Origin of the sequence: Phaeovulum sp. (genome assembly GCF_047638075.1) — a bacterium.
Lineage (GTDB): Bacteria > Pseudomonadota > Alphaproteobacteria > Rhodobacterales > Rhodobacteraceae > UBA6197.
The window spans coordinates 1-47,074 of the sequence record NZ_JBLJBV010000044.1 but is presented as its reverse complement, the minus strand read 5'-3'; the positions used below and the strand labels follow the sequence as shown (position 1 = coordinate 47,074).

50 protein-coding genes are annotated in these 47,074 nt (G+C 62.2%); 17 read left to right on the top strand and 33 right to left on the bottom strand.

The window, feature by feature from the left end:
• The 7 genes from ACM62R_RS07115 to panB all read right to left on the bottom strand — a co-directional run.
• On the bottom strand, positions 1-718 hold a 718-nt coding region (locus tag ACM62R_RS07115; protein WP_415183358.1), incomplete at its 3' end, for an aldehyde dehydrogenase family protein.
• An 8-nt stretch (positions 719-726) separates the two neighbouring features.
• Positions 727-1,692 (bottom strand): deoxyribose-phosphate aldolase, encoded by a 966-nt coding sequence (gene deoC / locus ACM62R_RS07110; protein ID WP_415183357.1) that lies wholly within the window; start codon positions 1,690-1,692, stop codon positions 727-729.
• A 129-nt stretch (positions 1,693-1,821) separates the two neighbouring features.
• Positions 1,822-2,505, bottom strand: coding sequence for a DUF1523 family protein (locus ACM62R_RS07105; protein ID WP_415183356.1), 684 nt, complete (start codon positions 2,503-2,505; stop codon positions 1,822-1,824).
• A gap of 10 nt (positions 2,506-2,515) precedes the next feature.
• Positions 2,516-2,794 carry a hypothetical protein gene (locus ACM62R_RS07100; RefSeq protein WP_415183355.1) on the bottom strand — a complete coding sequence of 93 codons (279 nt, stop codon included), beginning with the start codon at positions 2,792-2,794 and terminating at the stop codon, positions 2,516-2,518.
• Between the two features lie 267 nt (positions 2,795-3,061).
• Positions 3,062-3,313, bottom strand: coding sequence for a hypothetical protein (locus tag ACM62R_RS07095; protein ID WP_415183354.1), 252 nt, complete (start codon positions 3,311-3,313; stop codon positions 3,062-3,064).
• Between the two features lie 55 nt (positions 3,314-3,368).
• Positions 3,369-4,208 carry a pantoate--beta-alanine ligase gene (gene panC, locus ACM62R_RS07090; RefSeq protein ID WP_415183353.1) on the bottom strand — a complete coding sequence of 280 codons (840 nt, stop codon included), beginning with the start codon at positions 4,206-4,208 and terminating at the stop codon, positions 3,369-3,371.
• Positions 4,205-5,038, bottom strand: coding sequence for a 3-methyl-2-oxobutanoate hydroxymethyltransferase (gene panB / locus ACM62R_RS07085; RefSeq protein ID WP_415183352.1), 834 nt, complete (start codon positions 5,036-5,038; stop codon positions 4,205-4,207). The genes panC and panB overlap by 4 nt, the downstream gene beginning before the upstream one ends.
• 192 nt (positions 5,039-5,230) lie before the next feature.
• On the opposite strand from panB, the gene ACM62R_RS07080 reads away from it, so the two are divergent.
• Both ACM62R_RS07080 and ACM62R_RS07075 read left to right on the top strand, forming a co-directional pair.
• On the top strand, positions 5,231-6,703 hold the full coding sequence (locus ACM62R_RS07080) for an ABC transporter substrate-binding protein (protein WP_415183351.1): 1,473 nt from the start codon (positions 5,231-5,233) through the stop codon (positions 6,701-6,703).
• An 85-nt stretch (positions 6,704-6,788) separates the two neighbouring features.
• Entirely contained in the window at positions 6,789-7,127 is a 339-nt protein-coding gene (locus tag ACM62R_RS07075; RefSeq protein WP_415183350.1) for a cupin domain-containing protein, read from the top strand.
• Between the two features lie 73 nt (positions 7,128-7,200).
• Here the strand turns inward: ACM62R_RS07075 and ACM62R_RS07070 are convergent, their stop codons facing one another.
• On the bottom strand, positions 7,201-8,049 hold the full coding sequence (locus ACM62R_RS07070; RefSeq protein WP_415183349.1) for a L,D-transpeptidase: 849 nt from the start codon (positions 8,047-8,049) through the stop codon (positions 7,201-7,203).
• 252 nt (positions 8,050-8,301) lie between these two features.
• On the opposite strand from ACM62R_RS07070, the gene ACM62R_RS07065 reads away from it, so the two are divergent.
• The 4 genes from ACM62R_RS07065 to ACM62R_RS07050 all read left to right on the top strand — a co-directional run bounded on the left by ACM62R_RS07065 (position 8,302) and on the right by ACM62R_RS07050 (position 13,180).
• The gene (locus ACM62R_RS07065) at positions 8,302-9,246 is read left to right on the top strand and encodes an ABC transporter permease (protein ID WP_415183348.1); all 945 of its coding nucleotides are present in this window, start codon (positions 8,302-8,304) and stop codon (positions 9,244-9,246) included.
• Positions 9,243-10,055, top strand: a complete 813-nt coding sequence (locus ACM62R_RS07060; RefSeq protein WP_415183347.1) for an ABC transporter permease — start codon at positions 9,243-9,245, stop codon at positions 10,053-10,055. Before ACM62R_RS07065 ends, ACM62R_RS07060 begins: the two co-directional genes overlap by 4 nt.
• Positions 10,052-11,737, top strand: coding sequence for an ABC transporter ATP-binding protein (locus tag ACM62R_RS07055; RefSeq protein ID WP_415183346.1), 1,686 nt, complete (start codon positions 10,052-10,054; stop codon positions 11,735-11,737). Before ACM62R_RS07060 ends, ACM62R_RS07055 begins: the two co-directional genes overlap by 4 nt.
• A 450-nt stretch (positions 11,738-12,187) precedes the next feature.
• Positions 12,188-13,180, top strand: a complete 993-nt coding sequence (locus ACM62R_RS07050; RefSeq protein WP_415183345.1) for a P1 family peptidase — start codon at positions 12,188-12,190, stop codon at positions 13,178-13,180.
• Here the strand turns inward: ACM62R_RS07050 and ACM62R_RS07045 are convergent.
• Entirely contained in the window at positions 13,170-13,949 is a 780-nt protein-coding gene (locus tag ACM62R_RS07045; protein ID WP_415183344.1) for an alpha/beta hydrolase, read from the bottom strand. The two genes, ACM62R_RS07050 and ACM62R_RS07045, sit on opposite strands and share 11 nt — an antisense overlap.
• 87 nt (positions 13,950-14,036) lie before the next feature.
• Here ACM62R_RS07045 and ACM62R_RS07040 point away from each other — a divergent pair, with 87 nt between their 5' ends.
• Entirely contained in the window at positions 14,037-15,515 is a 1,479-nt protein-coding gene (locus ACM62R_RS07040; RefSeq protein ID WP_415183343.1) for an NAD-dependent succinate-semialdehyde dehydrogenase, read from the top strand.
• A gap of 108 nt (positions 15,516-15,623) precedes the next feature.
• On the opposite strand, the gene ACM62R_RS07035 is transcribed toward ACM62R_RS07040, so the two are convergent.
• Positions 15,624-16,379, bottom strand: a complete 756-nt coding sequence (locus ACM62R_RS07035; RefSeq protein WP_415183342.1) for a DUF1013 domain-containing protein — start codon at positions 16,377-16,379, stop codon at positions 15,624-15,626.
• A gap of 123 nt (positions 16,380-16,502) precedes the next feature.
• On the opposite strand from ACM62R_RS07035, the gene ACM62R_RS07030 reads away from it, so the two are divergent.
• Complete coding sequence (locus ACM62R_RS07030; RefSeq protein WP_415183341.1) at positions 16,503-17,138, top strand: ribonuclease T2 family protein; 636 nt, start codon at positions 16,503-16,505, stop codon at positions 17,136-17,138.
• Between the two features lie 71 nt (positions 17,139-17,209).
• On the opposite strand, the gene ACM62R_RS07025 is transcribed toward ACM62R_RS07030, so the two are convergent.
• Together ACM62R_RS07025 and ACM62R_RS07020 are read right to left on the bottom strand one after the other, a co-directional pair.
• The gene (locus tag ACM62R_RS07025; protein ID WP_415183362.1) at positions 17,210-18,190 is read right to left on the bottom strand and encodes an NAD(P)H-quinone oxidoreductase; all 981 of its coding nucleotides are present in this window, start codon (positions 18,188-18,190) and stop codon (positions 17,210-17,212) included.
• A 2-nt stretch (positions 18,191-18,192) separates the two neighbouring features.
• Entirely contained in the window at positions 18,193-18,858 is a 666-nt protein-coding gene (locus ACM62R_RS07020) for a COQ9 family protein (protein ID WP_415183340.1), read from the bottom strand.
• Positions 18,859-18,964: 106 nt separating this feature from the next.
• Here ACM62R_RS07020 and rpsU point away from each other — a divergent pair, with 106 nt between their 5' ends.
• Together rpsU and ACM62R_RS07010 are read left to right on the top strand one after the other, a co-directional pair.
• Positions 18,965-19,171: a 30S ribosomal protein S21 gene (gene rpsU / locus ACM62R_RS07015; RefSeq protein ID WP_023666753.1), complete on the top strand. Its 207-nt coding sequence runs from the start codon at positions 18,965-18,967 to the stop codon at positions 19,169-19,171.
• A 143-nt stretch (positions 19,172-19,314) separates the two neighbouring features.
• Complete coding sequence (locus ACM62R_RS07010; protein WP_415183339.1) at positions 19,315-20,763, top strand: TrkH family potassium uptake protein; 1,449 nt, start codon at positions 19,315-19,317, stop codon at positions 20,761-20,763.
• On the opposite strand, the gene ACM62R_RS07005 is transcribed toward ACM62R_RS07010, so the two are convergent.
• Entirely contained in the window at positions 20,760-21,218 is a 459-nt protein-coding gene (locus ACM62R_RS07005; RefSeq protein WP_415183361.1) for an Lrp/AsnC family transcriptional regulator, read from the bottom strand. The two genes, ACM62R_RS07010 and ACM62R_RS07005, sit on opposite strands and share 4 nt — an antisense overlap.
• Positions 21,219-21,392: 174 nt before the next feature.
• Between ACM62R_RS07005 and ald the strand changes: the two genes are divergently transcribed.
• Positions 21,393-22,511, top strand: a complete 1,119-nt coding sequence (gene ald, locus ACM62R_RS07000) for an alanine dehydrogenase (RefSeq protein ID WP_415183338.1) — start codon at positions 21,393-21,395, stop codon at positions 22,509-22,511.
• Positions 22,512-22,559: 48 nt separating this feature from the next.
• Here ald and mscL read toward each other — a convergent pair whose 3' ends face one another.
• The gene (gene mscL / locus ACM62R_RS06995; RefSeq protein WP_415183337.1) at positions 22,560-22,982 is read right to left on the bottom strand and encodes a large conductance mechanosensitive channel protein MscL; all 423 of its coding nucleotides are present in this window, start codon (positions 22,980-22,982) and stop codon (positions 22,560-22,562) included.
• A 129-nt stretch (positions 22,983-23,111) separates the two neighbouring features.
• Between mscL and ACM62R_RS06990 the strand changes: the two genes are divergently transcribed.
• Complete coding sequence (locus tag ACM62R_RS06990) at positions 23,112-23,807, top strand: glutathione S-transferase family protein (RefSeq protein WP_415183336.1); 696 nt, start codon at positions 23,112-23,114, stop codon at positions 23,805-23,807.
• A 90-nt stretch (positions 23,808-23,897) separates the two neighbouring features.
• On the opposite strand, the gene ACM62R_RS06985 is transcribed toward ACM62R_RS06990, so the two are convergent.
• Both ACM62R_RS06985 and pheT read right to left on the bottom strand, forming a co-directional pair.
• Positions 23,898-25,496 carry a GMC family oxidoreductase gene (locus tag ACM62R_RS06985; protein ID WP_415183335.1) on the bottom strand — a complete coding sequence of 533 codons (1,599 nt, stop codon included), beginning with the start codon at positions 25,494-25,496 and terminating at the stop codon, positions 23,898-23,900.
• Between the two features lie 75 nt (positions 25,497-25,571).
• Positions 25,572-27,980 (bottom strand): phenylalanine--tRNA ligase subunit beta, encoded by a 2,409-nt coding sequence (gene pheT / locus ACM62R_RS06980; RefSeq protein ID WP_415183334.1) that lies wholly within the window; start codon positions 27,978-27,980, stop codon positions 25,572-25,574.
• Positions 27,981-28,060: 80 nt separating this feature from the next.
• Here pheT and ACM62R_RS06975 point away from each other — a divergent pair, with 80 nt between their 5' ends.
• Positions 28,061-28,543: a hypothetical protein gene (locus ACM62R_RS06975; RefSeq protein ID WP_415183333.1), complete on the top strand. Its 483-nt coding sequence runs from the start codon at positions 28,061-28,063 to the stop codon at positions 28,541-28,543.
• A 23-nt stretch (positions 28,544-28,566) separates the two neighbouring features.
• Here the strand turns inward: ACM62R_RS06975 and pheS are convergent, their stop codons facing one another.
• From pheS to pyk, 5 genes are all read right to left on the bottom strand, one after another.
• Entirely contained in the window at positions 28,567-29,640 is a 1,074-nt protein-coding gene (pheS, locus tag ACM62R_RS06970) for a phenylalanine--tRNA ligase subunit alpha (protein ID WP_415183360.1), read from the bottom strand.
• A gap of 134 nt (positions 29,641-29,774) precedes the next feature.
• Complete coding sequence (rplT, locus tag ACM62R_RS06965) at positions 29,775-30,140, bottom strand: 50S ribosomal protein L20 (protein ID WP_415183332.1); 366 nt, start codon at positions 30,138-30,140, stop codon at positions 29,775-29,777.
• A gap of 12 nt (positions 30,141-30,152) precedes the next feature.
• Positions 30,153-30,353, bottom strand: coding sequence for a 50S ribosomal protein L35 (gene rpmI / locus ACM62R_RS06960; protein WP_415183331.1), 201 nt, complete (start codon positions 30,351-30,353; stop codon positions 30,153-30,155).
• Positions 30,354-30,485: 132 nt separating this feature from the next.
• Positions 30,486-30,710 carry a hypothetical protein gene (locus ACM62R_RS06955; protein ID WP_415183330.1) on the bottom strand — a complete coding sequence of 75 codons (225 nt, stop codon included), beginning with the start codon at positions 30,708-30,710 and terminating at the stop codon, positions 30,486-30,488.
• Between the two features lie 32 nt (positions 30,711-30,742).
• Positions 30,743-32,188 (bottom strand): pyruvate kinase, encoded by a 1,446-nt coding sequence (pyk, locus tag ACM62R_RS06950; RefSeq protein WP_415183329.1) that lies wholly within the window; start codon positions 32,186-32,188, stop codon positions 30,743-30,745.
• Positions 32,189-32,327: 139 nt separating this feature from the next.
• Here pyk and ACM62R_RS06945 point away from each other — a divergent pair, with 139 nt between their 5' ends.
• A complete protein-coding gene (locus ACM62R_RS06945; RefSeq protein WP_415183328.1) occupies positions 32,328-33,068 on the top strand; it encodes an N-formylglutamate amidohydrolase in 741 nt (246 codons plus the stop codon).
• A gap of 40 nt (positions 33,069-33,108) precedes the next feature.
• Here ACM62R_RS06945 and ACM62R_RS06940 read toward each other — a convergent pair whose 3' ends face one another.
• Together ACM62R_RS06940 and dgcA are read right to left on the bottom strand one after the other, a co-directional pair.
• Positions 33,109-33,972, bottom strand: a complete 864-nt coding sequence (locus tag ACM62R_RS06940) for a D-amino-acid transaminase (RefSeq protein ID WP_415183327.1) — start codon at positions 33,970-33,972, stop codon at positions 33,109-33,111.
• A 7-nt stretch (positions 33,973-33,979) separates the two neighbouring features.
• Positions 33,980-34,942, bottom strand: a complete 963-nt coding sequence (gene dgcA, locus ACM62R_RS06935) for an N-acetyl-D-Glu racemase DgcA (RefSeq protein WP_415183326.1) — start codon at positions 34,940-34,942, stop codon at positions 33,980-33,982.
• A 200-nt stretch (positions 34,943-35,142) separates the two neighbouring features.
• Between dgcA and ACM62R_RS06930 the strand changes: the two genes are divergently transcribed.
• Positions 35,143-36,099 carry an L-malyl-CoA/beta-methylmalyl-CoA lyase gene (locus ACM62R_RS06930; RefSeq protein WP_415183325.1) on the top strand — a complete coding sequence of 319 codons (957 nt, stop codon included), beginning with the start codon at positions 35,143-35,145 and terminating at the stop codon, positions 36,097-36,099.
• 181 nt (positions 36,100-36,280) lie between these two features.
• On the opposite strand, the gene ACM62R_RS06925 is transcribed toward ACM62R_RS06930, so the two are convergent.
• Positions 36,281-36,745, bottom strand: coding sequence for an AraC family transcriptional regulator (locus ACM62R_RS06925; protein ID WP_415183324.1), 465 nt, complete (start codon positions 36,743-36,745; stop codon positions 36,281-36,283).
• A gap of 206 nt (positions 36,746-36,951) precedes the next feature.
• Between ACM62R_RS06925 and ACM62R_RS06920 the strand changes: the two genes are divergently transcribed.
• Positions 36,952-37,914, top strand: a complete 963-nt coding sequence (locus ACM62R_RS06920) for an acetyl-CoA carboxylase carboxyltransferase subunit alpha (protein ID WP_415183323.1) — start codon at positions 36,952-36,954, stop codon at positions 37,912-37,914.
• 24 nt (positions 37,915-37,938) lie between these two features.
• On the opposite strand, the gene ACM62R_RS06915 is transcribed toward ACM62R_RS06920, so the two are convergent.
• From ACM62R_RS06915 to ACM62R_RS06905, 3 genes are read right to left on the bottom strand one after another with little or no spacing between them, the layout of a single operon-like run.
• A complete protein-coding gene (locus ACM62R_RS06915; RefSeq protein ID WP_415183322.1) occupies positions 37,939-38,691 on the bottom strand; it encodes a lysophospholipid acyltransferase family protein in 753 nt (250 codons plus the stop codon).
• A complete protein-coding gene (locus tag ACM62R_RS06910) occupies positions 38,688-39,584 on the bottom strand; it encodes a cell division protein FtsX (RefSeq protein WP_415183321.1) in 897 nt (298 codons plus the stop codon). Before ACM62R_RS06910 ends, ACM62R_RS06915 begins: the two co-directional genes overlap by 4 nt.
• Positions 39,584-40,255, bottom strand: coding sequence for a cell division ATP-binding protein FtsE (locus tag ACM62R_RS06905; protein WP_415183320.1), 672 nt, complete (start codon positions 40,253-40,255; stop codon positions 39,584-39,586). Before ACM62R_RS06905 ends, ACM62R_RS06910 begins: the two co-directional genes overlap by 1 nt.
• A 150-nt stretch (positions 40,256-40,405) precedes the next feature.
• Here ACM62R_RS06905 and ACM62R_RS06900 point away from each other — a divergent pair, with 150 nt between their 5' ends.
• The gene (locus ACM62R_RS06900) at positions 40,406-41,305 is read left to right on the top strand and encodes a zinc-ribbon domain-containing protein (protein ID WP_415183319.1); all 900 of its coding nucleotides are present in this window, start codon (positions 40,406-40,408) and stop codon (positions 41,303-41,305) included.
• Positions 41,306-41,320: 15 nt separating this feature from the next.
• Here the strand turns inward: ACM62R_RS06900 and ACM62R_RS06895 are convergent, their stop codons facing one another.
• The 6 genes from ACM62R_RS06895 to argH form a co-directional block, all read right to left on the bottom strand.
• Complete coding sequence (locus ACM62R_RS06895; protein WP_415183318.1) at positions 41,321-43,918, bottom strand: TIGR02302 family protein; 2,598 nt, start codon at positions 43,916-43,918, stop codon at positions 41,321-41,323.
• A gap of 34 nt (positions 43,919-43,952) precedes the next feature.
• On the bottom strand, positions 43,953-45,227 hold the full coding sequence (gene lysA, locus ACM62R_RS06890) for a diaminopimelate decarboxylase (protein ID WP_415183317.1): 1,275 nt from the start codon (positions 45,225-45,227) through the stop codon (positions 43,953-43,955).
• A complete protein-coding gene (locus tag ACM62R_RS06885) occupies positions 45,227-45,544 on the bottom strand; it encodes a DUF2834 domain-containing protein (protein ID WP_415183359.1) in 318 nt (105 codons plus the stop codon). The genes lysA and ACM62R_RS06885 overlap by 1 nt, the downstream gene beginning before the upstream one ends.
• Before the next feature lie 21 nt (positions 45,545-45,565).
• On the bottom strand, positions 45,566-45,706 hold the full coding sequence (locus ACM62R_RS06880; RefSeq protein ID WP_415183316.1) for a hypothetical protein: 141 nt from the start codon (positions 45,704-45,706) through the stop codon (positions 45,566-45,568).
• Positions 45,703-45,852, bottom strand: coding sequence for a hypothetical protein (locus ACM62R_RS06875; protein WP_415183315.1), 150 nt, complete (start codon positions 45,850-45,852; stop codon positions 45,703-45,705). Before ACM62R_RS06875 ends, ACM62R_RS06880 begins: the two co-directional genes overlap by 4 nt.
• The coding region (gene argH / locus ACM62R_RS06870; protein WP_415183314.1) for an argininosuccinate lyase at positions 45,849-47,074 on the bottom strand (1,226 nt) is incomplete at its 5' end. The genes argH and ACM62R_RS06875, both read right to left, overlap by 4 nt.

Sequence of the window (47,074 nt, the reverse complement as noted above, 5' to 3'; positions counted from 1 at the left end):
TAAAGGCGATCTTGTCCACCTTGGCCGCGACCAGCGCCGCCCCGGTATCGCCATTGCCGGTGACGATATTCACCACGCCCGCCGGAAGCCCAACCTCGGCGCAGATCCCGGCAAAGGCCAGGGCGGTCAGCGGGGTGTATTCAGCGGGTTTCAGCACAACCGTATTTCCGGCAGCCAAGGCAGGTGCGATTTTCCATGCCAGCATCAGCAGTGGAAAGTTCCATGGGATGATCTGGCCGCAAACACCCACGGGGCGGTGCGCGGGAAACTCATCCTCCAGCGTCTCGGCCCAGCCGGCATGATGGTAGAAATGGCGCACCACCAAAGGCACGTCGATGTCGCGCGCCTCGCGGATCGGCTTGCCGTTGTCCAAGACCTCCAGCACCGCCAGAAATCGGTCACGCTTTTGAATGTGGCGGGCAATCGCATAAAGATATTTCGCCCGCTCATGGCCGCTTAGCGCCGCCCATGGCGCTTGGGCTGCACGGGCGGCGGCCACGGCGGCCGCAATGTCCTTGGCCGATCCTTGGCTGACCTTTGCCAACACCTTCCCGGTTGCGGGGTTCACGGTTTCAAACAGCGTCTCCGGTGCGGTGAAAGCCCCGTTGATGAAATGCCCGAACGGCCCGTGGGCGGCGAGCCACGCTGTCACCTCGCCCGAGGCCTCGGGGGCGGGACCGTATTCCATCGTTTCCAGTATCTCTGTCACGGTAACCATCTCATCCCTCAGGCAAGCGCGTGGCGCGTTGAGGACGCATAGCGCCCGGTCACAAAATGTTCGAGTTGGCGTTCGATATCGCCCAACATGCTTGAGGCACCCAATCGAAACAGACCCGGGCGCAACCAGTCGCGGCCCAATTCTTCGCGCATCAAAACCTGCCAGGCCAGCGCATCCTTGGCGGTTTTCATACCCCCCGCAGGTTTGAACCCGACCCTGAACCCGGTCCGCGCGCCATAATCGCGTAGCGCCCGCAGCATCACCAAACTGACCGGCAGCGTTGCGTTGACACCCTCTTTCCCGGTTGAGGTCTTGATGAAATCAGCGCCCGCCTGCATCGCGACCATGCTGGCTTTATAGACGTTGCGCAGCGTTGCCAGATCGCCGGTGGCCAAAATTGCCTTCATATGCGCAGGCCCACAGGCGTCACGCATGGCGGCAATCTCCTCATAAAGAGCGGCCCAATCGCCGCGCAGCACCAGTGATCTGGAGATCACGATGTCAATTTCCGCGGCGCCCTGATCCAGGGCATAGCGGATTTCGGCCAAGCGCAGATCAAGCGGCATCAACCCCGCCGGAAACCCTGTCGCAACCGAGGCGACCGGAATGCCCGACCCCGCCAGCGCCCGAACTGCAGCGGCAACCATTGTCGGGTAAACGCACACCGCCCCTGTTTGCAGCGATTCCAGCCCCAGCCCCGCAAGGATATGCGGCGCCAGCGGGGCGCGCGCCTTGGCACAAAGCCGCGCCACGCGGTCTTCGGTGTCATCCCCGGCGAGGGTGGTCAGGTCCATGCAGCGGACCCCATTGACCAGCCAAGCCGCCTGCCATTCCTTTTTGAGGCTCCGCCGCCCGGCAAGGCTTTGCGCCCGATGCACGGCCGCGGGCGTGTTCACCGCAACCTGCGTGAACCAGTCGGGCGCCAACGCCACGCCCGCGTTACGCAAGACTCCATCCGGGTTTGGGGGTGCCAATTTTTCGCCTCCTTCGGGCAAGCCGCATCGGGTAGCCAACCCGCGAAGGCTAACGAATGGCGGCCGAGGCTTCAACGGAAACTGTCGGAGCCTCCGGCGGGAGTATTTACGCCAACGAAAAGCCGCAGGTCAAAAACGGGATCTGCTGCCAAAGCTGCCTAGCCAGCGTTTGAACCGGCCCCAAGTGCCGCGCGCCCGGTCCGAGGCGGCATCCGTTCGGGTTTCGACATCGTCCCATGCCTCGCGCGCATCTTGCAGTGCCGGGTCGATGGTGCGTTCGCGAAATTGCAGCCACATCCGGCGGATCATCAGCGCAATCAGCAAGAGCGCGATCAGGATGATGACGTTGACCCAAGGGAACACCGTCGCATCGGGCCCGGACACGGGTTTTATCGCCACCGCGTTGGGATAGATTGAAAAGATCGGCATCCGCCAGCCGTAATGGGTGACCATTACCCATTTTGGCGACGCCTCGGTCGAGGTCATGTTGGACGCCTGAGCCTGAAGGTTTGCGCTGTCGTATTTGAAATAGGGTGGCCAGATCCAGCCGGTATCTTCATTGCGGTAGACGACCACCTTGCCATTCGGGCGCACCGAATCGATAAAGCGGATATCGCGCTTTTCATCGACACCGCTGGCGACGGTGCCGCTATCAGGCGACGCGTAAAACAGCCGGTTGCTGCCGATCGTTGTCAACTGATTGAAGGTCCGCGTGATGCGCACCACGTCGTGTTGCGGCAGTGTGTAGTGGAAGAACGCAACCAGCAACAACACCACGACGACACGGAACGTCCATTTCACATAGCCCCACATCGCAGGCCTCCTATTGATAATTCACCAGATAGATCGTCACGCCAATCACCAGCGCGGGAATGATATAGACCAGCACCACCAATTTCTTGCGCAGGCTTTTTTCGTAATCGCGCATGCCCGCCCTGATATAGGCATCGCGTTCGGTTTCACCAGAGCCTTCGGGCGGGTCTTCGGCCCATTCCTTTTCCAGCCGTTCGCGCGCCAGTGAACGCGAATAGACTGACATCAGGAAATAAATCAACGAAAGCCCGATAAACCCGAATATTGCCGCCCGGATGATCCCGATCACACGTATCCCCTTAAAACCCGTTGGTAGCGCCGGTTGATCTGCAAATCAGCGCGCGCACCGACTTTGGTTGCGCGACATTTCATAGCCTGTCTTCTCAAAAAGATCATCACTTTGCCAATCGGGTATCCCAGGCGCCTGCACCGTTGCCAACCCACCACACGCTCAAGGTGCCGTGGGTGGCCACCAAGCCTGGATTTTTGGCGCCGCGATTTCATCCCTATCTTCCCCGTTTCCGCATACCATATTTTCGGGCACCACCTTACCAAATCACCTGGCTGCAGCTTTGCCGTTTTGTCCAGTCTTCGGAATGGCGGCCAAGGTATCGAGGATACTACCATCGTCTTTTTCTGATTCCGGGGTGGCAAAGCTTAGATCACCATTTTGGGTCTGTTCATCACGATCAGCTATTTTTCTCGGCAATATCAACAGTGTTTTGGGTGCTGCGCCTAACCCAGTGAATTCCGATCCCTTCTGATTGAAAGGTACCCAGATCCGGCTATCCTCGCTGTTGGTTTTCATTTTCGGGCGGGTAGAGGGCGCTGGTGGTGATAGCGAGTTCGCGCGCTTTGCTGCTTCAAACCGGTATATTGTCGATCAGGCGCACTTCCCCCAACTGCGCGGCCACCAAAAGCCGCGCCGGCGCGGTAAGGGCGGTTAGCGGTGCCAACCCCTCGGCGGCACGCAGTTCAAGATATTCGACGTTTGCAAAACCCGCCGAGATGATTTGCACAGCGGCCGCTGCCAGGGCCTTGCCGGCGGGTAGCCCGGCCCGCAGATCTTTGGCGGCGGTTTGCAACGCCCCCTGCAGCGCCGGGGCTATGGCACGCTCAGCAGTCGTCAGTCGCACATTGCGTGACGACATCGCCAAGCCGTCAGATTCACGAATTGTCGGGCAACCGATGATCTGGATCGGGATGTTGAGGTCCGCCACCAGACGACGCACGACCTGCAACTGCTGCCAGTCCTTTTCGCCAAAAAAGGCGCGTCCCGCCTGCGTCATTCCAAACAGTTTGCTGACCACCGTGGCGACCCCGTCAAAATGTCCCGGACGGTGCGCGCCCTCCAGCGGTTCCGACACGCCCGCGACCGAAACGGTGGTGGCAAAGCCTGCGGGGTAAACCTCGTCCGGGCCGGGGGCGAACAGCACATCAACCCCCTCGGCCTTCAGCAGGGCCAGATCCTGCGCTTCGGTTTTGGGGTAATTCGCCAGATCGTTGGGGTTGTTGAACTGTTTGGGGTTCACAAAGACCGTCACGATCACCCGGTCAGAACTGGCTCTGGCGGCGCGGGCAAGGCTTAGATGGCCGTCATGCAGCGCGCCCATCGTGGGCACGACCCCAACCAACGCGCCCGCGCGTTTCCAGCCTGCCACCTTGTCGCGCAGCGCGGCCCCGGTGCGGATGATGGCGGTCATTTCTGCGGCTCTTTCAACTCGCTGGCAAAGACATGCTCTGCGCCCGGAAATTCGCGCGCCCGCACGGCGGCGGCGTAATCGGCCACGGCCTGTTCAGCCGCTGCCCCCAATTCGCCAAAGCGGCGCACGAATTTTGGCCGAAAACCGGTGAACATTCCCAGCATGTCATCTACCACCAGCACCTGTCCGTCGCACCCCGCCGAGGCCCCGATCCCCACCGTCGGAATAGCCAGCATCGCCGTGATCTCATCGGCCAACGTCGCGGGCACCTTTTCCAGCACCACGGCGAACGCCCCGGCCTGTGCCACCGCTACCGCGTCATCGCGCAGCCTTTGGGCATCGTCGCCGCGGCCCTGCACCTTATAGCCGCCTAGCGTATTCACCGCCTGCGGCGTCAGCCCTATATGCGCCATCACCGGCACCCCGCGCGCCACCAGAAAGGCAATCGTATCGGCCATATGCCGTCCGCCTTCCAGTTTGACCGCACCGGCCCCGGTTTCGGCCATCAGCCGCGCCGCATTGGCAAAGGCCTGCGCCGGGCCTTCTTCATAGCTGCCAAACGGCATGTCGATGACCACCAGCGCGCGGCTGATCCCGCGGGCAACCGCGCGACCATGCAGCACCATCATCTCCATCGTCACCCCCAGCGTCGAGGGCAGGCCATGCAGCACCATCCCGACCGAGTCCCCAACCAGAACCAGATCGCAATGACCATCGACCACGCGCGCCATTGGCGTGGTATAGGCCGTCAGGCAAACGATGGGCGATACACCTTTCATGGCAGCGATATCACTGGGCATCTTGGCACGAGCCGGACTTGTGGCACTCATCATGACCTCCCTCATGTGGCTTATACCTTGATAACGATGCCGCACCGCTTAGGGAAGTTTCTTCATGCTGCGACGCAGCAAATTATGGATTTTCGTCTGGCTTTGCCCATTAAAGCGCACGCAAGCCGCTTGATCGGCGCGAAAATCGGGTCAATTATACAGCGAATGCTGCCACACCGAAAAGGGATCTTCATGTTCGCGCGCTTGAAATTTTCGGTCGCCGCACTTGTGTTTTGCGCTGGGTCGGCAGTTGCGGCACCCACGACACTGACCCTTGGCATGGTGTTGGAACCCCCGAACCTTGACCCCACCTCGGGCGCTGCCGCCGCCATTGATGAGGTGGTTTATGCCAACCTTTTCGAGGGGCTTACCCGCTTTGGCCCTGACGGCGCGGTGCACCCCGGCCTTGCGGAAAGCTGGCAGATTACAGACGAGGGCAAGGTCTGGACCTTTACCCTGCATCAGGGCGTGACCTTTCACGATGGCAGCCCCTTTGACGCCGAGGATGTCAAGTTCAGCCTTGATCGCGCCCGCGCGCCCAATAGTGCCAATGCGCAAAAGGCCCTGTTCGAGGGGATCACCACAGTCGATGTGCTGGACCCGGCCACCGTGCAGATCACGCTAAAGGCGCCCGATGGGGCGTTTGATTGGAAAATGGCTTGGGGTGATGCGGTGATCCTGGCGCCAGAAACGGCGGCAACGGCCGCCACGCACCCCGTCGGCACCGGCCCCTTCGCCTTTGCCGAATGGGCGCAGGGCGACCATGTTACCCTGATCGCCTACCCCGGCTATTGGGGCGAAAAACCGGCGCTGACCAAGGCCACCTTCCGCTTCATCTCTGACCCGACTGCCGCTTTTGCGGCGGTGATGGCGGGCGATGTCGATGCCTTCCCCAACTTCCCCGCGCCCGAAACCCTGCCGCAACTGGCCGCCGATCCGCGCTTCAAGGTCATCGTCGGCACGACCGAGGGCGAGACAATTCTAGCGATGAACAACGCCGCCCCCCCCTTGGATAACATCAAGATACGCGAGGCCATTGCCCATGCGGTCAACCGCCAAGACATTATCGACGGCGCGATGTTCGGCTATGGCACGCCAATCGGCACGCATTTCGCCCCGCATAACCCCGATTACATCGACCTGACCGCGCAATCGGCCTATGACCCGGAAAAATCCAAGGCGCTGCTGGCCGAAGCCGGGGTCGCAAACCTGAAGCTGCGTCTGGCCCTGCCGCCCCCCACCTATGCGCGGCGCGGTGGCGAAATCATCGCCTCGGAACTGGCCGCCGTGGGTATTCAAACCGAGGTATCCAATCTTGAATGGGCGCAGTGGCTGGAACAGGTGTTCAAGAACCATGACTTTGACCTGACGGTAATCAGCCATACCGAGCCGATGGATATCGGCATCTATGCCCGGCTGGACTATTACTTCCAATATGGCCGCCCCGAATTCATCGCGCTGATGGATGAACTGGCGATCACCACCGATCCCGCGAAACGGTCCGACCTGTTGAAAGCCGCGCAGACGATGATCGCGGATGATTACGTCAACGTCTATCTGTTCCAACTGGCCAAGACCGGCGTCGCCAATGCCAAGATCGAGGGGCTATGGGAAAATTCGCCCACGCAGGCAAACGATCTGACGGCGGTGCACTGGATCGACTGAACCCGCTTTGCCCCAAGCGGGCAGGCAAAGCCCCCACCCCACCCTCGCCATCAGCGCGCAGGCGGCCCTGAAACCTGAAAGTGACATGCAGATCATTCCCCTGACCCCCACCGCAGCCACCCCGGAAACCAGCCGCCCTGACCCGGCCAAGCTTATCTCGGGTGATCCGGTCCACACCACCTGGAACGTCGAAGACCGCGACGGGCTTTACTGCGGCATCTGGCAAAGCACGCCGGGCAAATGGCGCGTTTCCTATGATGAATGGGAATACTGCCGAATTCTGTCGGGCCGGTCGGTGCTGACCGGTGCTGACGGCAGCGTTCAAAGCGTCGGCCCCGGTGACAGCTTCATCATCCGCCCCGGCTTTAGCGGCACTTGGGAAGTGCTGGAAACCACCACCAAGGATTATGTAATCCGGCTTTAGACCCATGCCCCAACAAAAACAGGGGCGCTTTTTCAAGCTGCCCCCGTCTCGGTTTCTGACCTGCGCCTTGGCCTTAGCTTCCCCCGCGCAGCTCCGCTTCGCGGGCGGACCGGGCAGCGCGAGCCGCAGCGACAGCACGGGCATGCGCTTCGGCCTCAGCTTCGGCGGGGTCTGCCACCAACCCGGCTTCAAACGCGGCCTGATCGGCCTCAATCGCCGCCACATCGCTGGCCGAGACCAGATAACCGGTGTGCAACTGCACCATCGGCCCTTCCGCGGCCAGGCTTTCAGCCTTGCTGCGCACCTTTACCCGTGTGCCCATCGGGGTTTCATCGAACATGTCGATGATATCTTGGTTGAACAGCCGGATACAGCCCGCCGACGTTGCCTTGCCGATCGAGCTGGGATCCATCGTGCCGTGGATGCGGTACATCGTATCCTTGCCGTTTCGGTAAAGATAAAGCGCCCGCGCACCCAAGGGGTTATCCAGCCCGCCCGGCAGACCACCCGCCAGCTTGCCGTAAACGTCCGGGTCTTGGCGGATCATGTTTTTCGTCGGCGCCCAATAGGGGTATTCTTCCTTGCGGCGCACCACAGCGTCGCCCCGGAACCCGCGCCCTTCGCGGCCCACGGCAATACCGAAACGCATCGCCTTGCCGGGCTCGGCAACGTGATACAACAGCCGCGCATAGGGGTCGACGATGATGGTTCCCACAGGCTCTGGCCCGTCGTAGGCCACCCATCGGCGGCGGTTACGCTCATTCAGGTAGGCCGGGCTGACGGCGGGAATGGTACGTTCGCCATCGACAAGCGCCCCATATTCAGCAGGCACGCGCCCCGTCGTCATCTGCGGTTCGGCACAGGCCGACACCAGCGCCACCAACGCCAGCGCAATCGCGGGGCGAAAAAGTCCAAACGTCAAATAAGTCACGATATGCAGGGCCCCTGGCAGAAAACCATTGCGAATCCCCGGCCTGGCAGCAGCCCGGGAACGCCCATCAGCGCCAAGACGGCGCGCCACGTCAACCCCGCGCGCCTGCAAATACCCGGTCTGGCGGGGACTCGGACCCGTAGTGTTGCCCATTGGCCTTGGCAAAACCGGCCCGAAAACCCAACGCCTTGCCCCTTTCCCTTGGACCCGCCCGCCATTAGCCTGCCCCGTAAAGGAGCCGCGATGATCCGATACCTGCTCAGACGCCTGATCTCGCTCGTCGGCAGCCTGCTTGCGGCCAGCGTGATGATTTTCGCGATGATCGAAATCGTCCCCGGCGATCCGGCAGCCTATATGCTGGGCCTGAACGCAAGCCCCGATACGGTCGCGGCGTTGCGTGACAGTCTTGGGCTGAACCAATCGTTGCCGCTGCGCTATCTAAGCTGGGTCAGCGGCATGATGACGGGCGATTTCGGCACCTCTTATACCTACAAGGTGCCGGTGGCCGATCTGGTTGCGGCGCGGTTGGCGGTGTCGTTGCCGTTGGCGCTGCTGGCGCTGCTGCTATCCACCGCCATCGCGCTGCCGGTCGGCATTCTGGCGGCAGCCCGGCGTGGCCGTGCCTCCGATGCGGCGGTGATGGGGGCCACTCAGCTCGGGATAGCCGTGCCGAATTTCTGGTTTGCGATGCTTTTGGTGCTGGTCTTTGCGATCCATTGGCGGATCTTTCCGGCGGGCGGGTTTCCGGGCTGGTCTGACCCGGCGGGCGCCTTTCGTGCCCTGACCCTGCCCGCCATCGCCTTGGCACTGCCACAAGCGGCAATCCTCGCGCGGGTCTTGCGCTCGGCACTGATCGAAACGCTGGGGCAGGATTACATCCGCACAGCCCGCGCCAAGGGGCTCAGCCGCACTCAGGCGCTGACCCGTCACGCGCTGCGCAACGCGCTGATCCCGGTGCTGACCATCCTGGGCATGCAGTTTTCGTTCCTGCTGGCCGGCGCGATCATCATCGAGAACGTCTTTTACATTCCCGGACTGGGGCGGCTGATCTTTCAGGCGATCACCCAGCGCGATCTGATCGTGGTGGAATCGGTGGTGATGATCCTTGTCTTTGCGGTGATCATCGTCACCTTCCTGACCGATCTGGCCTATGCCGCCACCGACCCCCGGCTAAGGGCCACCCGATGAGACCCGCCCTTGCCCTTGGCACCACCCTGACCGCCAGCGCACTGGCTGCCGCCCTGCTGTCCCTGGTCTGGACGCCCTACGACATCACCAGCCTTGCCATCGCGGAAAGGCTGCAACCCCCGTCCGGCGCGCATTGGCTTGGCACTGACCATTTCGGCCGCGACATCGCCGCGATGCTGATGACCGGGGCGCGGACCTCTCTTTCCGTGGCGCTGGTCGCGGTGGGCATTGGCGCGGGCGTGGGGGTGCCGCTGGGACTAACCGCCGCCGCCCATAGCGAAAGCTGGCTGGATGAGCTGATCATGCGCGGCAACGACCTTGTCTTTGCCTTCCCCAGCCTCGTCATCGCCATCCTGATCACCGCTGTTTTCGGCCCGTCGGCCACCAACGCAATCATCGCCATCGGCATTTTCAACATCCCGGTCTTTGCCCGCGTAACCCGCGGCGGCGCGCTCAGCCTCTGGACGCTGGATTATATCCGCGCGGCCCAGGTGACCGGCAAAGGTGCCGCCAGAATTTCGGCCGAACACATCCTGCCCAACATCGCCAACCTGCTGATCGTGCAGGGCACGATTCAGTTCAGCCTTGGCATTCTGGCCGAGGCGGGCCTGTCCTACATCGGCCTTGGCGCGCAGCCCCCCACCCCCAGCTGGGGCCGGATGCTGGCCGAGGCACAGACCATGATCACGCTTGCGCCGCATGTCGCGCTGTTTCCGGGGTTTGCCATCCTCGTTACCGTGGTAGGGCTGAACCTTATGGGCGACGGACTGCGCGACGCGCTTGACCCCCGGCTGAAAGTGCGCGCATGAGCCTTCTGTCTCTCGACAATTTCAGCGTCACCCTGGGCGGCACCCCGGTGCTGTCCGAGATCAGCCTGACCCTTGCCGCCGGCCAGATCTTCGGGCTTGTCGGTGAAAGCGGGTCGGGTAAATCAATGACGGCACTGGCGTTGATGGGGCTTTTACCCGACGGTGCGCAAACATCAGGCCGCATTCTCATGGACGGGCAAGACCTGTCAAAGCTTGACGATTCCGCGCTGTGCAAGATCCGGGGCAATCGGATCGGAATGATCTTTCAAGAACCGATGACCGCGCTTAACCCGCTGATGACCATTGGTGATCAGGTGGCCGAAACGCTGCGCATCCATACCGGCGAACGCCGCGCGCGCGCGCTTGAAATTGCCCGCGAACGGCTGGACCGCGTCGGGCTGACCGCCCCCCGCTTTCCGCTGACGCTTTACCCGCACGAACTTTCCGGCGGCCAACGCCAACGCGTCGCCATAGCGCTTGCCATCGCGCTCCGCCCTGCAATACTGATCGCCGACGAACCCACCACCGCGCTTGATGTGACCACGCAGGCGCAAATTCTGGCGTTACTTCAGGATCTTGTTCAAAATGAAGGCATGGGTCTCTTGCTGATTACCCATGACATTGCCGTTATCGCCAACCTTGCACAGCGCACAGCGGTCATAAAAGACGGGCGCATCATCGAAAACAGCACCACTGAGGCACTGTTTCGAACCCGCACCCACCCCTACACCAAGGCGCTGTTTACCGCCTCGATCCATCAACCAGCCCCCGTTCGCAACGACGGGACGCTCTGCGGGGAGTATTTAGGCCAAAAAAAAGCCGGGGCTGCTTTTTTTTGGCCTAAATACTCAAATTCAACAGCCCCACATGCGCAAACCTTACCCCCTGCCACACCGCTGTTGACGGTTACCAATGTAACCCGCACCTACCGCTTGCCGCGCCCCTCGACATTTGCAGCGCACCCCGAACTGCATGCCGTCGATAACGTCAGCTTCTCTCTTTTTACTGGCGAAAGCCTTGGGCTTGTGGGGGAATCGGGTTGCGGAAAATCCACGCTCACCCGGACAATCCTAGGGCTGGACCCATTAGAGGGCGGAACGATAACCCTGCACGGGATGCCAGTCAGCCGCGCGATGCCTGCAGCGTTGCGTGCACAAATGCAGGTGGTTTTTCAAGACCCCTACGGAAGTTTCAACCCGCGCCATCGGGTCGATCGGCTGGTGGCTGAGCCTTTCTACCTGACAGGCCGACCACCCGATTGGAGCGACAGGGTAGCCGAAGCGTTGCGCGACGTAGGGCTTTCGCCTGATGATCGCCAAAAGCACATACACGAGTTTTCCGGGGGTCAGCGTCAGCGAATCGCCATCGCCCGGGCTTTGATCATCCGCCCAGCCCTGATCGTGCTGGATGAGGCGGTTTCAGCGTTGGATGTGCGGGCGCGCGCAAAGGTGCTGGACCTTTTGGCCGAGCTGCGTGCAGCCCGCAATCTGGCGTATCTGTTCATCAGCCATGATCTATCGGTTGTGCGCACCATCACGTCGCGGGTATTGGTGATGCGGGCGGGCAAGATTGTCGAAGAAGGGGCATCAAAGACTGTCCTGACCACACCTCGCCACCCGTACACCGCCGCACTTATTGCAGACACGCCCCAGATTCCATCTGACTGGATGGGGCGGGGGTGAATTCGGGCGCGGGGCCCATGGTTGGCACCACACGGGACAGCCCATGACGTGGGGTGTGTTTGCCCGACACATACACGGTAGCGGTGGCCGCGGCCAAAACGGGTGCCACGATCAGTCTGGCCCCCTTGGTCGCTATCAATCGGGCCCTCTCTTTGATCAAAATATCTGCCGGGGATGCTTCGGCTGTTGTCAGATCTGGCTTTGCGCGCGATATTTCGACAAGAGCAAAGACGCTAACATGAGTTCAGCACGAAATGGGCAGGCGTAACAATGAACTGCATCATGACCGTGATGAGATTTGCCCCGCGCATCGGCAAACACTTTGCCAGCGCAGAGCCGTACGGACGAGGATCAGCCTCGATAGGCGCGCCCCGGGGTGTGGCAATAAGAGGGGGCGGCGGGTGGCCCATCTGAACCTTGGGGGCATTGGCATTATAAGGAAAGAACCCAATGAAACCTGGGGCGCGTAATCTGATCACCGATGTGGCGGGTTTGAGGGTTGGCAATGCCGAAGACGCGGTTGTGCGGACAGGGGCCACGGTCTTGTTGGCAGACCGCCCTTTTACCGCCGCGGTCCAGATCATGGGCGGTGCGCCCGGCACCCGTGAAACCGACCTACTGGCGCCGGACAAGCTGGTGCAAGAGGTAGATGCGCTGGTGCTTTCGGGGGGATCCGCCTTCGGGCTGGATGCGGCCTCGGGGGTGGCGGATGGGTTGCGTGGCATGGGGCGAGGCTTTGCCGTGGGCGATGTGCGCGTACCGATCGTCCCTGCCGCAATCCTGTTTGATCTGTTGAACGGTGGGGACAAGGTGTGGGATGAGAACCCCTATAAACGGCTTGGTCACGCGGCGCTTGACCGGGCGGGGGCAGAATTTGCGCTGGGATCTGTAGGGGCGGGATATGGCGCATTGACGGGCAATCTGAAGGGCGGGCTTGGCTCGGCCTCGGTCGTGTTGGATAATGGCATGATTGTGGGTGCGTTGGCAGCGGTGAACGCCCTGGGCCACGTTACTTTGGGCGATGGGCCGACATTTTGGGCCGCGCCGTGGGAACTGGGGGGCGAGTTTGGCGGGTTGGGCCTGTCCGGTCCCTTCATGCCCAGCGATGAACCATCCTCTGTCAAACGTATGGGCGAAGCCACCACCATCGCCATCATTGCCACCGATGCCACCCTTGATCAGGCGCAATGCCAGCGCCTTGCCTCTGCCGCGCATGACGGCATCGCCCGCGCAATCGTGCCCAGCCACACCCCGTTTGACGGGGATCTGGTCTTTGCCGCCGCCACCGGCGAAAAAACGCTACCCAACCCACAGACGGATCCATTTGTACTGGGCCACGCGGCGGCCTGTTGCCTTGCCCGCGCCATTGCCCGCGCTGTTTATGAGGCCTCCCCCATGCCCACCGATCTGCAACCAGCCTGGCGCGCCCGTTTCAGGCGATAAACGCATCCAGTAACGGCGATTGCTGCGTCAATCCCTCGATCACATCAAAATGATGCCGCCCCGGCTCGATCGTCAGGGGGCAACCCCACGCCTCTGAAAGACAGCGCGCCTGCCCCAGAAATGCCGGGCGTTCGGCCCCGCCAACCCAGACATGACAGGAAACCCCCGCCGCCTTTTGTAAGAACGCGGGGCTTTCCGCTACAGCCTCCGCCTGGTCCAGTTGCAGCGTGGCATTCATCGAGGTGCGCATCAAAGGCACCAGATCTGAAAGCGGCGAGATGGGGACCACACGCGTCAGCCGCGCGGCCACCGCGCGCGGAAGCGGCGCATCAAGACAAGCCATCCGTGCAACCAGATGCCCGCCCGCCGAATGCCCGGCAAGCCGGATCGGCCCCGCGACTTGCCCGGCCAGATACGCCACAGCTGCGCCAATCTCGGCGGTTATCGCGGTAATGCGCGCTTTGGGCGCCAGCGTATAGCAGGGCAGCGCAACCGCCCAACCCGCCGCGCGTGCGCCTGCTGCCAGATGACAAAAGCTGTCGGGCGACAGGGCCAACCAATATCCGCCGTGCACGATTACCGCCAAACCCTTTGCTGGCCCTTCGGGAAGCGTCAGATCAACCCAATTTCGCGTACCGGGCCCATAGCGCAGCCGCTGCATCCGATAGCGCCTGCGAAACGCCTCAGAATCGGCCGCCCACCGCAAGGGATAATCCGATCCACCAGAAATATGCGCCGAATTGGCATAGTCATCGTCCAGATCGGCCATAATTCTGGTTTCCTTTGTTCAACCCTCGGGATGGACTTCACGTCACCCTCATGGTTCCTTTCTATCAATCCAAAAGAGAGAGACACCATGCTTGATTCCGCAACTGAACTAAAATCCCTGCTCAAGGATCCTACACTTCTGGCAACCCGTGCCTACGTCGCCGGTGAATGGATCCAGGCCGACGACGGCACCACCTTTGCCGTCACCAACCCCGCACGCGGCGATGTGATCTGCCACGTCCCCAACCTTGGCCGCGCCGAGACCGCCCGCGCCATTGCCGCCGCAGAATCCGCCATGAAAGAATGGGCTGCACGCACCGGCAAGGAACGTGCGCAGATCCTGCGCAAATGGTTCGATCTGATGATGGCCAACCAAGACGACCTTGGCGCTATCCTGACCGCCGAAATGGGCAAACCTCTGGCCGAAGCCAAGGGCGAAGTCGCCTACGGCGCCGCCTTTATCGAGTGGTTCGGAGAAGAGGCCAAACGCATCTACGGCGAAACCATCCCCGGCCACCAACCGGACAAACGCATCACCGTGATCAAACAGCCGATCGGGGTGGTGGGGTCAATCACACCGTGGAATTTCCCCAATGCGATGATCACCCGCAAATGTGGCCCCGCCCTCGCGGTCGGCTGCGGCTTTGTTGCCCGTCCCGCGGCCGAAACCCCGCTATCAGCGCTGGCACTGGCCGTGTTGGGCGAACGCGCCGGCCTGCCAAAAGGTATTTTCTCGGTCATCACCTCACGCAAATCCTCCGATATCGGCAAAGAGTTTTGCGAAAATCACGCCGTGCGCAAACTGACCTTCACCGGCTCTACCGAAGTAGGCCGCATCCTGATGCGCCAGGCCGCTGAACAGGTAATGAAATGCTCGATGGAACTGGGCGGCAACGCGCCCTTCATCGTTTTTGATGACGCCGATCTGGACTCAGCCGTCGAAGGCGCAATGGTGTCCAAATTCCGCAACAACGGCCAAACCTGTGTTTGCGCCAACCGGATCTATGTGCAAGCCGGCGTCTATGACGCCTTCGCTGAAAAACTGGCAGCCGCAACCCGGAAACTGACAATCGGTGACGGGCTGAAAGACGGCACCACAACAGGCCCGTTGATCAACGAAAGCGCCGTCGAAAAGGTAGAGCAGCACATCGCTGATGTGCTCGCCGGCGGCGGCAAGGTCATCACAGGCGGCAAGCGTCATTCCCTGGGCGGCACTTTCTTTGAACCTACCGTCGTGACCGGTGTAACCGAAGACATGATCGTATCGTCAGAAGAAACTTTCGGCCCCCTCGCCCCTCTCTTCAAATTCGAGACCGAGGATGAAGTCATCGCCAAAGCCAATGCTACCATTTTTGGCCTTGCCACCTATTTCTATGCCCGCGACATCGGCCGTATCACCCGCGTGCAAGAGGCGCTGGAATACGGCATCGTCGGCGTCAATACCGGCATCATCTCAACCGAGGTTGCCCCATTCGGCGGCGTCAAACAATCGGGCCTTGGCCGTGAAGGCAGCCACCACGGCACCGAAGACTACCTGGAGATGAAATACATCTGCCTGTCGATCTGACCGGCCCGAAAGAGCGCGGGCTTGCGGCTTTTTTTTGGTAAAAATACTCAAACACAACGAAAAAGGCCGCCCATCCGAGCGGCCTTTCCAATTACTGGGGCGGCTGGGTCAGCTGCGCTTGCCGTGATCTTCGTCCTCGTCATCCTCATCATCCGCATCCGGCAGATTGAAGAAACTGTCGGCATTCGAAAAATCGCGCGGTGATTTTTCTTCATCATCCCGGTGCGGCTGGCTCAGATGTTCCAACCCCGAAATCCGCGGCTCTTGCCCCATGGCAAGGCTGGTCTCGGTCGAGACCAGCTTGCGCCGCTCGTCATCGGTCATCAGCCCGCCCTCGGCTGCCTTTTTCTTGGCGGCCTTTTGCACTTCCGAATCCAGTTCCGTCTGCCGGCACAGCCCCAGCGCGACCGGATCAATCGGGGTGATATTGCCGATGTTCCAATGCGTGCGCTCACGGATCGAGGCGATCGTCGGCTTCGTCGTGCCCACCAGACGCGCAATCTGCGCATCGGCCAATTCCGGATGGAACTTCACCAACCAGTAAATCGCGGCCGGCCTGTCCTGACGCTTCGACAGCGGCGTATAGCGCGGCCCACGGCGCTTTTCCTCGCCCACGGCGGCGGCGTTGAATTTCAGCCGCAGCTTGTATAGCGGGTCTGCCTCGCCCTTCCTGATCTCTTCGGGGTCCAGCTGGTTCGACGCAACCGGGTCAAACCCCTTCACGCCCGCCGACACATCGCCATCGGCAATGCCCTGCACTTCCAGCTCGTGTATTCCGCAAAAATCAGCCACCTGCTTGAAGGTCAGCGTCGTATTATCCACCAGCCAAACGGCGGTCGCCTTTGACATCAAGGGTTTGCTCATCGGATCTCTCCTTTACAAATCTCTCCCGTGCCGGGAAAACGGCTGCGACCTTAGCCGCCATTCCACGTTTTCAGGGGGAATTGCCGTCTATATAGTGCCGATCAGGACCAGAGAAAAGAGAAAATGCGCCACTACCTTGCCCTCGCTCTGATGCTGCTGGCCAGCCCGCTTTCGGCCGAGGGCGAAAAGGCGGGTAAGTTTGACTATTACGTCCTGTCATTGGGCTGGTCGCCAACCTGGTGCAGCACCACCGGCGATGCCCGCAAAGACGACCAATGCCACCCCCGGCATGACTTCGGCTTTACCCTGCACGGGCTTTGGCCGCAGTATGAACGCGGCTGGCCCAGCTATTGCCACACCCCGCACCGTGACCCGACCCGACGCCAATCCGACGCGATGAAAGACATCATGGGGTCCGGCGGGCTGGCGTGGTATCAATGGAAAAAGCACGGCCGCTGCGCCGGTATTCCGGCAGCGGACTATTTTGCAACCTCGCGGCAAGCCTATGACAGCATTGTCATCCCCGATGTTTTCAGGACCTTGCACAAGGACGTGAAACTACCCGCCGCGATCGTCGAAGAGGCGTTTCTTGAGGCCAACCCCAGCCTTGCCCCCGACATGATCACCATCACCTGCGACCAGGGCATGATCCAGGAGGCCCGCATCTGCCTGACCAAAGACTTGACCCCCCGCCCCTGCGCCCCCGACTTGCAACGTGATTGCAAAATGACCGGCGCACTGATGGAAGCAATCCGTTAAGCCGCAGCTATGGCGTATGCCAAACGTATGCATAGCCTCTGTACGGGTTCCGCACCGTTTTTCTACGGCATCTAGCGCACCTTTAGCACGATCTTGCCAATATGCGCGCTGGTCTCCATCCGGATATGGGCGGCAGCGGCATCGGCCAGCGCAAATTCCGAATCATGCACGGGCTGAACCTTGCCAGTCGCAATCAACGGCCAAAGGTTCTTCTTTAATTCCAGCGCAATAGCAGCCTTTGCCCCGTCCGATTGCGGGCGCAGCGTGCTGCCCGTCAGGGTCAGGCGGCGCATCATCACCTGGGCAAAGTTGATCTCGGCTTTCGGACCCTCCAGAAAGGCGATGAACACCATCCGCCCATCATCAGCCAAGGCTTTGATATTACGCGAAATATAACTTCCGCCTACCATATCCAGGATAAGGTCAGCCCCACCCTCGCCGCGTAAAACCTCAACAAAATCCGCGTTGCGATAGTTGATGGCCACCGCCCCCAAACCTGTGCAGGCCGCGCATTTCTCATCCGACCCGGCAGTGGCAAATACCCGCGCCCCCAGTGCCTTTGCCACCTGAATAGCAGTGGTGCCAATGCCCGACGATCCGCCATGCACCAAAAACCGCTCTCCGGCCTGAAGCCCCCCGCGCATCACCACATTCGACCACACGGTAAAGGCGGTTTCCGGCAGGCAAGCCGCTGATTTCAAATCCATTCCCGCCGGAATGGGCAAAGCATGAGCAGCCGGACACACCGCGTATTCCGCATACCCCCCGCCGGGCAACAGCGCGCAAACCGCATCCCCCACCGCCCAGTCAGCAACCCCCGGCCCCAGCGCGGCTATGTGCCCCGCAGCCTCCAACCCCGGCAGATCCGAGGCGCCGGGGGGCGGCAAATAGGCCCCCGCACGTTGCAACGCGTCAGGCCGGTTAACTCCCGCGTAGGCAATTTCAATCAATATCTCGCCATAGCCCGGCACCGGCACCGGGCGCTGGCACTGTTGCAACACCTCGGGTCCGCCCGGTTCAGTAATTTCAACGGCGCGCATCATATCTTGCATCATCACAGCCCCTCTCGGCCCGGCATTGGTTCACGCGCTGGTGCGCGGACCCCTTCCAGCAAACGCTTGATCAGGGGGTTGGTGGTGACGGCCCCCTTCACCTTTTCAAACTGCATCACATCTGCAATCCGGCGGTCCAGAAATTCCCATGTGGCGGCGTGCCCGTCAGAGGTATCACCGACCCAGAAAAGCACCGTGGCCGAATAGACGCCAGATAACGTCAACCGCTTGGAATACCAGTTGAAATCACGGCTTTCATCACCCAGTGCCCGCCAGATCGCATCCGCCGTGCCCCAGATCAGTGCAGCCCCTGTCGCCATATTGGCGGGCAGCGCAAAGACCGATGCGCCGCGCCGCACCAGTTCGGGGTCGGCCTCTTCCAGCCGAAACCGCACCGCCGCCGCCACCTTTTCGCGAAATTTCATGCCGTCCAGTTCCGCATCGTCCAATGCCGACAGCATCAGCTCATCGCCCGCACGGTGGTATTCCACCGCAAGATCCACCGCCCCCCGCGGACAGATCACCCGTGCCAGCCCCATATCCATTTCCAGATCGGTCACCGCCGCACGAAACGCCGGTTCCGACCAGCCGTCAAACGGCACATGCGGGACGATTGCCGCCAACAGGTCGGCCCGCGCGGCAGGCACCTCCAAACGAGTGTTTTTCATCGGCTTTCCTTCCAGTCGCGGCAGTAGACAAACCACCATTGCCCTGCTATATGGCCGCTTCCTGCAATTTCATGCAACTCAAACTTAGGAAGGTGGTGACAACCACATGCAGGTCAGCGTTCGCGACAACAACGTCGAACAGGCGCTTCGTGCCCTGAAGAAAAAACTTCAGCGCGAGGGTGTGTTTCGTGAAATGAAGCTCAAGCAACATTTCGAAAAACCGTCCGTGAAGAAAGCCCGCGAGCAAGCCGAAGCCGTTCGGCGCGCCCGTAAACTGGCACGCAAGAAGGCCCAACGCGAAGGCGCACTCTAAGCCCTTTGCCGGTCTGAAGCGACTGGAACACTGGCGGGGCAACCCGCACCGAGGAACCCCCGTGGCCCTGCCATCGGGGGTTTTTTGCAGGCCTGCGCCGTGCCATTGACATTCGCAGCGCCGCATTGGCCTTGTTGAGTATCATGTTGGATCTACGCCCCGTCTTGCACATCCTCGGTCTGATCCTTGCCGTACTGGGGGCAAGCATGCTGGCACCCATGACCATTGACCTGCTGACCGCAAACCGCAACTGGCAAACCTTTTTCGAGGCCGGGGTCGAAACCATGCTGACGGGGACGTTGCTGGCAATTGCCAGCCGATCACCCACGCCGCAGGGGCTTTCGGTGCGGCAGGCCTATTTACTGACGGCCGGCATCTGGGTGGTCTTACCGGCTTTTGCCGCATTGCCCTTCATGCAGGGCGCCCCCTACGCCACCCTGACCGACGCTTACTTCGAGGCGGTCTCAGGGATCACCACTACCGGGTCATCGGTGTTTCCGGGGTTGGGGTCACTACCCCCCGGCGTGGTGCTTTGGCGCGGTATGCTGAACTGGATGGGGGGCTTGGGCATTGCCTTTGTGGCGATGATCTTCCTGCCCGTCATGCGGATCGGAGGGATGCAGTTCTTTCGCACCGAAGGCTTTGATACGCTTGGTAAAATCCTGCCAAGGGCGCGCGATATTGCCCGCGCGTTGGTGGTCGTCTATCTGGGCCTGACACTGCTGTTCACGATCACCTACGGCGCCCTGGGGATGACCACATTCGAGGCGATCATCCACGCGATGTCGACCATATCAACCGGCGGTTTTTCCACGTCTGACGCCAGTTTCGCCGCCTTTTCTGGCCCGGCTGAATATGCCGGCGCGCTGTTCATGCTGCTAAGTGCGATGCCCTTCATCCGGTTTGCCCAATTGGCCCGCGGCGCGACCCGGCCAATCTGGCTAGATACACAGATCCGCGGGCTGCTGCGTTGGTTTTGCTATGCCACGGCGGCAGTTGTGGCATGGCGCGTGATCCGCACCGAGGTCGGGTTTGAGCCTGCCTTGCGTGAAACGTTGTTCAATCTGTCCTCAATCATGACCGGAACCGGCTTTGGATCAGCCGATATCAGCACCTGGGGTAATTTTCCGGTTGTTGTCATGTTCATCGTTGGGATGATCGGCGGCTGCACCGGATCCAGTTCAGGGTCATTGTCGGTGTTTCGCTGGCAGGCACTGGGGGCAGCCATCCGGGCCGCCGTGCAGCAGCTGCATTCGCCGCACCGGCTGGTCATGCCGCGCTATGACGGCAAGACGCTGGGCGATGATGTGCTGAACCCGCTGATGATGTATTTCACCGGGTATATCCTGACGCTGGGCACGCTTTCGGTGGCCGTTTCCATGACCGGGGTCGATATGACCTCGGCGCTGTTCGCAATCTGGACCTCGCTGGGAAATATCGGCTACGCGCTGGGGCCGATGACCGCGCGCACCGGCACGATGATTGACTTCAACGACGCCGCGACCTGGGTCATGACGCTGGCAATGTTGCTGGGTCGGCTGGGTCTTTTGGCGATTCTGGTGGTGTTTTTGCCGCGCTTCTGGCGTGGCTAGACCGGTAGGGCGGTAGTTTTGAACACGGTGCGCAGCGCGAAACTGCTTTGCATCTGCGCCACGCCGGGCAGGCGCGCCAGGTAAGCGCGGTGGATGCGCGCGAAATCCTCGGTATCCTCGGCCACGACCTTCAGCAGATAGTCAGCGCTGCCTGCCATCAGGTGGCATTCCAGCACATCGGGGATCTTCTTCACCTCGCGCTCGAACGCCTCAAGCACCTCATCAGCCTGCCCCGACAGGGTGATTTCGACAAAAACCGTGGTCGGGCGCCCCAGTTTACGGGCATCCAGCAGCGCCACATAGTCGCGAATCAGCCCGTCTTCCTCTAACCGCTGCACCCGCCGGTGACAGGCTGACGCCGATAGGTTGACCCGCTCCGATAGCTCGGAGTTCGAAATGCGGCCCTGCTTTTGCAGTACGTTCAAAATACGTCGATCTGTAGCGTCTAATGTCATATCCACGCACATTCCTGCGAAAAACGGCCTTGATTGCCGCAACTGCCACCAAAACACATTGCATCACAAACTCAACTTTTCAACGCAATTACGCACAAGATAGGTCATGCTTCTTCTTATAAGGTCAAATCGGCGCAAAAACAGGACGCGGCCAGAATCAGGGAAGGCGACAGCATGCGAATTGGATGCCCCAAAGAAATCAAACCGCAAGAGTTTCGCGTTGGATTGATCCCCGATGCCGCACGCGAGGCGGTTGCCCACGGCCATGAGGTGCTGGTGGAAACCGGCGCCGGTATTGGCGCGGGGTTTACTGACGCGGATTATACCGCGGCCGGCGCGCGGATCGTGGCCGCCCCGGATGAGGTTTTCACCCAGGCTGACATGATCGTAAAAGTCAAAGAGCCCCAGCCCGCCGAGCGTAAATACCTGCGTAAAGGCCAGATCATGTTTGCGTATCTGCACCTTGCCCCAGACCCCGCACAAACCAAGGATCTGCTGGCCTCGGGGGCAACCTGTATCGCCTATGAAACCGTGACGGACCGTGCCGGAGGTTTGCCGCTGCTGGCGCCGATGTCCGAGGTGGCGGGGCGACTGGCACCGCAAGTCGGGGCGTGGGCGCTGCAAAAGGCCAACGGCGGGCGCGGCATCTTGTTGGGCGGCGTGCCGGGTGTGCCGCCGGCGGATGTGGTTATCATCGGCGGTGGTGTGGTGGGCACGGCGGCTGCACGCGTTGCGGTGGGCATGGGCGCGCGGGTGACGGTGCTGGACCGCTCTATCGCGCGGCTGAGTTTTCTCGATGACCTGTTTCACGGAACGCTGACCACGCAATACGCCAATCAGGCGGTCACGGCAGATCTTGTCACGCGGGCAGATATGGTGATCGGCGCGGTGCTGGTGCCGGGGGCTTCGGCACCCAAACTGGTAAAGCGGGGCGATCTGGTCCGGATGCGGCCAGGCGCCGTCATCGTCGATGTGGCCATTGATCAGGGCGGCTGCATTGAAACCAGCCACGCCACCACCCATCAGGACCCCATCTACGAGGTGGACGGGATCATCCATTACTGCGTTGCCAACATGCCCGGCGCCGTGGCCCGTACCGCGACCATGGCGCTTGGCCATGCGACGCTGCCCTTCATTCTGGCGCTGGCGGACAAGGGCTGGAAACAGGCCTGTACTGATGATCCTCACCTGAAGGCGGGGTTGAATGTCCACGCCGGCCAGCTGACCTATGCCGCCGTCGGTGAGGCCCTTGGCCTGCCCCATATCACCGCCGACGATGCACTGACCGTCTGAACGAAAAGGCCCGGTCCTGCGACCGGGTCCCGGTCCTGCGCTATGGGCCTATTTCTTCAGCGCATCACGAATTTCCAACAGCACCTCAATCTCGGTCGGGCCTGAGGGCGCAGCGGGAACCGGCTCGCCCTCTTTGATGGCGGCATCCTTGATGCGGTTTACCATCTTCACCAGCAAAAAGACCACGAAAGCGATGATCAGGAAATTGATCACGGCGGTAAAGAACGCACCATACGCAAACACTGGCGCGCCCGCATCCTTTGCCGCGACCAACGAAGTGTAATCACCCTCGCCAAGGTTGATGAACAGGTTGGAGAAATCCATCCCCCCGGTAACCAGTCCGATGATCGGGTTGATAAGATCGCCCACAAGCGATGTGACAATAGCCGTAAATGCCGCCCCGATGATGATGCCAACGGCCATGTCCATGACATTGCCTTTGGCGATGAAATCTCTGAACTCTTTGATCATTCCATATCCCCACACTTGCCGCCTTGTCCGGGCGCGAATATCCGAAAGTTAACATATATTTGACCACAGCACAGCCTTTCGCAAAGGGGAAATATCTGCGCTCTTACCCCCTGACCCAAGGAGATACCGATGACCGATCTTTCCGCCTTCCCGATCACCCGCCGTTGGCCACCCCGCACGCCAGGCGCGATCCAGCTTTATTCCATGACCACGCCAAACGGGGTCAAGGCGTCGATCGCGCTTGAAGAAATGGGCTTGCCCTATGACGCGCATCTGGTCGATTTCACCACCAATGACCAGATGAGCCCGGAATTCCTGTCGCTGAACCCCAACAACAAGATCCCGGCGATCATCGACCCGAATGGACCCGGCGGACAGCCTCTGCCCCTGTTCGAAAGCGGCGCCATCCTGATTTACCTGGCCGAAAAGACAGGGCAGCTTTTACCCAACACAAACCGCTTTGAAGTGTTGCAATGGCTGATGTTCCAGATGGGCGGCATCGGGCCAATGTTCGGCCAATTGGGGTATTTCCACGCTTTCGCCGGCAAAGAGATTGACGACCCCCGCCCCAAGGAACGCTATCGCGCCGAGGCTGAACGCCTTCTGAAAGTGCTCGACGGCGCCTTGGCCGGGCGCGACTGGGTCGCAGGCAGCTATTCCATTGCGGATATCGCAATTGCCCCGTGGCTACGCACCTTGCACGATTTCTATCAGGCGGGTGACATTACGGGCTGGGATACTTTGAAAAACGTACCGGGTTATCTTGACCGCTTTCTTGCCCGGCCCGCCGTGCAACGCGGATTGACCCAACCGCCACGGGATTGAATTTTCTTTGGTCGAAATACTCCCGCCGGAGGCTCCAACCTTTGTTGATGGAGCCTCCGGCGGGAGTATTTCGACCAAAGAAAAGCCGGATCAACCCCGAATCATTTCCGCCGCACGTTCGGCAATCATGATCGTGGGCGCGTTGGTATTGCCGCCGATAAGCCGTGGCATGACCGAAGCATCGACAACGCGCAGTCCGCTGATACCGTGCAATTGCAAGTCGGGGGCCACTACCGCCATGTCACCCTGACCCATGCGACATGTGCCGACGGGGTGATAAATCGTGTCGGCCCGGTTGCGAATATCGGTTGCAAAGGCAGCGTCTGACCCATCATGCGGGTAAAGCCGCGTGCCACGCCATGGAGCAAGCGCTGGAGCGTTGAGGATTTGCGCCAGCAGTTGGCCGGCGGCGATCATTCTGGTCATGTCCCGCGGGTCAGATAGGTAGTTTGGGTCAATATGGGGCGGATCTGCGGGATTGGCGCTGGTAAGGCCGACATGGCCACGGCTTTCGGGATAGAGCAGACAGATATGGGCTGAGTAGCCATTGGCCATATGAAAGTTGCGCATATGCTGGTCAACGATTCCAATCACGAAATGAATTTGCAAATCAGGCTGTGCCTCATTTGGATTGCTACGCAAAAAGGCTCCGGCCTCGGCCATGGGCGAGGCAAATAACCCCGTGCCGGACTTTCGCCATTTCCACGCCGCGCGCGCCAGCCGCGCCAATCCAGCAGGGTTCAGTCCGACAACATCGGCCAGTCGGGAGTGGTGGCTGATGGTGTAGTCCAGATGATCTTGCAGGTTTGCCCCCACGCCGGGCAGATGGTGACGCATCGTGATGCCCTGTGCTGACAGTTCCGCCTCGGGGCCGATCCCCGACAACATCAAAAGTTGAGGCGACCCGAACACCCCCGCTGACAAGATCACTTCGCGACGCGCCTCAACCTGAAAGCGGATCCGCCCGCGGCGGGCTTGGACACCTGTTGCACGGCCTTCAACTAGCACAATCCTTTCGGTCAGGGTGCGGGTCAGCACCGTTAGGTTAGACCGCATCATAGCGGGGAAAAGATAGGCGGCAGCAGTCGAGCACCGTTCGCCTCGTCTTCTGCCGTGGTGGTATTGGGTGACCTGATACAACCCCGCGCCTTCCTGTGCCCGGCCGTTGAAATCATCGTTGCGAGGTATTTGCAGGCTTTCGCAGGCATCAAAGAACGCGCGGCTGATCTGGCGGGGGGATTGCTGGTCACAGACCTGCAGGGGGCCATCCGCGTTGTGCAAGGCACTGTTCCCGCGCGCATTGCCCTCGGCGCGCAGAAAATAGGGCAGGCATGCGGCCCAGTCCCAGCCCGTTGCGCCCAGATTGGCCCATTCATCGTAATCGGCAGGCCGACCACGCACATAGAGCATCGCGTTGATTGCCGAAGAACCGCCCAGCGCCCGCCCCCGCGGCTGGAACCCGCGCCGACCGTTCAACCCCGGCTGTGGCGCGGTATGCAGCGCCCAGTTGTTCAGCTTGGGCCGCCCCGACACCATCGCCCCCACCAGTGCCGGTGCCCGCACAAGGATGCCGTTGCCACCGCCCCCCGCCTCGATCAGGCAGACGCTGGCATGCGGATTTTCAGACAAGCGCGCGGCCAGAACCGCGCCTGCCGAACCACCGCCGACGATGACATAATCGAAAATCAAAGCTGCCTCCCCCACACGGGAAAGCTTATGCTTTCATGACCGCCTGTCCATCGTGACGTCGTGTTCCGGCCCTGATCAGGTGCGCAGGGTGCCGCCGGTCGCCCTTTTGACCTTGTCGATGATCTTGGCCGATACCGCCTCGATCTCGGATTCGGTCAGGGTCTTGTCGCGGGGTTGCAGCCGCACCGTCAGCGCGAGCGACTTTTTCCCCGCCCCCATCTGCGCCTCGGCCTTGTCGCCGCCGAACTGATCAAACACGCGCACGCTTTCGATCAGCACCTTGTCGGCGCCTGTGGCGGCGTTGACCAGCGTCAGGGCCTCGACCCCGGCATCCACGACGAAGGCAAAGTCCCGGTCCACCGCCTGCAGATCCGATAGCACCAGCGCCGGACGCGTAGGCGTTTTCACCTTTGGAAAGGGGACATTTTCGACGAACACTGTAAAGGCAACCGCCGGGCCCTTCACGCCCATGTCGCGCAGCACGCGGGGGTGGACCTCGCCAAAGGAGCAGATCGCCTTTGGCCCCAGCGCCATCACGCCGGAACGGCCGGGGTGCCACCAGTCCGCAACCTTGCGGTTGATCTGCACCTTGGCCGGGGCGCCAATCGCCGCCAGCACCGCCTCGGCGTCGGCCTTGGCGTCGTAGATATCAACGGGGCGGCGGCTGGCAAACGCATCGCGTGGGGCGGTGGCCCCCACCAAAAGGCCGGTCGCCTGAAGATGCTGTTCGCCCGGTTCGCCGCCGTGGAAGGCGGGCCCAACCTCAAACAGTGCAAGATCGGCAAAGCCGCGGGCCTGATTGCGGGCGGCGGCCTGCAACAGACCGGGCAAAAGATCGGGGCGCATATGGGTCATTTCACTGCTGATCGGGTTTTCGATCCGGGTGATTTCGGCGCCACCCCCGAACAGCCCGGCGCTGGCGCTGTCGATGAAGCTGTAGGTCACACATTCGTTGTACCCCAAGCCCGCGATCGTGCGGCGCGCCGCCTTTTCGCGCATCTGGATCGGGGTCAGGATCGGGCCGGGCACGCCGGTGGTTTCGCGTGCAAGCGGACGGCCCACCAGCTTGCTCAGGCTGGCGACGCGGGCGACCTCTTCGACCAGATCGGCCTCGCCCAGAACGTCGGGGCGCCAGCTGGGCGGGGTGGCCATATCGCCGTTCAGGGTAAAGCCAAGGGCGGTCAACGTGGCGCGCTGTTCAGCCTCGGGGATGTCCATGCCGACAAGGCTGATCACCCGTGCGGGATTCAGCTTATAGGCGCGCGACGTGTCGGGAACGGCACCGTCCTGCACCACGTCAGACGCCTCGCCGCCGCACAGTTCCAGCACCATCTGCGTCGCCAGTTCCAACCCCGGCAGGGTGAATTCCGGGTCCACGCCGCGTTCGAACCGGTAGCGCGCATCCGAGTTGATTTTCAGCGCGCGCCCCGTGGCGGCAATGGTGATCGGGTCCCAATAGGCGGATTCGAGAAACACATCGGTCGTTGTCTCGGTGCAGCCTGACGCTTCGCCGCCCATGATCCCGGCAAGGGATTCGGGGCCATGATCGTCGGAAATGATCATCTGGCCTTCACGAAGCGGATAGGTTTTACCGTCCAGCGCCAGCAGGCTGTCGCCCTCGGATGCGGGGTGAATACGCAGGCCGCCGCTGACCTTGGCGGCATCAAACACATGCAGCGGGCGGTTCAGATCGACGGTGAACAGGTTTGTCAGGTCAACCAGCGCTGAAATCGGCCGCAGCCCGATGGCGCGCAGCCGCTGTTGCAGCCAGTCGGGGCTGGGGCCGTTCTTGACGCCGCGGATCAGCCGCCCGGCAAACAGCGGGCAACCCTTTTCCTTTAACGCAGGGTCGATAGTCACCGAAATCGGGCAGGCAAAACCACCCGGCACCGGCACAATTTCCATGGGCTTCAGCCGCCCGAGGCCCCGCGCCGCCAGATCGCGCGCGATACCGCGAACCCCCAGCGCATCGGGGCGGTTCGGGGTGATCTTGATGTGGATCATCGGGTCCACAACCTCGGGGCGGTGATCGGCCAGCCAATCGGTGAACTTCTGCCCGACGTGACCGGACTCCAGCTCGATGATGCCGTTATGTTCGTCGCTCAGCTCAAGTTCGCGTTCCGAGGCCATCATGCCATGGCTTTCGACGCCGCGAATTTTGCCGATGCCCAGCGTGACATCAATGCCCGGCACATAATCGCCCGGCTTGCACAGCACCACGGTGATGCCTTCGCGCGCATTGGGCGCGCCGCAAACGATCTGCTTGTCGCCCTCATCGGTTTCCACCACGCAGACGCGCAGCTTGTCCGCATCGGGGTGCTGCACCGCCGATTTGACCCGCGCGAGGGTAAAGGCCGCAAGCCTTGCCGCCGGGTTCACCACCTCTTCGACCTCAAGACCAAGGTCGGTGAGGGCATAGGTGATTTGATCGAGGGTGGCCTCGGTTTCGAGATGATCTTTCAGCCAGGAGAGGGTGAATTTCATTGTGTGATCTTTCCACTTTCACATAGCCATAGCTCACGGTACCGTGAAGGCACAGCTTCACCAAGGGAGTGTCCCCTGTCATGAAAAGCATTGTGTTCACTGCATCCATTGTATTGGCTCTGACGGGTTGCGCCGCCACGTCGGTTACGCCGGTCTCCAAGAATCAAGTCATTATTTCTACAAGTGCCGCGCCAGCCTGCGGCCGATCGGGCGCGGCCAAAGTCGCCTCCAAGATGGCCGCCGTTGAGACGGTCCGGCGCGGATATCAACGGTATATTATTGTTGGAGCTAACAGCGCCAATAATGTTCAGGCAATCCGCACGGGGCCGACCTACTCGAACACCTACGCGAACGCCTCTGTTTATGGCAACACAGCGACGGGAAGCGCGACGACATATTACGGTGGTCAGCAGACGGTCATCTTCGGTAGTAATGACTCCGACTTGGGCGTCGTGATGTTTAACCCAGGTGAGCAGGGTTTCAAAAACGGTATTGACGCTCGAAGCGAGCTTGGTCCCGATTGGGAGAAGCTCGTCAAAGATGGCATTCGCACCTGCACCTGACACCCAAGTTGGTTGGCTCGACATTACCGGCTCAACCCCCCCGGCACCGTCGGTATGTCGAGCGCGGCGAATCCGTAGTGTTTCAGCCAGCGCAGGTCAGACTCGAAGAACGCCCGCAGATCGGGGATGCCGTATTTCAGCATGGCGATCCGGTCGATGCCCATGCCAAAGGCAAAGCCCTGATACTGGTCGGGGTCGATGCCGCCGGCGGCCAGCACCTTGGGGTGCATCATGCCAGATCCGAGGATCTCCATCCAGCTGTCGCCCTCGCCTATCTTCAGCTGGCCGCCCTCCCATGAGCAGCGAATATCGACCTCGGCCGAGGGTTCGGTGAAGGGAAAATGGCTGGCGCGGAAGCGTAATTCGACGTTGGGAACCTCAAAATAGGCGCGGCAGAATTCTTCCAGCACCCATTTCAGGTTGGCCATGGAAATGTCCCGGCCAATCGCCATGCCCTCGACCTGATGGAACATCGGCGCGTGGGTCTGGTCCATGTCCATGCGGTAAACGCGGCCCGGCGCAATCACCCGGATCGGGGCGCCCTGCGTCTGCATCGCGCGGATCTGCACGGGGCTGGTGTGAGTGCGCAGCACATGCGGCGGGCGCAGGTCGCCCGGATCGCGGGCCATGAAGAACGTGTCATGTTCCTGCCGCGCAGGGTGTTCGGGCGCGATGTTGAGCGCGTCGAAATTATACCAGTCGGATTCAACCTGCGGGCCTTCGGCCACGGCAAAGCCCATATCAGCGAAAATCGCGGTGACCTCTTCGGTAACCTGCGATACGGGGTGGATCGTGCCCACCCGGCGCGGGCGGGCGGGTAGTGTCACATCCAGCCATTCGTTGCGCAGACGCGCATCCAGCGCGGCATCGGCCAGCCCGGCCTTGCGGGCGCGCAATGCGGCGTCAATTTCGTCTTTCAGGCGGTTCAGCGCGGCGCCGGTGGTCTGGCGCTGTTCGGGGCTCATCTGGCCAAGCTCACGCATTTTCAGCGAAATTTCGCCCTTCTTGCCCAAGGCGGCCAGCCGGATCCCCTCTAGCGCCGCCTCATCGGTAGCGTCAGCGATACCCGCCAGATATTTGCCCTTCAGCGCGTCCAGATCTGCCATGACCTACTCCTGAATTTCCGGCCTTTTGCTAGCCAGCCCCGGCCCGGATTGCAAGCCGCGCAAAAGAAAAACCCCGCGCCGGGCCAAAGCCAGCGCGGGGTTCTGATGTCGTCCCTTGTCAGGGATTACGCAGCCGCGGCGGCCTTCGCCTGTTCGACGATCGCGCCAAAGGCGTCAGGTTCGTGGACGGCCAGATCGGCCAGAACCTTGCGGTCCACCTCGATCCCGGCAAGGCCCAGACCGTTGATGAAGCGCGAATAGGTCATTTCAGCATCAAACGCGCGCACCGCGGCGTTGATCCGCTGAATCCACAGCGCGCGGAAGCTGCGCTTGCGGGCCTTGCGGTCGCGCGTGGCGTATTGCTGCGCCTTATCGACGGCCTGCGTGGCGGTGCGGAAGTTGCGCGACCGAGAGCTGTAGTAGCCTGCGGCAGCTTTGATTACCTTGCGGTGGCGAGCGTGGGTAACTTTACCCGATTTAACGCGAGACATGGATCAAACTCCTCAACGATCGTAGGGCATGTATTTTTTGACGATCTTGGCATCGCAAGCCGCCAGGATCATCGTGCCGCTTGCATCGCGGATGAACTTGGTGGTGCGTTTGATCATGCCGTGGCGCTTACCCGCGTGGCCGGCCTTGACCTTGCCTGTCGCGGTAAACGTGAACCGCTTTTTGGCGGCCGATTTGGTCTTCATCTTGGGCATTTTCATCTCCTCTTGCGAGTGTGTAGTCGCACGACTCGGCATGCCACTTTGGCCGGCCGTGCGGTTTATAGAGCGCGCCTGATAGCCGGGTGCGCAAAGCTTGGCAAGTGGGTGCAGCCAGATTTCGGCCCCTTAGCGAAATATCCCTGCGATGACGCGGGTAAACACCTCGGGGATCTGGCCGGCGGAATAGCCGCCGGGCTTGGTAACGATAGCGCCAAGGATCAACCCGCCGCTGACCACAACCGCGATGATAGCCGCGCGCGGCGGGCGGCTATCGGAAAACGCCGAAATCACTGCGGGGATGGAAAGCGCCCCGATGATAATGCCCAGCACCAATACAACATCACTATCCACGCCGTCCTCCCGACGGTTACAGTGTGGAAAGGTTACTCTGGCTCTGAGCGGAAAATCAACCTTTCATCACAAGGGGCTACGCGCAGGATGTTGGTTGTACCCGGAACATTGAACGGCACCCCGGCGGTCACCACGATCAGGTCGGTTTTCTCGGCAAAGCCAAACTCGCGCGCAGCGCGAGCGGCATTGACCACGGCCATCTTGAAGCGCGAGACATCTTCGCACAGCACCGCATGCACGCCCCAGGTCAGGCTTTGCCGACGCAGCGTTTCAGGCAGCGGCGACAGCGCGATGATCGGCACGCGGGGCCGTTCGCGCGCCACAAGGCTGATCGTCTTGCCCGATTGGCTGTAACAGCAGATGGCGGAAATATTGGTGGTTTCAGCGATTTCGCGCGCGGCGGACACGATCGCATCAGCGACGGTCTGGCGGTTGGCGCGGCGGCTCGCCTCGATCACTTCGCGGTAGGTGGGGTCGCTTTCGACCGATTGGGCGACCGAATCCATGGTTGTCACCGCCTCAACCGGGTAGCGCCCGGCGGCGCTTTCGGCTGACAGCATCACCGCATCGGCGCCCTCATAGATTGCGGTTGCCACGTCCGACACTTCGGCACGGGTCGGCATCGGGCTTTCGATCATCGATTCAAGCATCTGCGTGGCCACGATCACCGGCTTGGCCGCTGCACGCGCCCCGCGCACAAGACGTTTCTGGATCGGCGGCACCGAATGGACCGGCAATTCAACCCCCAGATCGCCACGCGCCACCATGATCCCATCCGACACTTCGAGAATTTCGGCATAGGCCCGCACCGCTGCGGGCTTTTCGATTTTCGACAGGATCGCGGCGCGGCCGCGAGCCAGATCACGCGCCTCGATCACATCTTCGGGGCGCTGCACGAAGGATAACGCCAGCCAGTCCACGCCCATTTCGCAGGCGAATTCCAGATCGGCGCGGTCCTTATCGGATAGCGCGGCCAAGGGCAGCACCACATCGGGCACGTTCACCCCCTTGCGGTTAGAGATAGTGCCACCGGTCGTGACCGTGCAATTGGCGAAATCCGGGCCGCAATCATTCACCGTCATGCGGATCTTGCCGTCATTGACCAGAAGCGAAGACCCCGGCTCCAACGCCGCGAAAATCTCGGGGTGGGGTAGACAGACGCGGTCCTCGCCCCCCTCGGCCGGGTCAAGGTCAAAGCGGAAGGCGGCGCCGTCGGACAGATCAGCCTCACCATAGGCAAAGACGCCGACCCGCAGTTTGGGCCCCTGAAGGTCGGCCAGAATGGCAATCGGGCGCCCGGTTTCAGCCTCGATCCGGCGGATGATGCCGTGGTTGGCGCGGTGCGTGTCATGGTTGCCATGGCTCATGTTCAGGCGAAACACATCTGCCCCGGCCTCAAACAGCGCGCGGATCGTTTCATAGTCGCTGGATGCCGGGCCCAATGTAGCCACGATCTTGACGTTACGAAGGCGTCTCATGGGGCCTCGTTCTCCGATCCGTTTGGTTTGATTTATGCTGCGGGTTGGTGAAATTTATGGCGCAGTTTCGTGCACATGGCAACTGGCACAGCCGCCGCTACTGCCGTAAATTCGCAAAAAAGGCAAAAGTGAAAGTTCCATGGCGCATCCCCCTTTTGAAATCATTGGCGCAGACCGCCCCGGCCGCTGGCTGATCACCTGCGATCACGCTACGAACACGGTGCCCGACTGGGTGGGCGGCGGCAGCCTTGGCATTACCCCCGAGGATATGGCCCGCCATATCGCCTATGATGTGGGCGCCGCCGGGTTGGCGCGGCGGCTGGCGGCACGGCTGGAGGCGCCCGCGATCCTGTCGAATTTCTCGCGATTGGTGATTGATCCGAACCGGGGCGAAGATGACCCGACGCTGGTGATGAAGCTATACGACGGCACGATCATCCCCGCCAATCGCCACGTCGGCCCCGCCGAGGTTGAACAGCGGCTGGCCCGGCTTTATCGGCCCTACCATGCCGCCTACGCCGATCTGGCAGGGCGGCGGCCCGACAGGGTGATCTGCGCGGTTCATTCGTTCACGCCCTGCCTGCGCGGGCGCTGCCCCCGGCCCTGGGCGGTGGGGGTGCTCTATTCGCACCGGGATGAGCGGTTGGCGCTGCCGCTGGTGGCCGCGCTAAAGGCCGACGGGCTGTGCGTGGGCGAGAACGAGCCCTACGCAGGCCATCTGGACGGCGACGCGATTGACCGCCACGCGTTGGCCCCGGGCCGCCCGAACGTGCTGATTGAGGTGCGCAACGATCTGATCGCGCAGGAAGATGGGCAGATCGCCTGGGCGGACCGGATCGCGCCGATCCTCGGCGGTGTTCTGGCCGCCAGCGGGCTTTGACAGGGGGGCGGTTGACTGCCCTGCCCCGCCTGCCAACCGGTCAGATTGCCGCCTTGCGGCTTTCCTCCAGATAGATTTCGCGCAACCGCGTTGCGACCGGGCCGGGTTTGCCACTGCCCAAGGCCACGCCGTCAAGCTCGACTACCGGCATCACAAAGGCCGAGGCCGAGGTGACGAACGCCTCATCTGCGGCTTTGGCCTCTTCAACGGTGAACGGGCGCTCGATCACCTCCATCTGGGCCTCGGCGGCAAAACGCAGCACGGCGTTGCGGGTGATCCCGTGCAGAATGTCGCTGGAAAGCTGCCGGGTAATGATCTTGCCGCCGGTCACGATATAGGCGTTGTTCGAGGTGCCTTCGGTCACGAAACCATCCTCGACCAGCCACGCGTCATCCACCCCGGCCTTTTTGGCCATCATCTTGCCCATCGACGGGTACAAAAGCTGCACCGTCTTGATGTCGCGCCGACCCCAGCGGATATCGTCAATGCTGATCACCCTCATCCCGGTTTTCGCCATCGGGTTATCGGCCAGACCCGGTTTGCTTTGGGTGAACAGCACGATCGTGCTGGGCGTCTGCGCCGGGTCGGGAAAGGCAAAATCACGGTCGCCGGGGTTGCCACGGGTGATTTGCAGATAGATCAGCCCATCCACGATGTTGTTGCGCGCCACCAGTTCACGGTGAACGGCCAACAGATCATCAGTGTTGATCGGGTTGGCCATATCCAGTTCTGCCAAGCTGCGCCCGAGCCGTTTGGCGTGACCGGCAAAATCCAGCAACTTGCCATCCAGAACCGAGGTCACCTCGTAAACCCCGTCAGCCATCAGAAAGCCGCGGTCAAAAATAGACACCTTGGCTTCGGTTTCGGGCAGGTAGTCGCCATTCACATAGACAGTCCGGGTCATTGCAATTTCATCCCCACAAGGCCGCATCGGGCGGGTAAACCTTTCCCGCGTCGTAATGAAGCGGGTTTTCGCGGTCTTCTGCCAGTAACAGCGGCCCGTCAAGATCCACCATGGCCGCCCCCTGCCCGACCAGCACCGCCGGCGCCATCGCGAGGCTGGAGCCGACCATGCACCCAACCATGATCCCATAGCCCTGCGCATGGGCCATATCACGCAGCGCCAACGCCTCGGTCAGGCCACCCGCCTTGTCAAGTTTGATGTTCACCATGTCATATTTGCCCGCCAGCCCCGCAAGGCTGGCCCGGTCGTGGCACGATTCGTCGGCACAGACCGGCAAGGGGCGCGCAATCTCGGACAGCATCTCATCGGCGCCTGCGGGCAGGGGCTGTTCGACCAACGCAACACCCAACCGCACCAGATGCGGGGCCAGATCCTCGTAGATTTCGGCGTCCCAGCCTTCATTCGCATCGACGATGATCCTGGCGCGGGGCGCACCGGCGCGCACGGCCTCAAGCCGGGGCATATCATCGGGGGTGCCCAGTTTGATCTTCAGAACCGGGCGATGGCTGTGGCGCGCGGCGGCGGCGCGCATCGCGGCGGGCGTACCCAGCGACAGCGTGTAGGCGGTGATCAGCGGTTCGGGCGCGGGCAATCCGGCCAGCGCCCAGGCGCGGCGACCCGCCCGCTTCGCCTCCAGATCCCACAGCGCGCAATCAACCGCGTTGCGCGCCGCACCCGGCGGCAGGGCCCCTTGCAGGACCGTGCGGGTAATCCCCGCGGGCAGGCCTTCGATCTGCGCCTGCACCCCTTCGATCGTTTCACCGTAGCGCGCATAGGGCACACATTCGCCCCGGCCTTCATGCGCGCCCCGCCGCACCCGGACCGTCAGAACCCGCGCCTCAGTGCGCGACCCGCGCGAGATGGTGAATACCTCTGCCAGCCGAAACACATCCGCCGTTACCGAAATCATCGCAAAGCCCCTTGATCTGGCCCAGACACCCCCTGGCCGTCTGCGCCAACCTGTCAGATCAGCCCCGACGCGTCCACCGGCTTGCCGCGCCATGGCCTTTACTTTCATGCTGCAAGTGCGAAAGGCCCCTTGAAAAGGGGTGCGCAATAATCTATCCCCTGCAAAGCAATAATCGTAACATCCTTGCGAAAGGTCCTGCCATGAGCTTCCGTGTTCAGCCTGCTGCCCCGGCACGCCCGAATCGTTGCCAGTTGTTCGGCCCGGGTTCACGCTCGGCCATTTTTGAGAAAATGGCGGCAGGGGCGGCAGATGTGATCAACCTTGATCTGGAAGATTCGGTTTCCCCCGACGACAAGCCGCAGGCGCGCGCCAATATCATTCAGGCCAGCCATGACGTTGACTGGGGCAACAAATACCTCAGCATTCGCATCAATGGTCTTGATACGCCGTTTTGGTACCGCGATGTGGTTGATCTGCTGGAACAGGGTTCAGACCGGATCGACCAGATCATGATCCCAAAGGTAGGCTGCGCCGCCGATGTTTACGCGGTGGACGCCCTGGTAACGGCCGTTGAGGCCGCCAAAGGCCGCAAGAAGCGGATCAGCTTTGAGGTGATTATCGAGACCGCCGCCGGCCTGTCCCATGTGGAGGAAATCGCCGCGTCGTCACCGCGTCTGCAAGCGATGAGTCTGGGGGCGGCGGACTTTGCGGCCTCGATGGGGATGGCTACTACGGGTATCGGCGGAACGCAGGAAAACTACTATATGCTGCGTGAGGGGCAGAAATACTGGTCCGACCCGTGGCATTGGGCGCAGACCGCGATTGTCGCTGCCTGCCGCACGCATGGGATTTTGCCGGTCGACGGCCCGTTCGGTGATTTCTCGGATGACGAGGGATTCAGGGCGCAGGCGCTACGGTCAGCGACGCTGGGCATGGTCGGAAAATGGGCGATTCACCCCAAGCAAGTCACGCTTGCCAATGCAGTCTTTACCCCTTCTGACGCTGCGGTTGCCGAGGCGCGCGAAATCCTCGCAGCAATGGCCGATGCCAAGGCGCGCGGAGAAGGGGCGACGGTTTATAAAGGAAGACTGGTTGACATAGCGTCAATCAAACAGGCAGAAGGCATCGTAAGGAACGCGGAATTGATCAACGGCTGATCGATTCCAGATCATCCCGGAGCGGAGATGCGGGGAGGCATCACTGCATGAGGGGTAAGGTAGCGCCCCGGTCCGCAACGGCCGGGGCGCCGTCTTTTCCGGCGCGCGGCACCCGCGTAAAAACTGCTGCGTTGGCGTTCTGCACGCGCAAAGCTGCCAAGGGCAGCAACGCCGCACCCGTCTAACGCAGCGGCAGGCAGATTTCGGTCAACAGATCACCGGGGGCGGTTGTCATCGGATTATTGAGGTAAATCTCAAACACCGCAGAATCGGCAGGCATGGCCCCCGCACCCGCCAACCAGGTGCCATGAAGGTAGTCATAGGCGGCAGGCAGGCCCGAATAGGGGCCCTTGTAGGTCAACACCGCATGGCGGCCCGCCGGCAGGGTAATCAGTTCAAGCGGTGGTGTGATGGTGATGTCATCGGGCACCATCACACCGGCATGGCTGCGCAAATCCACGGGGGCGGTAGCGGTGGGATCATCATGATAGACGCCAAACAAATTTCCCACCTTTCCATATAGATCACGCGATTGAAGGATCGTGCCCAGCCGCTCGAAAGCATGGCTGATTTTTGGGTAGGGGCCTGAATGGGCAACAGCCGCAAGGCGGCGAAACGGTTCCTGGCGGATTTCTACGGTAAACATGCAAGCAACCTCCGATTTGGCATCCGGGGTGCGGCGCGCCCCGATTGTGTCAGATGATGGCCCATTCTACACCCGATCGGGCGCGCCACCGTCATGTTTGTTTGGCCGGGCCGGGGGTGCGTGCATAATCGCGCCGCACAAACCCGCCGAGTTGCAATTGCCCCGCAAGGGCTGCATATAGTCGGGGTTCCGCTACGGAGGGCGACATGACCACCTATCTCGAGTTTGAAAAGCCACTGGCCGAAATCGAAGGCAAGGCGGAAGAGTTGCGCGCGCTGGCCCGCAACAACGCCGAGATGAAGGTGGAAAAGGAAGCCGCCGCGCTGGATAAGAAAGCCGCAGATCTGCTGCGCGATCTATACAAAGACCTCAGCCCCTGGCGCAAATGTCAGGTCGCACGCCACCCCGAAAGGCCGCATTGCAAGGATTATATCGAGGCGCTGTTTTCCGAATATACGCCATTGGCGGGCGACCGGAACTTTGCCGATGATCATGCCGTCATGGGCGGTCTGGCGCGGCTGGATGATATGCCGGTGGTGGTAATCGGCCATGAAAAGGGCAGCGATACCAAGACCCGGCTGGAGCGAAATTTTGGCATGGCCCGCCCGGAAGGCTACCGCAAGGCGATCCGGCTGATGGATCTGGCGGACCGGTTCGGCCTGCCGGTGGTCACGCTGATCGACACGCCCGGCGCCTACCCCGGCAAAGGCGCAGAAGAACGTGGCCAGGCCGAGGCGATTGCCCGGTCAACGCAGAAATGCCTTGAGATCGGCGTGCCGCTGATTTCGGTGGTGATTGGCGAGGGCGGATCAGGCGGCGCAGTGGCCTTTGCCACGGCCGACCGCGTGGCGATGCTGGAACATTCGGTATATTCGGTGATTTCGCCCGAGGGCTGTGCCTCGATCCTGTGGAAGGATGCCGAAAAGATGCGCGAAGCCGCCGAGGCGCTGAAACTGACCGCGCAAGACCTGAAAAAGCTGGGTGTGATCGACCGGATCATCAAGGAGCCGTCCGGCGGCGCGCAACGCGACAAGGCGGCGGCGATTGCCTCGGTCGGGTCAGAGATTGCGCTGATGCTGGCCGAGTTCGCCGGCAAGAAACCCGCCGAGATCATCAAGGACCGCCGCCGCAAATACCTTGATATGGGGGCGAAGGGGCTGGCTGCCTGACCAGCCCGCCCCAGGGTCTGGCGATCAGTCGTCAGTGCCGGCCGTTGTGAAATCAAAGCCGGCTTCGACCAGCAGGCGGTCTGACGCGGTTTCAATGTCACGCTCCAGCCGGGCCATGAATTCCTTGTTGGGCAAGCCCGCGGGGATACGCGGCAGAAACTCGATCACCGCCAGCCCGGGTTTGCGCAGCATCGAGCGGCGCGGCCAGAACGCGCCGACATTGGTGGCAACCGGCACGCAGTCTTGCGCCAGTTCGTTATAAAGCATCGCGGTGCCGATCTTGTAGGGTTGCTTTACCCCCGGTGCTACCCGGGTGCCTTGCGAAAAGATGATCAGCTGACCGCCTTTCGCCTTGTTCTTGCGCACCGCCCTGAGCATCGGTTTGATCGCGGCGGCACGTTTGGCGCGGTCAACCGGGATGCAGCCCGAAAGCCAGGCATACCAGCCAAGGAACGGGGTCCATTTCAGCTCTTTCTTCATGATGTATTTGCCGCGAGGGACGGCGGCAAAGATCATGATGATATCCAGGAACGATTGATGTTTGGCGGCGACCAGAACGTTGTCATCGGGCGGGGTGCCCCGGACCTCGGTTTTCAGGCCGATGATCCAGCCCGCCGACCAGCACACCCAGTTGCAAAAGAAATGCATGACCGCCAGCGTGCCACGCCGCCCGCCCAAAAAGGCCACGGGCAGGCCCAGCGTCGCAATCAGCGCCAGCGCCAGATACATCTGACCGATAAACAGGTAAGAGCGGATATATTGCAGCGCGTGTTTCATCTGATCCCCCTCAGGATACGAAGTGCGGCGGCGCGGGTGGCGGCAAAGGCGACCAGCGCGGCCAGCGGCGGGATCAGCAACGGCCAGACCCAACCTGCGCCCTGAAAGCCAAGACCGGTCAGAAAGCCGCCGGCCTCATCCGCGCCGGGCAACAGCGCCACCGCAATCATCCCCAGCGCCGTGCCAAGCGTCGCCCCGGCAAACCCGCGCAGCGTGAAGCGGCGCACAAAGGCCCGCGCGATGAACAGATCGCGCGCACCCACCAGCCGAAGCACCCGGATCACCTGCCCGTTCGCGGCCAGCGCAGCCTGCGCGGCCAGCGTGATCATCCCCGCCGTTGCCGCCCCGATCAGCCCTAGCGACAACAGCCCCAGCAGCCGCAACCGCCCTGCCGCCGCCACCAGCGGGCGGCGCCAGCGGGTGTGATCATCCAGCACCGCTCCCGGCGCCTCGGCGGAAAGGCGCAGGCGCAGGCCCTCGGCGTCGATCCCGTCTGCGGTTTCGGTCAGTTCGACCAGTTGCGGCAAGGGCAGGCTGTCAACCGGAAGGTCGGGGCCGAACCACGGATCCAGCAGCTTGCGCATCTCATCGGCTTCAAGCGCGCGGTAGGTGGCAAGGCCGGGCGTGGTGGCCAGCACATCCAGCACGGCGCGGGTCTGGGCCGCGATCTGATCGAAGGGCGCGGAAATGCGGATCGTCGCGGAACGCGCCAGCGCCTCGGACCAGCGGTCGGCCAGGCGCCCGGCGGCCAGCGACAGCGCCAGCGCAAACACCGCCAGAAACGCCATCGCGGCGGCGGTCAGCAGCGTCAGCCGCGCGGTAAAGCCGGTGGGCGGCACCACCCGGCCGGGGCCGCGGCTATCGGCGGTGAACAGCCATGCAAGGCGCGTCATCATAGGTCTGCCCCCGCCAGTTGCAGCCGCCGGTTGGCGATCCGCAGCACCCGCGCCGAAACCTGCGCCTTGGCGGCGCGGATCAGGTTCAGATCATGCGTGGCGATCAGCACGGTTTTGCCCATTTTGTTCAATTCGACCAGCAGCGTCAGCAGCCGCAGCGACATTTCCCAATCAAGGTTGCCGGTGGGTTCATCGGCCAAAAGAACCTCGGGTGACATCATCACCGCGCGGGCCAGTGCGGCGCGCTGCCTCTCACCCCCCGAAAGCTGCGCCGGGCGGGCGTTGGCGTGGCCTTTCAGCCCGACCCAGCCCAAAAGTTCGCCCAGCTCATGCGTGTCAACCGGGCGCCCGGTCGCGGTCAGCGGCAGTGCCACGTTTTCCGACACCGAAAGATGGTCAAGAAACTGGCAATCTTGATGCACCACGCCAACCCTACGGCGCAGATTGGCAATATCATCGCGGCCCATCGCGCGCACATCCTGCCCGAACAGATGCAGATACCCCGCCGAGGGCATCAGTTCAGCATAGCACAGTTTTAGCAACGTCGTCTTGCCCGCGCCCGATGGCCCGGTCAGAAAGTGGAACGATCCGGGCACCAGTTTCAGCGTCATGTCTGACAGAAGTTCGGTGCCGCCATAGCCTATCGCGACGTTTTGCAGCTCGATCACTGCGATGCTCCTTTTAGGTTTACCGGACAAAATGCGGCGGCGTTTTCACCCGCTTGCCGCAAACGCTTGGACAACGGCCCCGCGCTTGCTACAACATGCAAAATGGAATTGCCAGAATGGCAGTGAACAACGGCCCGAGGTAGCGACGACATGCGGCTCACATGCCCGAATTGCAACGCGATTTACGAAGTTGACGAAAACGTCATACCCGTTGGTGGGCGGGACGTTCAATGTTCCAACTGTGGGCAAAGCTGGTTTCAGCAGGGGGCGGACGCTGCGCCGGACAGGGCACCGGCGGATGACGATCAGCAGCCGGTGGACACCGCGCCAGAGCCGGCTTCGATACCGGCCCCCCCATCCGACGCAGCCCCCGATGGCGACGACAAAGACAGCGATGGCGATGATTTCAGCGGTGATTTCATCAGCCCGAAGGCGGCCGATGCGGGGCGCAATGACCCGATCACCGCTGCGACCATCGCCGCCGCACGGGCTGGCAAGGAACAGCAGCGCCGCACCCTTGACGACAGCCTTTTGGCAGTCTTGCGCGAAGAGGCCGAGATTGAGACCCGCGCCCGCAAGGCCGAGGGCAGCACACTGGAAACCCAGCCAGAGCTGGGGTTGGAGCGCGCACCGGCACCTGTCGCCATCAGGCCAAGCCAGATCAACCCTAAGGTGTGCCTGCCCGAGGATCCCAACACCGAACCGGAACCCGATCCAACACCCCAGCGTCGCCAGCTTTTGCCCGATATCGAGGTGATCAATTCAACCTTGGTCGCCACCTCTGACCGCGGGGCAGAGCCTGCGTCGCGCGATGCGCCGGAAACGCTGGCGCGGCGGCGGGCGGGGTTTCAGACTGGATTCCTGCTGGCGGTGTTGATCGCCGTGTTCGGCTTTGGCGTTTACCTGCTGGCGCCGCGCATATCGACGGCGCTACCGGCGGCAGAACCGGCGCTGACGGCCTATGTCGCGCAGGTGGATCACGGCCGGATCTGGCTGGATGACAAGATGCGTGAGATGACAGAAGCGATGCAGCGAACGCCAGAAAACTGATTTCAGATCAATACCTTAGAACTGATCCAGCAGGCGGCGCAGATAGTCCAGCTCCAGTTCCGGGCGCAGTCTTTCACCTGAACGGCGGCGGATTTCATCCAGTAGGTCGCGCGCGCGGCGGTAGACATCCTGCCCTTGCAACAGGCTTTCATCGGTGCCCACCTGCCCGCCGTTGCCCAATGCCCGGCCCAGCGGGTCGCGCGGCAGTTCGCGCCCGGTCTGACCCTCGGCCGCGCCATAGCGTTCGCCCTGATCGCCCTGCTGGCCGCCGCCCTGCTGATCGGCCAATGCCTCGCCCAAGGCGCGCATCCCTTCGCGCAGCGCCTGAATCGCATCCGCCTGACGGTCGATCGCGGTGCCGTTATCGCCCTCGCGCAGGGCCTGTTCGGCCTCGTCCATGGCGCGGCCGGCCTGATCAAGCGCGCGGCGCGCATCCTCGCCCGCCTCATTGCCGGTGCGCGGCAACAGGCCGTGCTGGCGGCCCAGTTCCGTGCGCAGGTCGCGCTGACGTTGGGCAAGGCTGCGGCCATCGCCGGGGGTGCCTTGATCTTGCGCCTCGCCGTTGGGCTGCCCCTGACCCTGATCGTCGTTCGACTGGCCTTGACCCTGGCCCGGCTGGCCGGGTTGCGGCTGACTTTGACCCTGCTGGCCACGCTCAAAGCTGTCTTGCAATTCGCGGAAAGCGTCATCCGACAGCTCTTGCTGGTTGCGTAGCGTTTCGCCCAGATCGCGCATCGCCTTGCCGCCGGGGATATCGCCCTCGCCGCCCTGCCCTTGGGTGACCTTCATGTTTTCCATCATCCGCGCCAGTTGATCGAGCAATTCTTGCGCCTCGGCCATGCGGCCTTCTTCCATCAGGCGCTGAATCTCGTCCATCATCTGTTGAATCTGAGCACCGGTAATATTCTGGCCGGGCTGTTGCTGGCCAAATTGCGGGCCCTCTTCTTTAGATGATTGTTCGGCCAACTGGCGCAGATATTCGTCAGTGGCGCGTTTCAGTTCGTCCATCAGCTTGGCGATTTCATCGGGCGACGCGCCGTTGCGGATCGCCTCGGACAGGCGTTCTTGCGCCTGCTGCATGGCGGCCAGCGCATCGGCCAGCCCGCCATCTTCCAGCATCTCGGCCATGGCCCAAAGCGCCTCGGCCAGATCATCGCGGGTGGCGGCGTCCAGCGGGCCGGGGGTCAATGCGGTATCGAGGCGGCGGATCGCGGCGCGAAGCAAAAGATAGACCTTTTGGCCGTCGGAATAGCCTGCGGGGCGATTGCTGATCGCCTTGAGGATCTGCGAGGTGCGCGACCCGTTATCAAGCGACCACAACAGATCACGCCGCGCCTCGATCAGGGCGGCGGCCATCGGATCGAAAAAGCGCCGCCCCGGCAGTTCAAGCGACAGGGGGGCAGTGGCGCCGGTCTGGGCGCGGCCATCTTCGACGGTAAGCGTCAGTTTGACCGGCAGGTTGGCCCAAGGGTGTTTTGCCGCGTCTTCGACCAGCGCCTCGGTGAAATCGGCGCGGTTGCCGGATATGGGCAGCGGCAGGTCATAGATCAGCGGGGCGCGGTCATCTGGGCGGGTGGTCAGGCCATAGCGGCGGTCGACCTGCGGCAGATCCAGCGTGATCAGAGCGCGGCCAGCGGTGACGCCATAGTCATCGGTGGCGCGAAACGGCTGTGACAGCTTGCCGTCGGCGCGCCGCGTTGCAGCGGAAAGCAGTTCGACCGAGGGGGCGGCGTCGGGCAGGATGGTCAGGTCAAACCGGCGACCACCGGGACCGGTAATCTCCAGCAGCCCCGAACGCAGGGCCACCAGTTCCTGCTTTTGGATGGTGATCCCATCGGCGGCGGCGGGCGGTGCAGGCGCAGCCGGGTCAGTGACGGTTTCTGTCAGTCCCACCTGCCCCGCCGCGCCGTAAAAGCGAAACACGAGCCGCGTGCCTTCGGGCAGATCCAGCGCGCCTGCATCAAGCGCGTTGAGGTAGAGCCCCGGCTTGCCGGTATAGCGCGGCGGTTCGGCCCAGCCTTCCCATGTGGGGCCGATTGCGGCCTCGGCGGGGCCGATGGCACCGGGCAGGTCGGCCACTTCGGCCAGACGGGCAGGCGCGCCGAAAATCAGCGCCACGGCTAGGGCGGTGAGCGCGGTCAGGCGCAACGCGAACGGGTCGCGCGGGGCAAGGTCAGGGCGGGGCGGCACCGCGCGCGCACCGGTCAGGCGCGCGGCCATGCGGGTCAGATGCACGGCCCAAAGCGCGCGGGCGCCCGCATCCTGGCCACCCAGTGCCATAGTGTCGTGCAGGGCCGCAATCGGGCGGCCGGGCAAGGTGGCATCCAGCCGCGCCAGCGCCTCTGCCCGTTTTGGCCAGTGAAAACGCCGCGCGCCCCACAGCAACAGCCCCACCGACACCAAGAGCCCCAGCGCCGCCCCAGCCTGCACCCACACCAGCGGCAGCGCATCCTGCACCCCAAAGGCAAAGGCCGCGACCAGCACCGCCAGAAAAGAGCCAAACGGCCAGAACGCCCGCAACGCCCGCTCAACCAGCATCCCCGCCCGCGTCAGCGCCAACGCGGGGCCTATGCGCCGCAGCGCGGCGGCAGGGGTCTGGGGCCTGTCATTCATCAGTTGCGGTCCGGCCTTTTGGCGGGCGGCGGCATTATTGCCCCGTCAGCCATTCGGGGATGGTATCGCGCGCAAGCATTTCGTCAAAGCTTGGCCTTGCCCGGATGACGGCGAAGTGATCCGCATGAACCAGCACCTCGGGCACCAGCGGCCGGGCGTTATATTCGGACGCCATCACCGCGCCGTAAGCCCCGGCGGAACGGAAGGCGACCAGATCGCCCTCGAACAAGGGCGGCAGCGACCGGGCCTTGGCGAAGGTATCACCGGTTTCGCAAACCGGGCCGACCACATCGACCGGGGCCTGATCGACCCCCGGCGCGGGTTCCAGCACCGGCACGATGTCATGGTAGGCGCCATACATCGACGGGCGCACAAGGTCATTCATCGCCGCATCGAGGATCAGAAAATCGCGGCCCTCGCCCTCTTTGAGGTAGATCACCGAGGCAATCAACAACCCGGCGTTGCCGGAGATGAGGCGGCCCGGCTCGATCTCGATCTCGCAGCCCAGATCGCCGACGGTGCGGCGGATAACCTCGCCATATTCAATCGGAAGGGGCGGGGCCGTGTTGGAACGTTCGTATGGAATGCCAAGCCCGCCGCCCAGATCAAGCCGGGTGATGGTGTGGCCATCGGCGCGCAATTCGCGGGTCAGGTCGGCCAGTTTGGTGAACGCCTGTTCAAACGGGGCAAGGTCCGTCAACTGGCTGCCTATATGCACATCAACGCCGACAATCTGGATCCCGGGCAGCAAGGCGGCCTCGGCGTAAACAGCGCGGGCCATGGCGATGGGGATGCCGAATTTGTTTTCCGATTTTCCGGTGGCGATTTTTTCGTGGGTCTTGGCGTCGACATCCGGGTTGACGCGCAGCGCGATGGGCGCGCGCAGGCCCATTTCAGTGGCAATCTGGCTAAGGGCACGCAGCTCGGGTTCGGATTCGACGTTGAATTGGCGGATACCACCTTCAAGCGCCAGCCGCAGTTCCGCCCGCGTTTTGCCGACGCCGGAAAACACGATCCGCTCCCCCGGCACCCCGGCAGCCTTGGCGCGCAGATATTCGCCGCCCGAGACCACATCCATGCCCGCGCCCAGATCTGCCAGTGTTTTCAGCACCGCAAGGTTGCCGTTTGATTTGACGGCAAAGCAGATCAGATGCGGCATCCCGGCCAGCGCCTGCTGAAAAAGCTGGTAATGCCGGGTCAGCGTGGCGGTTGAATAGACGTAGAACGGCGTGCCGACTGCGGCGGCAATTTCCGGTATTGCAACGTCTTCGGCATGCAGCACGCCGTTTTTGTAAGTAAAATGATCCATCAGGCCACCTTGCGGGTTCTAAGAAAAAGGTAAAGCGGCAAGCCGAAGCTGGCGCCGATGAGAAAGGTGGCGGGAAGGGCGACCAGCGCCAACCAGTTCCGCCGCACACGGGTTTCGGCAATGATCCAGACCGTCAGCGCGGCGGCAACCAAGCCCAGATCCCAGGTCAGGCCCGTGGTCGCCACCGTGACGAACCACGCATCGCTGACCGCCGCCAGTGACCAGCCATGCGCCGTCAGATACGCCAGATAATGGCGCATCGGCAGCACAGCACCTAGCAGCGCAAGGGCAAGGTAGATCAGGCGCAGGGGCGACATCATGGCTCCGAAATGTGAGGGTCAGCCGCCGCTGGTAATGCCGACGCGCGCCTGGCCCGACAGGCTGATACCGGGGGCGGCGCCGGCCTGGGGCGGCTTTGGCGGGCCGTCAACGCCGCAGCCCGCCACCGCCAGAACCGCCAGCAACATAAGCGCCCTCATGGCGACACCGTGATATTGGCGCCGCCAACGCGGCCCGAAACCGCCGGGTAAACGCTGACCCCGCCGGAATCGAGGCTGACCCCGGCATGAAGCGACGGGTCAGAACAGGCGGCCAGCGCCAGCAGGGCAAAAAACGCGGATCTCATGCCAGACAGTCCTTCCAGCGGGCAATTTGCATACGCACCTGATCGGGCGCGGTTCCACCGTAAGATTGCCGCGATGCGACCGAGTTGTGAACCCCCAGCACCGCAAAAACTCCCGATGTGATGGCCGGGTTGACCGATTGCATCTGCGCAAGGCTGAGGTCTGGCAAATCAACGCCCTGCGCCTCGGCCATGGCGACCAGCGTGCCGGTGACGTGATGCGCATCGCGAAAGGGCAGCCCCGCCTCGCGGACCAGCCAGTCTGCCAGATCGGTGGCGGTGGAAAAGCCCGACGCGGCGGCAGATTCGAGGTTTTCGCGCCGCACGGTCAGGTCTTTCATCATGCCTTCCATCGCCGCCAAGGCCAGCATCAGCGTATCGGCCGCGTCAAAGACCTGTTCCTTGTCTTCCTGCATGTCCTTGGAATAGGCCAGCGGAAGACCCTTCATCACCGTGAACAGCGCCACTGTCGCCCCCAGAATCCGGCCAATCTTGGCGCGGATCAGTTCCGCCGCATCGGGGTTGCGCTTTTGCGGCATGATCGACGAACCGGTAGACCATTTGTCCGACAGCGCCACAAACCGAAACTGCGCCGAGGACCAGATCACCAGCTCTTCGGCCAGACGGCTAAGGTGGGTGGCGCAGATCGCTGCGGCCGAAAGGAATTCGAGCGCGAAATCACGGTCGGACACCGCATCAAGGCTGTTGGCCATGGGCCGGTCAAAGCCCAGATCGGTCGCTGTGGCGTGGCGGTCGATCGGAAACGAGGTTCCGGCCAGCGCCGCGGCCCCCAGCGGACATTCGTTCATCCGCGCCCGCGCATCGGCAAAACGGCTCATGTCGCGGCCCAGCATTTCGACATAGGCCATCATGTGGTGGCCCCAGGTCACCGGTTGCGCGGTTTGCAGATGGGTAAAGCCCGGCATCACCCAATCGGCCCCCGCTTCGGCCTGCGCCAGCATCGCGCGGATCAGCGCGCCCAAGCCCGATACTGCTGCATCGCACTGATCGCGCACCCAAAGCCGAAAATCGGTCGCGACCTGATCGTTGCGCGACCGGGCGGTGTGCAGACGGCCTGCCGGTTCACCGATCAGCTCTTTCAGGCGCGCCTCGACGTTCATGTGGATGTCTTCCAGCGCGGTGCGAAACGGAAAGTTACCCGCCTCGATCTCTGACAACACCGTGAGCAGGCCTTCCCGAATGGCCGCCACATCGCTATCACTGA

Excerpts from the sequence above, each read along its gene's own strand:
- ACM62R_RS07060 (WP_415183347.1), top strand. The coding sequence starts at position 9,243 with ATGAGACCCGCCCTTGCCCTTGGCACCACCCTGACCGCCAGCGCACTG.
- ald (WP_415183338.1), top strand. The coding sequence starts at position 21,393 with ATGCGAATTGGATGCCCCAAAGAAATCAAACCGCAAGAGTTTCGCGTT.
- rpmI (WP_415183331.1), bottom strand. The coding sequence starts at position 30,353 with ATGCCCAAGATGAAGACCAAATCGGCCGCCAAAAAGCGGTTCACGTTT.
- ACM62R_RS07095 (WP_415183354.1), bottom strand. The coding sequence starts at position 3,313 with ATGAAAACCAACAGCGAGGATAGCCGGATCTGGGTACCTTTCAATCAG.
- ACM62R_RS07020 (WP_415183340.1), bottom strand. The coding sequence starts at position 18,858 with ATGAAAAACACTCGTTTGGAGGTGCCTGCCGCGCGGGCCGACCTGTTG.
- ACM62R_RS07055 (WP_415183346.1), top strand. The coding sequence starts at position 10,052 with ATGAGCCTTCTGTCTCTCGACAATTTCAGCGTCACCCTGGGCGGCACC.
- ACM62R_RS06895 (WP_415183318.1), bottom strand. The coding sequence starts at position 43,918 with ATGAATGACAGGCCCCAGACCCCTGCCGCCGCGCTGCGGCGCATAGGC.
- ACM62R_RS07030 (WP_415183341.1), top strand. The coding sequence starts at position 16,503 with ATGCGCCACTACCTTGCCCTCGCTCTGATGCTGCTGGCCAGCCCGCTT.
- ACM62R_RS06930 (WP_415183325.1), top strand. The coding sequence starts at position 35,143 with ATGAGCTTCCGTGTTCAGCCTGCTGCCCCGGCACGCCCGAATCGTTGC.
- ACM62R_RS07105 (WP_415183356.1), bottom strand. The coding sequence starts at position 2,505 with ATGTGGGGCTATGTGAAATGGACGTTCCGTGTCGTCGTGGTGTTGTTG.
- ACM62R_RS06975 (WP_415183333.1), top strand. The coding sequence starts at position 28,061 with ATGAAAAGCATTGTGTTCACTGCATCCATTGTATTGGCTCTGACGGGT.
- ACM62R_RS07075 (WP_415183350.1), top strand. The coding sequence starts at position 6,789 with ATGCAGATCATTCCCCTGACCCCCACCGCAGCCACCCCGGAAACCAGC.
- ACM62R_RS06940 (WP_415183327.1), bottom strand. The coding sequence starts at position 33,972 with ATGACCCGGACTGTCTATGTGAATGGCGACTACCTGCCCGAAACCGAA.
- ACM62R_RS06945 (WP_415183328.1), top strand. The coding sequence starts at position 32,328 with ATGGCGCATCCCCCTTTTGAAATCATTGGCGCAGACCGCCCCGGCCGC.
- ACM62R_RS07025 (WP_415183362.1), bottom strand. The coding sequence starts at position 18,190 with ATGCAAGATATGATGCGCGCCGTTGAAATTACTGAACCGGGCGGACCC.
- panB (WP_415183352.1), bottom strand. The coding sequence starts at position 5,038 with ATGAGTGCCACAAGTCCGGCTCGTGCCAAGATGCCCAGTGATATCGCT.
- ACM62R_RS07010 (WP_415183339.1), top strand. The coding sequence starts at position 19,315 with ATGTTGGATCTACGCCCCGTCTTGCACATCCTCGGTCTGATCCTTGCC.
- ACM62R_RS07005 (WP_415183361.1), bottom strand. The coding sequence starts at position 21,218 with ATGACATTAGACGCTACAGATCGACGTATTTTGAACGTACTGCAAAAG.
- ACM62R_RS06915 (WP_415183322.1), bottom strand. The coding sequence starts at position 38,691 with ATGAAACACGCGCTGCAATATATCCGCTCTTACCTGTTTATCGGTCAG.
- ACM62R_RS06900 (WP_415183319.1), top strand. The coding sequence starts at position 40,406 with ATGCGGCTCACATGCCCGAATTGCAACGCGATTTACGAAGTTGACGAA.
- ACM62R_RS06920 (WP_415183323.1), top strand. The coding sequence starts at position 36,952 with ATGACCACCTATCTCGAGTTTGAAAAGCCACTGGCCGAAATCGAAGGC.
- rplT (WP_415183332.1), bottom strand. The coding sequence starts at position 30,140 with ATGTCTCGCGTTAAATCGGGTAAAGTTACCCACGCTCGCCACCGCAAG.
- lysA (WP_415183317.1), bottom strand. The coding sequence starts at position 45,227 with ATGGATCATTTTACTTACAAAAACGGCGTGCTGCATGCCGAAGACGTT.
- ACM62R_RS07065 (WP_415183348.1), top strand. The coding sequence starts at position 8,302 with ATGATCCGATACCTGCTCAGACGCCTGATCTCGCTCGTCGGCAGCCTG.
- mscL (WP_415183337.1), bottom strand. The coding sequence starts at position 22,982 with ATGATCAAAGAGTTCAGAGATTTCATCGCCAAAGGCAATGTCATGGAC.
- pyk (WP_415183329.1), bottom strand. The coding sequence starts at position 32,188 with ATGAGACGCCTTCGTAACGTCAAGATCGTGGCTACATTGGGCCCGGCA.
- ACM62R_RS07035 (WP_415183342.1), bottom strand. The coding sequence starts at position 16,379 with ATGAGCAAACCCTTGATGTCAAAGGCGACCGCCGTTTGGCTGGTGGAT.
- ACM62R_RS06875 (WP_415183315.1), bottom strand. The coding sequence starts at position 45,852 with ATGAGATCCGCGTTTTTTGCCCTGCTGGCGCTGGCCGCCTGTTCTGAC.
- panC (WP_415183353.1), bottom strand. The coding sequence starts at position 4,208 with ATGACCGCCATCATCCGCACCGGGGCCGCGCTGCGCGACAAGGTGGCA.
- ACM62R_RS07045 (WP_415183344.1), bottom strand. The coding sequence starts at position 13,949 with ATGGCCGATCTGGACGATGACTATGCCAATTCGGCGCATATTTCTGGT.
- ACM62R_RS07040 (WP_415183343.1), top strand. The coding sequence starts at position 14,037 with ATGCTTGATTCCGCAACTGAACTAAAATCCCTGCTCAAGGATCCTACA.
- pheT (WP_415183334.1), bottom strand. The coding sequence starts at position 27,980 with ATGAAATTCACCCTCTCCTGGCTGAAAGATCATCTCGAAACCGAGGCC.
- ACM62R_RS06880 (WP_415183316.1), bottom strand. The coding sequence starts at position 45,706 with ATGAGGGCGCTTATGTTGCTGGCGGTTCTGGCGGTGGCGGGCTGCGGC.
- ACM62R_RS06925 (WP_415183324.1), bottom strand. The coding sequence starts at position 36,745 with ATGTTTACCGTAGAAATCCGCCAGGAACCGTTTCGCCGCCTTGCGGCT.
- dgcA (WP_415183326.1), bottom strand. The coding sequence starts at position 34,942 with ATGATTTCGGTAACGGCGGATGTGTTTCGGCTGGCAGAGGTATTCACC.
- ACM62R_RS07080 (WP_415183351.1), top strand. The coding sequence starts at position 5,231 with ATGTTCGCGCGCTTGAAATTTTCGGTCGCCGCACTTGTGTTTTGCGCT.
- ACM62R_RS06990 (WP_415183336.1), top strand. The coding sequence starts at position 23,112 with ATGACCGATCTTTCCGCCTTCCCGATCACCCGCCGTTGGCCACCCCGC.
- ACM62R_RS06885 (WP_415183359.1), bottom strand. The coding sequence starts at position 45,544 with ATGTCGCCCCTGCGCCTGATCTACCTTGCCCTTGCGCTGCTAGGTGCT.
- ACM62R_RS07050 (WP_415183345.1), top strand. The coding sequence starts at position 12,188 with ATGAAACCTGGGGCGCGTAATCTGATCACCGATGTGGCGGGTTTGAGG.
- rpsU (WP_023666753.1), top strand. The coding sequence starts at position 18,965 with ATGCAGGTCAGCGTTCGCGACAACAACGTCGAACAGGCGCTTCGTGCC.
- ACM62R_RS06910 (WP_415183321.1), bottom strand. The coding sequence starts at position 39,584 with ATGACGCGCCTTGCATGGCTGTTCACCGCCGATAGCCGCGGCCCCGGC.